Source organism: Telluria antibiotica (assembly GCF_011682055.1).
In the GTDB taxonomy this organism is placed as follows: Bacteria; Pseudomonadota; Gammaproteobacteria; order Burkholderiales; family Burkholderiaceae_D; genus Telluria; species Telluria antibiotica.
Window position 1 is genome coordinate 1 of sequence record NZ_JAAQOM010000010.1, and the last position, 53,331, is coordinate 53,331.

The window sequence follows — 53,331 nt, forward strand, 5'->3', positions numbered from 1 at the left end:
AGGGTCGGGGATTTACCTCCACGATTAATGCTCGACCTCTATCGCCAGCCTTCCACCCTGTATTCTTTCATGCCCCGGGGCGGCCGCTCTGCAATGACCGTTAGGGTGGGCACCCTGTGCCCACCATGCGTTGCCGTGACGCTTGCACTCGGTGGGCACGGGGTGCCCACCCTACTATCAGAGGAATTCGTCGGCCAGTCGTGCGACGGCCGTTGTGGCCAGCAAGTCGTAATGCGTCGTCCCCGGCACGATGGCCAAGCGTGCCTCTGCCCGCAGCGACCCATCCATCCCCGCATCACGCTGGCCGCCGCCGAGAGCCCGGTAGAATTCGACGATGTGCTCCAGCGTGACCGCATCCGCATCCGGCTGTGCGGTGCCATGTTTTTCTCCATACCGATCGGTTGGTAGGAGGGTACACGCGCATATTATGTTGTCAAACATATCTTGATCATTATCTTGGGCGCCACGAATGGTTGTATGCATACGACTACAAAATGCTTCATGTGTAAGCAGACGTTTCAATGTGCGTCGTCTAACATAAAAGTTGCCGTTTGGAATGTACATTGGAATGACCGTCCGTGCTGAGGCGGGCATCCACGAAGGAAAACGATTATGAAAACGACATTCCACCAAGCCGGGCTGCTGGCAGGCAGCGTTCTAATTGCAACATCTCTCGTCGCCTGCGGCGGCGGGGGCGGCGGCAGCGGCGGTACCACGCCCACCGCCACGGCCGGCACCCTCAGCGTTGCGCTGACCGATGCCCCGGCTTGCGGCTTCAGCGCCGTCAACGTCACCGTCAACAAGGTGCGCGTCAACACGAGCGCCACCGCGAGCGATACGGATGCCGGCTGGACTGACATCACGCTGAGCCCGGCGCGCAAGATCAACCTGCTGGATCTCTCGAACGGCGTGCTCACAGACTTGGGCCAGACGACGCTGCCGGCCGGCCATTACTCGCAGTTGCGCCTCGTGCTCGACCCGAATACGGGCAACGGCATGGCCAACTCGGTCGTCCCGACGGGCGGCACGGAAACGACGCTGACGACGCCGAGCGCCATCCAGAGCGGCATCAAGCTGGTCAACGAATTCGACGTCGCGGCCGGCCAGCATGTCGACCTCGCGCTCGACTTCAACGCCTGCAAATCCGTCGTCACGCAAGGCAACGGCAAATACCTGCTGAAGCCGGTGGTGAAGGTCGTCCCGGTCGCGCAAGTGGGCATCTCGGGCGTCATCGCCACGTCGCTGCTGGGCAGCAACGTCACCGTGTCCGCCGAGCAGAACGGCCAGGTGATCGCTTCCACCGTGCCGAACCCGGCGACGGACGCGAAGCCGGGCGAGTTCTTCCTGTCGCACCTGCCGAGCGGCAACTATGACGTCGTCATCACGGCCGACAACCACGCGGCCGCCGTCATCGCCACCGTGCCGGTCGCGTCCACCGGCAGCACCGTCGTGAGCAGCACCAGCGCGCCGATCGACCTTCCGGCCAGTGCGATGGCGTCGATCGCGGGCACCGTGACCTTGCCGGCGAACGCCACCGAGGCAGCGTATGTGTCGGCGAAGCAGGCGTTCACCGCCGGCCCGACCGTGACCATCAAGTACGCGGGTGCCGACCTGTCTACCGGCGCCTACACGATCGCGAACCTGCCGGTCGCCACGCCCATGTACGCGACCTACAGCGGCGCGACCGTGCCCCTGACCTTCACGGCTGCCCCGACGGTGGTGCCGGGCGCGGGCAAGTACCAGGTCGACGCGAGCGGCACGGGCTACACGACGAAGTCGATCAGCCTCGTCGACGTCTCGACGGCCAACGCCACCGGCGTCAACTTCACGCTGACGCCGTAAGCGTCGCCCGCGGTGCGGCGCGCCGGGCGCCGCACCGCCTGCCGGACGAGCGTGTCGCGGAGGGCGCTGCTAAGATAGCAAGCCTTTCATGACCGAACGAAGGATGGCAATGAACGACAACGCAAGCGCCCCGCAGGCACCCGGCAACGGCTTCGCTGCGGCCGCGCAGCCGGTCGCGGCGCAATCCGTGATCCACACCGATACCGACGGCCTCGCCGCGGGCATGGCCACGCTGACCGTCGACGGCCAGGACATCCCCCTCTACCACGTCCGCCCGGCCGGGCAGGACAAGCTTCCCGTGATGATCGTCGTGTCCGAGATCTTCGGCCTGCACGAGCACATCGCCGACGTCGCGCGCCGCTTCGCCAAGCAGGGCTATCTGGCGCTGGCGCCCGATTTATTCGTGCGCCAGGGCGACCCGTCCACGATCCCCGACATCAACACGCTGATGGCGCGCATCATCCGCAAGGTGCCGGATGCACACGTCATGGGCGACCTCGACGCCTGCGTGGCCTGGGCCGCGAAGAACGGCGCCGACGTCGACCGCCTGGGTGTCAACGGCTTCTGTTGGGGCGGGCGCATCACGTGGCTGTACGCAGCGCACAATCCGCGCGTGAAGGCGGCCGTGGCGTGGTACGGCAAGCTCGTGGCCGACCCGAACCCGCCGGGCCAGCCGACGCATCCGATCCACATCGCGTCCTCGCTCACGGTGCCCGTGCTCGGCCTGTACGGTGCGAAGGACACCGGCATCCCCGTCGCCACGGTCGAACAGATGATCGCCGCGCTGGGCGCGGGCACGAGCGATTCCGCAATCGTCGTGTACCCGGACGCCGGCCACGCCTTCAACGCCGACTACCGCCCCACGTACAACGCCAAAGCCGCCCGCGACGGCTTCGCGCGCGCGCTGGCCTGGTTCCGCGAGCACGGCGCCGGCTGATCCCCCGCCACCCGTCCGGCGGCTTGCCGGATTGCACGGGTTCGCGCGCGGGAGGGTACAATCTCGGGTTTGCGTCCGCTGTCCAAGAATAACCAGAGGCTTTAAATCGACCCGATTCTCATTTCCATCCTGCTGGCGACTGGCCTGGCGGGCGTGGTCAGCATTACGGCCGCCGCGGTGTTTTCGTTCACCTTGCTGGCGAAAGTCGTCGAACGCATGGTGAGCCTGTCCGTCGGCATCATGCTGTCGACGTCGCTGCTGCATGCCTTGCCGGAAGCGTTCGAATCGAAGGCCGACACGCACGCGCTGTTCGCCACCCTGCTGGGCGGCCTGCTCGCGTTCTTCCTGCTGGAGAAAGTGGCGCTGCTGCGCCATTCGCATCACCACGAGGGCGATGGGCACCACCACGCCCACGGCCACGACGCGCGCCAGGCGGGGCGCGCGGGCTGGATGATCCTGATCGGCGACGGCATGCACAACTTCACGGACGGCATCCTGATCGCGGCGGCCTTCCTCGCCAATCCGCAGCTGGGCATCGTGACGGGCGTCGCCATCATCGCCCACGAGATCCCGCAGGAGATCGGCGACTTCATCGTGCTGCTGAACGCCGGCTTCTCGCGCGTGCGCGCGTACGTGTTCAACCTGCTGTGCAGCCTGCTGGCCGTGCTGGGCGGCGTGCTCGGTTATGCGACCCTCGACCGCGCCAGCGACATGATCCCGTATGTGCTCGTGTTCGCGTCGTCGGGCTTCATCTATATCGCCGTGAGCGACCTGATGCCGCAGATGCAGCGCCGCGCCACGGTGCGCGAGTCGATTCCGCAGGTATTGTTGATCGGCCTCGGTGTCGTGATCGTCCTCGTTCTGACGCACGGCCACTAAAAGATACGGATCGCGCCATGGTTGCGCTGTCCAGTTGACACGGCGATTCCAGGCGTCCTATGCTGAACCGTAACCCGAACGGAGGCAAGCATGGCAAGCCTGGTGAATCAACTGGTTGTTGCGCTGCGCGACAAGCCGTCGCGGTGCGCCTACGTGGTCATGGCCCTGGTAGTGATGGTCGTGCTGTTCACCCTGGCCGATTTCCTGCCGGCGCCTTACGACTTCAGTCACTGAGCGTCAGTCACGTAGTTTCACAAAGCGGCGCCTTCGTGCCGCTGTCCCACTATCAGCCGTTGCCGGTGGCCACGGCCCGCTTCGGATCCGCCGTCCACTCGCTCCACGACCCCGGATACAACGCCGCGCCCGGCATGCCCGCCACTTCCAGCGCCAGCAGGTTGTGGCACGCCGTCACGCCGGAGCCGCATTGCATGATGGCGTCACGCGCGTCGCCCACGGCCGCGCCCAGTTCCGCCTTCAGCTGCCCGGGTGTCTTGAAGCGGCCGTCCGGCTGCAGGTTGTCCTTGAAGAAGCGGTTCTTCGCGCCCGGGATGTGGCCGCCGACGGGGTCGATCGTCTCGTTCTCGCCGCGGAAGCGGTCCGGCGCGCGCGCGTCGACGATCGTCTTGCCGCCATGTTCCACGTTCTGCAGGATGGAGTCTACGTCGACCGTCGTCACGAGGGCAGGGCGGGCGGACACGCCCCCGCGCGCGCGCGGGGCCGTCACGTCCGTGACGACGGGCTGGTTCGCCGCCTGCCACGCGGGCAAGCCGCCATCCAGCACGGCGACGGCAGCATGGCCCACCCAGCGCAGCATCCACCACAGGCGCGCGGCGTACATGCCGCCGTGCGCGTCGTAGGCGACGACCTGCGTGTCGTCGTCCACGCCCCAGCGGCGCAGCAGCTCGATGAACGCGTCCTTTTCCGGCAGCGGATGGCGGCCCCGGAAGGCGCCGGCCGCGTCGCGCTTGGCGCCCGACAGCTCCGTCTCCATGTCGGCGAAGACGGCTCCCGGGATGTGGCCGGCCGCGTAGGCTTCACGGCCAGCGGCGAGGTTCATCAGGTCGTGGCGGCAGTCGACGACGACCCACTTGGGGTCGCGGACGCGCATGTCGTTCACATGCGCTGCCAGGGCGGCGGGTTCGATGAGGGTCGTGTAGCTGGACATGGCGCTCCTTTATTCGCTGGCGATGGGGTCGGTTTCCTTGACGACGGCGCCGCGCGCCGTGCGGGTCGTATTGTAGAACGTCGCGGCGATCCCGGAGGCGAGGATCACGCCCATGCCCAGCCAGACGTGCCAGTCGAAGACGTCGCCCCACAGGATCATGCCCCACAGGCTCGAAAAGATGATGCCCATGTACTGCAGGTTGGCGACGACGAGCACCTTGCCGATGCGGTAGGCGCGCGTCATCGCGATCTGCGCGAGCAGGCCGCTGGCGGCGATCCCCGCCAGCAGCGCCATGCCGTGCCACGACTGGGGGCGGAACGTGCTCATGCCGTTGCCCAGCAGCGAACCGACGAGGCCAGCGAAGCCCATCGTGACGGAAAAATAGAAGACGACGCGGTATTCCGGCTCGCCCATCTGACCGAGGCGGCGTACCTGCATATAGGCCATCGCGGCGATCACGGACGAGGCGATGGCGACGAGGCCGCCCACCCATTCATGTGTCTCGACGGCCGGCCGCAGCACGAGCGTGACGCCGACGAAGCTCATGGCGATGGCGAGCGCCAGCGGCCATTCGGGCAAGCCGCGCCCGCGCCACCAGCCGATGAAGAACATGTACGTGGCGAGCCAGATCGGCGCCATGTAGTTGAGGGTGACGGCCGTCGCCAGCGGCAGCTTCGCGATGGCGTAGAACCACAGCCACAGCGAGACGACGCCGACGACGCTGCGCCACAGGTGCTCTTTCGGGAACGCGGTCTTGAACGAGCCGCCTTGCAGGCGGATCATCGGCAGCAGCATCAGGCTGCCGATGAACCCCCGGTACATCACGATTTCCGACGTCGAGTAGAGCGAGGAGGCCAGCTTCACGCACGCGCCCATGGCGGCGAACAGGAAGCTGGCGCACAACATCCAGAGTGGAGCCATCAGCAACCAGCCATCACATCCCCGGAGGAATATCGTCGATTTTGCTGCGGTACCACTCGTGGAAGTGCTGCATGCCGTCTTCCATGGGCGACTGGTACGGCCCCGCCTCCGTGACGCCGCGTTCCATCAGCGCCTTGCGGCCGGCATCCATGCGCAGGGCGATCTCGTCGTCCTCGACGCACGTCTCCATGTACGCGGCGCGTTCCGCCTCGACGAAGCCGCGTTCGAACAGGACGAATTCTTCCGGATAGTAGAACTCGACGACGTTGCGCGTCTTCTGCGGCCCCAGCGGCCACAGCGTGGACACGACGAGGACGTTCGGATACCACTCGACCATGATGTTCGGGTACAGCGTGAGCCAGATCGCGCCGTATTTCGGCGCCTGGCCGTTGTTGAACTTCAGGACCTGCTCCTGCCAGGCCTTGTACGTCGCCGAACCGGACTTTTGCAGGCCGCGGTGCACGCCAACCGTCTGCACGCTGTAGTCCGGGCCGAATTCCCAGCGCAGGTCGTCGCAGCTGACGAAGTTGCCGAGGCCGGGGTGGAACGGTTCGACGTGGTAATCCTCCAGGTAGACCTCGATGAAGGTCTTCCAGTTGTAGTCGCAGTCGTGCACCTCGACGTGGTCGAACATATAGCCCGAAAAGTCCAGGTCCTTCGTCACGGACATGTGCTTCAGCTTGTCCATCACGTTGTAGCCGTTCTGCTCGAACAGCAGGCCGTTCCAGTTCTGCAGCGGCGTCTTGGACAGGTTCAGGCAGGGCGTATCGGCAAAATGCGGCGCGCCGATCAGTTCGCCCTTCAGGTCGTAGGTCCAGCGGTGCAACGGGCAGACGATGTTCTTCGCGTTGCCGCGGCCGTTGAACATCAGCGCCTGGCGGTGGCGGCACACGTTCGACAGCAATTCGATGCCCTGTGCGTTACGCACCAGCATGCGACCCTCGTTCTCCGATTTCAGGGTCGCGAAATCGCCCGCCTCGGGCACCATCAACTCGTGGCCGACGTAGCGGGGCCCCTTGAGAAACAATTGCTGCAATTCACGCTGCAGCAGCGCGTCGTCGAAGTAGACATTTACCGGAAGCTGGGCGAGCGAACGCGCCAGCTTGGCGTGGGTAGCCAGATCGGACATCCCAACCCCCCTTTACACAGATTTCAGCCAAAGAAGAGAAAGAATCCGAGAACCAGTATTTTTAGGGGAGCATCGAGAATCCAGGGCGAGCCGCATCGTGGTCCGGCACAACGCCCCTGCTTGCCGTATCGCGTACGGCTGCGCTTGAGGGCGTCGCATCCCGACCAACAGTGCTGCCGCTTATTTGGCGTTCTCGCTCCTTTAAAGAGCGGAATACGGTATTTCGGAGACAGAACCGGAGATTATAGCCTGTAAAAGGCCGTCCAGTCCCGGGCCCGCGCGCGGTTGTGGTACGTGGGTGTTCAAAAATTGCCTAAAAGGCATCGTTTTCATGAATCCCGAGGCGCTTTGCGATAAAATGTATCCTTGCTTGCAAGTTGGCGGCGACAGGTGCACCGTTCATGTCGATACAGGATTGTTTAGAATAAGCGATTAGACTGACGCACCGCGCACGCGTTACGCGCGGTGTCGCCCGGCCCCGAATCGATCAAACTCATTATGCCAAATAAAACAAACGCGGAGAGCGCCGCACCACCGGCCACCGCCGCGCAGCCGCCGGAATCTTTCGAGCAGGCGATGGCCGAACTGGCCCAACTCGTGACGCAAATGGAAAGTGGGCAATTGCCCCTGGAAGCATCGGTCGCCGCGTATGCCCGCGGTTCCGAGCTCGTGCGCTATTGCGCGGCCCAGCTGGAAAAAGTCGAGTCGCAGGTGAAGGTCCTGGAAGGCGAGATGCTGAAACCGTTCAGCACCGACGGCGAGGACGACGTATGACCGCCGCGCCCGATTTCCAGGCCTGGGTGAAGGACGTCCAGGCCGCCGCCGAAGCCGACCTCGACCGTTTCCTGCCGCCCGCAAGCCAGGCGCCGACGAAGCTGCACGAAGCGATGCGCTACACGGCGCTGGGCGGCGGCAAGCGCGTGCGTCCGCTGCTCGTGCATGCGGCCGGTGCCCTGTTCGGCGCGGACGCCGACGCCCTCGCGCGCGCGGCCAGCGCCGTCGAGATGATCCACGTGTATTCCCTCGTGCACGACGACATGCCGTGCATGGACGATGACGATCTCCGTCGCGGCAAGCCCACCGTGCACGTCGCGTACGACGAAGCGACGGCGCTGCTCGTCGGCGACGCGCTGCAGGCGCAAGCCTTCGACGTGCTGGCCGGGACGACCACGGTACCGGCCGCGCGCACGGTCGCGATGCTGCGCCTGCTGGCCGAAGCCGCGGGTTCGGCCGGCATGTGCGGCGGCCAGGCGATCGACCTCGACAGCGTCGGCCTGAGCCTCACCCTGGAACAGCTGGAGCGCATGCACCAACTGAAGACGGGCGCCATGCTGCGCGTCTCGGTGCTGCTGGGCGCGCTGGCCGGCCGCGACCTCGCGTCGCACGAGCGGGAAGCGCTGGCCGAGTACTCGCGCGCCATCGGCCTCGCGTTCCAGGTCGTCGACGACGTGCTCGACGCCACCGCCGACTCGGCCACGCTGGGCAAGACGGCCGGCAAGGACGCGGCCGACAACAAGCCGACCTATGTGTCGATTCTGGGGCTGGAGCCGTCCAAGGCGCTGGCCGAACAATTGCGGCGGCAGGCGCACGACGCGCTCGCACCGTTCGGAGAACAAGCACTGCGGCTGCGCGAGATCGCGGACCTGATCGTGCAGCGGAAGGCATAAATGAAACTGTTAGATACCATCGACAACCCGGCCGACCTGCGCAAGCTGCCGCGTACCCAGCTCACGCCGCTGGCGCACGAACTGCGCCAGTTCCTGCTCGATTCCGTCTCCAAGACCGGTGGTCACCTGTCGTCCAACCTCGGCACCGTCGAGCTGACGATCGCGCTGCACTACGTGTTCAACACGCCGGAAGACCGCATCGTGTGGGACGTCGGCCACCAGACCTATTCGCACAAGATCCTCACGGGCCGGCGCGAGCGCATGCCCACCTTGCGCCAGCTGAACGGCCTGTCCGGCTTCCCGAAGCGCGACGAGAGCGAGTACGACACGTTCGGTACGGCGCACTCGTCGACGTCGATCTCGGCGGCCCTCGGCATGGCAACGGCCGCGAAGATCAAGGGCGAAAAACGCAAGGCCATCGCCGTCATCGGCGACGGCTCCATGACCGCCGGCATGGCCTTCGAGGCGCTGAACAATGCGGGTGTCGAGGACGACGTCGACCTGCTCGTCGTCCTGAACGACAACGACATGTCGATCTCGCCTCCGGTCGGCGCGCTGAACCGCTACCTGGCGCGCCTGATGTCGGGCCAGTTCTACGCCGCGGCGAAAAACGTCGGCAAGACGATGCTGCCCGCGCCCATGCTGGAACTGGCGAAGAAGCTCGAAGAGCACGCGAAGGGCATGGTCGTCCCGGCCACGATGTTCGAGGAATTCGGCTTCAACTACATCGGCCCCATCGACGGCCACGACCTCGACTCCCTGATCCCCACGCTGGAAAACATCAAGAAGCTCAAGGGCCCGCAATTCCTGCACGTCGTGACGAAGAAGGGGCAGGGCTACAAGCTGGCCGAGGCCGAGCCGATCCTGTACCACGGCACGGGTAAATTCAATCCGAGCGAAGGCATCAAGCCCGCGAAGGCCACGAAGATCACGTACACCGAGGTATTCGGCAACTGGCTGTGCGACATGGCGCACGTCGACAAGCGCCTGGTCGGCATCACGCCGGCGATGCGCGAAGGCTCGGGCATGGTGCGCTTCAACCAGGAACACCCGGACCGCTACTTCGACGTGGGCATCGCCGAGCAGCATTCGGTGACGTTCGCGGGCGGCCTGGCGACGGAAGGCATGAAGCCCGTCGTCGCGATCTACTCGACGTTCCTGCAGCGCGCGTACGACCAGCTGATCCACGACGTGGCGCTGCAGAACCTGGACGTGACGTTCGCGCTCGACCGCGCGGGTCTCGTCGGCGCGGACGGCGCCACGCACGCGGGCAACTACGACATCGCCTACCTGCGCTGCATCCCGAACATGGTCGTGATGGCGCCGTCGGACGAGAACGAGTGCCGCAAGATGCTGACGACCGCGTACCGTTTCAACGGCCCGGCCGCCGTGCGCTACCCGCGCGGCGCGGGCGTGGGCGCCGCGATCGATCCGGCGCTGGACGTCCTCGACATCGGCAAGGGCGTCGTGCGGCGCGAAGGCAAGGGCGTGGCGATCCTCGCGTTCGGCTCGATGGTGGCGCCGAGCCTCGGTGCCGCGGAAGACCTCAACGCGACCGTGGCCGACATGCGCTTCGTGAAGCCGCTGGACGTCGACCTGGTGAAGCAGCTAGCGCGCGATCACGACTATCTGGTGACGGTGGAAGAGGGCTGCACGATGGGCGGCGCCGGTTCGGCCGTCGCCGAGGCGCTGGCGGAGGCCGGCATCGTCAAGCCCCTGCTGATCCTGGGCCTGCCGGACCGCTTCATCGACCATGGCGACCCGGCCGCGTTGCTGGCGTCCGTCGGGCTGGATGCGCACGGCATCTCCGCATCGATCCGCGAACGCTTCGGCGTCGGCGAACCGCGGCTCGTCGTCAACAACACCTGAGCGGCAACGTCCGGTGGGCTCGGGGAGTCCACCCTACGTTATTGGACGCCGTAGGGTGGGCACCCCGTGCCCACCAAATGTTCGCATCGCGATAAGGCTACGAAAACAACTCTTCCGCGCGGCGGTACAGGATCCACGACGTGGCCACATACTTGTCGCCGCTGGTCGCGACATGCCCCTTGTGCGTGTGCGTAAAGCCGGCCGGCGCGATGATCAACCGGCCCTGGCGCGCCTCGACCTTCCTGCGCTGGTACAGGAATTCCGTCTCGCCGCCATCCGCCACGTCGTTCAGGTAGAACTGGAACAGCAGCACCCGGTGCAGGGTCTCGCAACTGGCGTTCTGCGGATAGATCTCGGAATGCCAGTGGTGGTAGCCGCCACTGCCGCGCAGGTATTTTTGCAGGTTGATCGGCCCGCACCGGTACATGGCGTCGATCAGCGCGGGCAGGTGTGGACGGCCGCATTCGTCGAAGTTGTCGAGCGAGAGCCCCACCGGCTGTCCCGTGGCCAGATGCGCGACCGTCGGCGCGAGGGCGCCCAGCAGCAGCGCGCGGTAACGGTCCATGTAGTCGGCCAGGTGATGCCGCACGGCCGTCGCCATCAGGCCGCACACGTCGTGCCATTCCTTGTACTGGCTGATCGTGATGTCCCAGCTGTCCTTCTTCGCCACGTCCACGCCCATGCCCGTGCGGCCGCGCGCATGCTTGTCGCTGGCCTCGAACCGGTCCAGGATGTGCGCGCATTGCGCGGGCGTGAGGGCGGCGTCGTAGATGCCGATGAAGTCGTCGTTCATGTCGGATTCTCCGCCGGTACGTGCAGCGAGCGCGCGAGCAGGTGGCCGGCCAGCCATCCGCCCACGAGGCCACCGATGTGCGCCGCGTTGTCGGTGTGCGGGTAGGCGAAACCCGCCACCAGGCTGAAGGCCAGGAACGGCAGCAGCGAACCGCGCAAGTCCCGCACGACGGTGGGCGGCACGCCGCTGTTCTCGCGCCGCATGAAGGCGAACAGGCCGCCGATGAGGCCGAAGATCGCGCCGGACGCGCCCACGCTGTTCACGTGCGGATTCCACATCACGCTGGCGATGCTGCCGCACACGCCGGCAATCGTGTAGAGCGCGATGAAGCGCGCGCTGCCGAACAGGCGCTCGACGAGCACGCCGACCTGCCACAGCGCGAGCATGTTGAATACCAGGTGCAGCAGGCTCCCGTGCAGGAACAGCGACGTGACGAGGCGCCACCATTCCCCGTGCAGGGTCCTGTCGCCCGCGTTCGATCCCCACGCGACCAGCTGGTTAGCGCGCAGGAACGCGTCGTACGTCGAATTCCAGCCCCAGCCCAGCATCGATCCGATCGCGCCGCCGGGCAAGCTGCGGCGCATGAGCCACATCAGGAAGTAGACGCCGATGTTCAAGGTCAGCACCGCCCAGATCACGGGCGCCGACGGGCTCCAGTAATCGATCCGGTCGTGGAAGGCGTGGTGCTCCGCGTGGGCGACACGGAAGTCATCGGTCTGGCGCGCGGGCAGCAGGGCGACGAGGCGGGATGCCGCCTGCGCGTCCGCCATGGAAAAGCCGACGACGAGATCCTCGTGCACACCCTGCACGCGAAAGTACACGTCCTCGCCTTCCGTGTGGGCGTTGACGATGTCGACCACGCGCAGCCGGTGCTCCGCGTGCGCGGGGAGGTGGAACGAGCGATGGCTGTTGCCGCGCACGAGCACGAAGTCCCGCTCGACGACGACCTGGCCCTTGCCCCGGAAGTGGAATGGATTCGCCGGCCAGTTGGCGCGGCCGGAATGGAAGCGGACGTCGAAGGTCGTCGTCATCCGCCCCCCGTCAGGTACGCTTGCGCTCGTGCTGCCACAGCACGTCGGTGCCGCCCGCGTGGCGGTTCAGCACGCGCGCCAGCACGAACATCAGGTCGGACAGGCGGTTCACGTACTGGCGCGGTTCCGCGTTGATGGTCTCCAGCTTCGACAGGGTGACGATGGCGCGCTCGGCGCGGCGGCACACGGTGCGGCACACGTGCGCGAGCGATGCGGCGCGCGAGCCGGCCGGCAGGATGAATTCCTTCAGGATCGGCAGGTCCGCGTTGTACTTCTCGAGCAGTTCGTCGAGGCGTGCAACCTGTTCCGTCTTGATCAGCTGGTAGCCGGGGATGCACAGCTCGCCGCCCAGGTCGAACAGGTCGTGCTGGATGGTGACGAGTTCTTCGCGCAGGCCGTCCGGCAAGTCTTCGCACAGCAGCAGGCCGACGAAGGAATTGAGTTCGTCCACGTCGCCTAAAGCGGCGATGCGCGCGCTGTCTTTACCCGTGCGGCTGCCGTCGCCCAGGCCGGTGCTGCCGTCGTCGCCCGTGCGGGTCGCGATCTTCGAAAGTCGATTGCCCATGGTGGTATCCCGCCCAAAAAAAAGATAGGCGGAGCATACGCCAAATCCCAAGGGTTGTGCTTACATTCGTTCCATGATTCCCTCCGTGCCGTGCTGCCGGCGCGGGCGCAAGTGATCACGGCATCGTTCGACGACGTGGCGACGGGCGGCAATGCCGTCGCGAGCGTCATCGCGGCGGGCATCATCCAAGACCTGTCGGAAGTGATGAGCGACTTCGAGGGCGACGTCGCGCGCCTGCTGGCGGGCCGCGTCCACGAGCGCGTCGCGTTCCACCGGCCGTGCACCTTGCAGCACGGCCAGCAGATCCGCGGCAAGGTCGAGCGCGTGTTGCGCGCGGCCGGCGTCGACGTCGTGCTGTGCGCGGAAAGCCACCTGTGCTACGGTTCGGCCGGGACGCATGCCGTGCTCCATCCGGACATCGCGCACGCGCTGCGCGACCGCAAGCTGGCGAACCGGGAGGCGACGGGGGCGCGCGAATACGTGCCGGCCAACGTGGGGTGCATCACGCACCTGCAGTCGGGGCGGCGACGCCGGTGTCGCACTGGATCGAACTCGTCGACCGGGCGCTGGCGGCCGACCGGCGTCCGATATCGAATTGAGTATTAAGCACATCATAAATACGATTGGTACCTTCCGTTGCCGCTGAGTAGACTGCAATCGTAGTAAACACCCGCCGGAAGTGTGGGGACGATTACAACGACAACGGAGATCATATGGAATACCTTGCCATGCCCGGTGCGCGCGCGCACGGGGCCGACTTTCTCCCTCCGCTGGCATTCCCGACCGATTCGGCATTCGACTGACCTTCAGCGGAGTCTCCATGAAACGTCTATTTTCGTATCTCGTCATGTTGGCCGGCCTGGCCAGCGTGGCTTTTTCGGCGCACGCCGCCATCACCATCAACACGAGCGTCCAGTACAAGATCAAGAACGTCAACAGCGGCCTGGTGCTGGGCATCGATGGCGCCAGCCAGGCCGCCGGTTCGAAAGTGGTCCAGTGGACCGACAACGGCACGTCCGACCACCTGTGGCACTTCATGCCAATGGGGAACGGGCAGTACAACATCGAGAACATGCTGACCCACCAGGTGCTGGGCGTGGCCAACGCCTCCACCGCGGACGGCGCGCAAGTCGTGCAATGGTCCGACAACGGCACGTCCGATCACCTGTGGACCGTCACCCAGGCGGCGGACGGCAACTTCCTGATCCAGAACGTCAACAGCGGCAAGTATCTGGAAGTGTACATGGCGAGTACGTCCACGGCGGCCACCATCGACCAGTGGGGCCTGACCAACTGCACGTGCCAGGAGTGGCAGCTGGTGAACACGCAGGTCAGCCCCTATCCGGCGCCGCGCGCCGTCGCCGGCAACGGCATCTTCGTGCACGACCCGTTCATGCTGCGCGACACCAGCGGCAAATACTGGTTGTACGGTTCGCACCAGACGGTCGCCACGTCGACCGACGGTACCAACTTCACGATGTACACCAGCTGCACCAGCGCGCAGATGGGCGGCTATGCGCCGAACTGCCCGTCGATCGGCCCGGACTTCAGCTCGTGGGGCGGCTTGCAGACGCCGAAGGGCTGGAACAACGGCGCCAACACCGACATCTGGGCGCCCAGCATGCTGGTCTCGAACGGCACGTATTACCAGTACTATTCGATTCCCTACCTGCCCAGCACCGGCGCGGAAGCCGTGATCGGCGTGGCCACCAGCACGTCGCCGGCAGGTCCGTGGACCGACAAGGGTTTCGTCACCAGGTCGTGGACCAGCACGTCGACGCAGCCGGCGTCCGGCTTCTGGGCGACCACCGACAACGCCATCGACCCTGCGCCGTTCAAGGACGCCAGCGGCAACTGGTGGATGGCGTGGGGTTCGTGGACCGACGGCACCCACCTGATGCAACTGGACCCGAGCACGGGCCTGCAATCGAAGACGAACACCACCGTGTACACGCTGGCGCAACGCGGCAATCCGTCGGCGGGCGAGGAAGGACCGTTCATCTACTACTACAACGGCTACTACTATTATTTCGCGCCGATTAACGCCTGCTGCAACGGCACCACCAGCACCTACCGCACCATCGTCGGCCGTTCCACCAGCGTGACCGGGCCGTACGTGGACCGCGGCGGCGTCGCGCTGACGGCCGGCGGCGGCACCATCCTGCTCAGCACCCACGGGAACATCATCGGCCCGGGCGGCGGCAGCGTGTTCACCGACGCCGGCAACAACAACGCGCCGACCTATGTGTACCACTACTACGACGGGAACAACGGCGGCCGCGCCACGCTGGGTATCAACACGCTCGGCTTCACGTCGGACGGCTGGCCTTTCGTCAAGTAAGACCGTATGGCGGGCACGGCGACGCCGGTGACGCGCCGGGTTGCGCTCGTCCACCGGGCACTTGCGGGCGTGCCGTGATAGCATCGGCGCCTCGTTTCAAGGTTCGATGGAGTGACCCGTGAGTTTCGTGTTTCGGCTGATATCCCAGGATGAGGACGCGGCGCCGTCCGTCGCGTTCCAGGACAGCATCAGTCCCGGCTACGTGCCGTTGTGGGAAGAGGTCGGCGTGTACGACGCCCTGTACAACAGCGACGGCCGCGAGGCGCGCGACGTCTCGCGCGCGATCGCGTACGGCGTCGACCGCGTCGCCGACGACGAATCGCTGGGCCGGCTGCTGCCCGCGTCGTGCCGGCTGGGGGAGGCGTTGCGCTTTCTCGAGAACGTGCATCGTGGGTGCACGATCCACGCGTCGGCGCGCGTCGAGACGCGCTGACTTTTTATCCCGAGCCACCGCTACCCTGAGCGGCAAGCAGGTCGGTCGGCGGCCGGCACGCTGCCGGGTTAAATGTGGCTCAGCAGTGTTCGGAACAAGTGCGCCACCATGACCACGATCGGCGCAACACCCAGCAGTATCAGCAGGGCAAGAAAAATCGTGCCGTCGAGGCCGGGATAATCGGTGCGGAACGGCCGTAATCGATTGACGAAACTGTCTTCCATGTCCCCGTCGGGCTTGCGCTATTTGTATTTGCCTGGCCACAGCGTATCGAACAGGAGTGGCGTCACCATGCCGGTGACGACGAGCGCTCCAGTGGCAGCTTTGTGGTCGCCCTTGATGAACAACGCGAGAGTGGTGACAGCGAACGTGCTGAACGTTGCGAGTATCGGCAACCGTACCCAAGGACTCATTCCATTCCTCGCATGTTCGACTCGGCAAAATGTTGATGCATTTCAGGTGCCTTGTCGAGCATAGCATGTTGCCGAGGCGGAAAAGCCGCCGTTTTTTTTTCAAAAACCTGAATCCACCCGCTTCTCGCCTGCGTACAAGGAAGGCATTCGTGCTCAATCGTCAACCTTGACCAAGCAAAGAGGGGGAATCATGTTGCAACAGAACACATCCAAAACCGCCGCCGGCGTCGCACTGCGCGCACTGGTCGCGGCCCTGTGTGCCGGCGCCGCGGTCCAGGTGCCCGTGCAGGCGTCCAGCCACCGCGAGGCGCCGTTCATCGCGAAGCAGCCTAAAGTCGATGCCACCGACTTCTACATGTTCCGCAGCTACGAGCCGGGCCGCGAGGGGTTCGTGACGCTGATCGCGAACTACGTGCCGCTGCAGGATGCGTATGGCGGCCCGAACTACTTCATGATGGACCCGGACGCGCTGTACGAAATCCACATCGACAACAACGGCGACGCCAAGGAAGACATCACGTTCCAGTTCCGCTTCCAGAATGCGAACAAGGATGCCCAGCTGACCGTCGGCGGCAAGAAGGTGTCGATCCCGCTCGTCATCAACGGCGGCGCCATCGCCGACCCGAACGCGGCCGGCGCCAACGTGCGCGAGACCTACTCCGTCTCCGTGGTGCGCGGCGACCGCCGCGGCGGCCAGCGCAGCGCCGTGACCAATGCCGCGGGCGGTACCGTCTTCGACAAGCCGTTGGACAACATCGGCAACAAATCGATCCCGAACTACGCGGCGTACGCGGCCAAGCACGTCTACTCGGTCAACATTCCGGGCTGTTCGACGCCGGCGCGCATGTTCGTCGGCCAGCGCAAGGACCCGTTCGTCGTGAACCTGGGCGAGACGTTCGACCTCATCAACATCAAGGCCCCGGCCACCGAGTTTTCCGCCGGCGCCGAGAAGGCCGCGCGAGACGACCTGGCCGACAAGAACGTGACCAGCATCGAACTCGAAGTCGCGGCATCCTGCCTCACGGCAGGTGGCGATCCGGTGATCGGCGGCTGGACCACGGCCAGCATGCGCCAGGCGCGCCTGCTGAATCCCGTGCCGGCCAGCGGCGGCACCGGTGCGGCCAAGCATGGCGGCGCGTGGACGCAGGTGTCGCGCCTGGGCATGCCGCTCGTGAACGAAGTCGTGATCGGCCTGAAGGACAAGGACCGCTTCAATGCCAGCAAGCCGATGAACGATGCCCAGTTCGCCGACTACGTCACGAATCCGACCCTGCCGGCCCTGATCGAGATCCTGTACGGGAACGCCGGCGCGAAGGCCCCGACCAACTTCCCGCGCAACGACCTCGTCACCGCGTTCCTCACCGGCGTGAAGGGCCTGAACCAGCCGGCCAAGGTGACGCCGTCCGAGATGCTGCGCCTGAACACGTCGATCGCCCCGGTGGCGATGGGTGCGCAGAAGCGCCTGGGCGTGATCGACGGCGACAACGCCGGCTTCCCGAACGGACGCCGTCCGGGCGACGACGTGGTCGACATCGCGCTGCGCGTCGTGATGGGCAAGCTGTGCACGCTGAATCTGGGTTGCGCGCCGTCCGACGCGCCGGCCGGCGGCCTGCACTTCACCGATGGCGCCTACCTGGACGACAGCTTCTTCACGAACGGCTTCCCGTACCTGAAGACCCCGATTCCGGGTTCGCCGCAACAATGAGCGCGCGAAGGAGACGATCATGAGGACACTCTTGCTCTTGCCATCCGCGCTGCTGCTCGGCGCGTTGCTGGCCGCGTGCGGCGGCGGCAGCCACGACGACAGCGCTGCAATGACGCCGCCACCGCCCGCGCCGGGCGGCGGCACGGCGGCCACGGACCCGTTCACGATCCAGGTCGCGGGCCTCGTCGCGAGCGCGCCGGACGATACCGAACCGGCTGCCGTGGACGACACCGCGGCGACCATGCCGGAAGCCACCGAGCCGCAGGCGCTGCCATGAAGCCCGGCGTCGCCATCCGCACCCTGGTGGCGGCGCTGCTGGCCTGCGCGGGCGCCGGGGCAAGCGCCGCCCCGCGCCTGCCGGCCAGCGGCGCCGAGGTGCTCGAAGAGCTGCCGTGGCGCGCCGATCCGCAACAGCGCGAACTGCGCGCGCTGCGGGCGCGCCTGCAGGAGGCACCGCGCGACCTGCCGCGCGCGGTGGAGGTCGCGCGCCGCTACATCGAAGTCGGCCGGCGCGAAGCCGACCCGCGCTACTACGGCTACGCGCAGGCGGCCCTGGGGCCGTGGTGGGACCAGGCAGCACCGCCGCCGCAGGTGCGTCTGTTGCGCGCGACGCTGCTGCAGAGCGAGCACCGCTTTCCCGAGGCGCTTGCCGACCTCGCCGCGCTGACGGCGCAGCAGCCCGGTGACGCGCAGGCCTGGCTGACCCGCGCCACCGTCGAAACCGTGCGCGCCGACTATCCCGCGGCCACGCGCAGTTGCGCGCACGTGTCCAGCCTCGCCGACGAACTGGTGACGACGGCCTGCATCGCCAACGTGGGCGCGATGAATGGCCGCCTCGCCGCGAGCGAACGCCTGCTCGCGGCCGTACGCGCGCGCGCCGGTGGCGCGGACGACCCCGCCGTCGACGCCTGGGTGCTGACGATGCTGGCCGAAATGGCGCAGCGGCGCGGCGCCGCGGCCAGCGCCGACGCGCGCTTCGGCGCTGCGCTGCGCGTCGCCCCGCGCGACACCTACCTGCTGGGCGCCTACGCCGACTTCCTGCTCGACGCTGGCCGCCACGACGAGGCGGCGGCGCTGCTGGCGCCGCATGCCCGCGTGGATGGCCTGCTGCTGCGCCACGCGCTCGCGCTGCGCGCGGGCGGCCGCGCGCGCGACCTGGCGCCCGAACTGGTGGAGCTGGCGGCCCGCTTCGATGCGGGCGAGCGACGCGGCGACGGCGTCCACTTGCGCGAACAGGCCCGCTTCGAGCTGGCCTTGCGCGGCGACGCCCGCCGCGCGCTGGCGCTCGCCCGCCGCAACTGGGACGTGCAGAAGGAAACGCCGGATGCCCGCATCCTGCTCGAAGCGGCGCTTGTCGCGCGCGACGTCGCCGCGGCGCGCCCTGTCCTCGACTGGATGCGCGGCGCGCACGTGGAAGACGTCCGGCTCGCGCGCCTCGCCGCACAATTCAACCTCGACGGAGGCAAAGGATGAAACGCCTGTGGATCCTGATCGGCCTGTTCATGGCCGCCGCGACCTGGTCGCTGCCCGCGATGGCGCACAAGCCGAGCGATGCGTACCTGCGCCTGACCTTGGCGCAGGGGAGCGCGGACGTGCGCGGCGAGTGGGACATCGCGCTGCGCGACCTCGATTACGCGATCGGCCTCGATGCCGACAACGACGGCCGGCTGACCTGGGACGAAGTGCGCGCGCGCCATGGCGCGATCGCCGCGTACGCGCTCGCGCGCCTGCACCTCGAGCGCGGCGGCGCCGCCTGCGCACTGGTGCCGGGCTCGCAGCTCGTCGATACGCACACGGACGGCACCTATACCGTGCTCGCCTTCGCCGCGCACTGTCCGCGCGCCGGACCGCTCGCCGTCGAGTACCGGCTGTTCGCCGACGTCGACCCGCAGCACAAGGGCCTCGCCAGCGTGCGCGACGGCGACGCCGTGCGCACGCTGGTGCTCGGCAGCGACCATCCGCGCGCCACGGTCGACGAGGGCGCGGCCGGCGCGGCCAGCGGTTTCCTGGCCTACGTCCGCCACGGCATCCTGCACATCTGGATCGGCTACGACCACATCCTGTTCCTCGTGTCGCTGCTGCTGCCGGCCGTGCTGGTGCGCGATGGGCGCGGCTGGCGCGCCGTGGCCGGCCTGCGCGCGGCCTTGGCCGACGTATTGAAGATCGTGACGGCGTTCACCGTCGCGCACTCGATCACGTTGAGCCTGGCCGCGCTGGGCGTCGTCGCGCTGCCGTCGCGCTGGGTCGAGTCGGCGATCGCGCTGTCGGTGCTGCTGGCGGCGCTGAACAACGTGCTCCCCGTCGCGCGCGGGCGGCGCTGGGCCGCCGCCTTCCTGTTCGGTCTCGTGCACGGTTTCGGCTTCGCGAGCGTGCTGGCCGACCTCGGCCTGCAGCCGGGCGCGCTGGCGGCGTCGCTGGTCGGCTTCAACCTCGGCGTCGAGATCGGACAACTGGCGATCGTCGCGGCCTTCCTGCCGCTCGCCTACCTGATGCGCGCCACCTGGTTCTACCGGCGCGTGGTGCTGGTGGGCGGGTCGGGCGCGATCATGCTCGTGGCCGCGCTGTGGCTCGGGGAGCGCCTGTTCGACCTGAAGCTGCTCCCCGTGTAGGCCACCTTACAGTTTCACCCAAGCGCCCTTGTACAGCACGGGGCCCGTCGGCGCGTTCGGATCCGGCGAGCCGCCTTTCGGTTCCAGACTGATTGCCAGCAGCACCACGTCCGGCCCGACGGCGCGCTGGTCCAGGCGCAGGCTGGCGTGGCGGTTATCGGGGAGGATGCCCAGCGAGCGCGTCTTGCCGGCCGCCGTGATGGCCCACAGCTGCAGCGTGCGGTCGTCCGGCACCTTCACGTTGTCGGCCACGCGCACGTCGATGCGCGCGCGGCGCGCGTCGGCAGCCACCACCAACGCGGTCCGCGCCTGGTCGTCGAGCAGCGTGGCCACCTGCTGCAGCTGCGGCTCCCGGACGCGGCCGGCCAGCACGACGGCCAGCGCCACCGCAGCCACGCCCCCGCCGACCGCGAGGCTGCCCCAGAGCCGGGCGCCCTCGATCCGCCAGAACTGCCACGCCGGCACCGCGCGGGCGAACCCGAGCCGGCGTTCGATGCCGTCCCATGCGCGCGCCGGCGGGGGTACCGCGCTCCACTCGGCCATCGGCACGATGCGCGCCTGCCAGCCGGCGACGGCGCCGCGCAGCGCGGCGTCGGTGGCGAGCCAGCGTTCGAAGCGGCGCCGCGCGCTGCCGCGCAACGTGCCGAGCACGTATTCGGCAGCCAGCTTGTCGCGCAGTACCGGATTGTCTTGGATGTTCATGCCGCTTCTCGTTTCGACAGGCAGGTTTTCAATTTGTCCAGGCCACGGCGGATCCACGTCTTGACGGTGCCGATCGGCAGGCTGAGCCGGACCGCCACCTCGCTGTGCGACAGGTCGTGGAAATATGCCATGCCGATCGCCTGGCGCTGCCTGCCTTCCAGCGCCGCCATGCAATGCGCCAGCGCGCGCGCCTCGTCCGTCATTTGCATGCGGTCCGGCGGTCCGGCGGCCGGGTCCTGCATGGCCAGCAGCATGTCCGCATCGAACTGCTGCGCATCGAGTTCGACCGCGTCATCCTGGCGCCGCAGCATGTCCAGCGCCTTGTTGCGCACGATCGTCGTCATCCACGTCAGCGGCGCGGCGAGATGGGGCTGATAGCCGGCGGCCCCGTGCCAGATCGACACGAAGGCATCCTGCAGCGCTTCTTCCGCGAGCTCGTCCTTCCTCAATATACGCAGCGCGAAGCCAAACAGTTTCGCCGCCGTCGCGTCGTACAGGCGGCGGAACGCCGCGCGGTCGCCGAGAGCTACTGCGGCGACGAGGCGGCGCAGCGCATCGGTGTTGTCGAGATCCTTGGTCACGGCGGTCCTGGCAGGTTGTCCGGCGATTAAATTTGTTCAATTTGATTGTAACCCGGCAGCGCGACGGCACGACGTCCGCGCCGCATGCGAGCCGTGAGTTTTCGATAGCCTGTCGCGTGTCTGTTCGTGGGATGATCCGGGTTTCCTCATTTCTTAGGCCAAGCATGATCCGACGCACCCGCTTCCTCGCAGCCGTTTGCGGCTTCCTCCTCGCCGCCGGCGCCGTGGCCGCGCCCACCGTGCGGGAAGAACCGATGGACTTCGGCAAGGGCGCCGGCGCCCGCTACACCTTGCAGCGCACGGGCGCACCGGACGTCCGCTACGTCATCTCGCGGCCCGCACACAAGGCGCCGCTCGTGCTGTTCGTGCAGGGGTCGGGCTGCATTCCGCCGTTCGTCGGTCTCGGTACGCCGAACCGGTATTCCACCATCTTCAATTTCGTGCCGCTGGCGCAGCAGGGCGATTATGCCGTGATGGTCGTCGACAAGCCCGGCCAGCCGGACGCGCCGCCGCAGGCGTCGCGGCAGGCGCCGGCGGGCGTCGCGACGGGCTGCCCGGCCGCGTTCAACGCCGGGTTTTCCTACGACAGCTGGCTGGATACGCTACGCGCCGCGCTGCGCCATGCGCTCGCCTTGCCCTGGGTCGACGGCAGCCGCGTGCTCGTGTTCGGTGTGTCGGAAGGCGCCGTGATGGCGGCCGGCCTGGCCCGCGCGGAAGCCGCGGTGACGCACGTGGCGCTGATCGGCGGCACCGGCACGAGCCAGTTGTTCGACTTCGCCGCCAACGCGTACGGCGCCGGCGGCAGCGAGGAAGCCATCCAGGCGCGCCTCGCGGAGATCGACGCGACGGTGGACGCCATCAACGCCGACCCGCGCAGCACCGACAAGTTCGCCTGGGGCCATACGTACCTGCGCTGGAGCACGTTCTTCGCGCACGCGCCAGGCGAGGATCTCGTGCAGTCGAAGGCGCGCGTGTGGCTGGCCAGCGGCATGCGCGATGCCAGCGTGCCGATCGTGTCGACCGAGGTCGCGTACGCGCGCCTGCGCGCGCTGGGGCGCGACGTCACGTTCCGGCGCGTGCCGCGCGCCAACCATGGGCTGGTGCCGGAAGGCGGTTCGATGGCGGACGTGCAGAAGGACTACGACGCCGTCATCGCGTGGTTCGCGCGGCGCTGACGCCTACTGCTGCAGCGCTCTCTCGATATCGCCCGCGATGTCCTGCGGCTTGGTCTGCGGCGCGTAACGGTGCAGCACGGTGCCGTCGCGGCCGACGAGGAACTTGGTGAAGTTCCACTTGATGCCTTCCGTGCCCAGCACGCCCGGTGCCGCGTTCTTCAGGTATTTCCACAGCGGATGCGCGGCGTCGCCGTTGACGTCGACCTTGGCGAACATCGGGAACGACACGCCGTAGTTCTTTTTGCAGAAGGCGCCGATGTCCGCTTCGCTGCCCGGCTCCTGGCTGCCGAACTGGTTGCAGGGGAAGCCCAGCACTTCGAGGCCGCGGCCGTGCAGTTCGCGGTACAAGGCCTCGAGGCCCTCGTATTGCGGCGTGAAGCCGCATTTGCTGGCGGTGTTGACGACGAGGAGGATCTTGCCCCGGTACTGGGCCAGGTCGACCGGCTCGCCGTCGAGCGAAGTGGCCTGGAAGTCGAACACGTTCATCGCGGGCTCCTGTATGCTCGGGTGGATTCGAAGCCAACAGTGTAAGGCAAAGGAGGACCGGATGCAGACTGCCGTGAACATGCCACTCGCCGCGGGTGCGCTGCTCAGCGCCATCGCGGCGCTGCTCCACCTGGGCATCATCGCGGGCGGTCCCGCGTGGTACCGCTTCTTCGGCGCGGGCGAGCGCCTCGCGCGCGCGGCCGAGCAGGGCAGGCGCTACCCGGACGTCATCACGCTGGGGATCGCGGCCGTGCTGTTCACGTGGTCGGTGTATGCGCTGGCGGGGGCCGGTGTCATCGGCCCGCTGCCGCTGTCGAAGGCCGCGCTCGTGGCCATCACCGCCGTCTACCTCGTGCGCGGGGTGGGGTATGGCCCGCTCGTCGTTGCCAACGGGGGCAGGGTCACGCCGTTCGTCGTGTGGAGTTCGCTGATCTGTTTCGGGTATGGGCTCGTGCACTTGCTGGGGCTCGTGCAGCGGTGGGATGTGCTTTAAGCATTCGCGGTGCGGTTGGTGGGCACGGGGTGCCCACCCTACGGCAAGTGCGTCGGACCAGCTGTAGGGTGGGCTCTCCGAGCCCACCGTGCGTGCCTCAGACGAGACCGAGCGATTCCGTTCCCGCCGAGAAGTCGCGGTTCTTCGCGTGCTTGCTGTGCAGCTTGATGTTCAGGCGCAGGTCGTTCACGGAGTCGGCGTTGCGCAGCGCGTCCTCGTAGGTGATCTTGTCGGCCTCGTACAGGTCGAACAGCGCCTGGTCGAACGTCTGCATGCCCAGCTCGCGCGACTTCTTCATGATCTCCTTGATCTCGTGGACTTCGCCCTTGAAGATCAGGTCCGAGATCAGCGGGGAGTTCAGCAGGATCTCCATCGCGACGACGCGGCCCTTCGCTTCCTTCTTCGGCACCAGGCGCTGCGAGATCAGGCCCTTCAGGTTCAGCGACAAGTCCATCAGCAGCTGCTGGCGGCGCTCCTCCGGGAAGAAGTTGATGATGCGGTCAAGCGCCTGGTTCGAACTGTTCGCGTGCAGGGTGGCCAGGCACAGGTGGCCCGTCTCGGCGAACGCGATCGCGTGCTCCATCGTCTCGCGGTCGCGAATTTCTCCGATCTGGATCACGTCCGGCGCCTGGCGCAGGGAGTTCTTCAGCGCGGCCTCGAAGCTGTCCGTGTCGACGCCGACCTCGCGCTGCGTGATCACGCAGTTCTTGTGCGGGTGGACGAATTCGACGGGGTCCTCGATCGTGATGATGTGGCCGTGGCTGTTCTCGTTGCGGTAGCCGACCATCGTCGCGAGCGTCGTCGACTTGCCCGAGCCCGTGGCGCCGACCATGATCACGAGGCCGCGCTTGGTCATGATCACGTCCTTCAGCACCTCCGGCAGGTCGAGGTCCTCGAACTTCGGGATCGTCGTCGTGATCACGCGCAGCACCATCCCGACGGCGCCCATCTGCATGAACGCGGAGACGCGGAAGCGTCCCAGGTCGCCCGGGCTGATGGCGAAGTTGGCTTCCTTCGTCAGCTCGAAGCCGGCGGCCTGCTTGTCGTTCATGATGGCGCGCGCCAGGTCGGCCGTGTGCGACGCCGACAGCGCCTGGTTGGACACGGGCGTCATGCGGCCATCGATCTTCATCGCGGGCGGGAAGCCAGTCGTGATGAACAGGTCGGAGCCGCCCTTGCTGACCATCAGGCGCAGCAGGTCGAACATGAATTTGGAGGCCTGGTCGCGTTCCATCGTCGTCTTTCAGGTTAGCCGGGGAAGTTCTCGGGGATCTTGGCGGCGAAGCGCGCGGCGGAGGACGAGATCACGTTGCGGCGCACGAGGTCCGTCAGGTTCTGGTCCAGCGTCTGCATGCCGACGTTGGAACCGGTCTGGATGGCGGAATACATCTGCGCGATCTTCGCTTCGCGGATCAGGTTGCGGATCGCGGGCGTGCCGATCATGATCTCGTGCGCGGCCACGCGGCCGGAGCCATCCTTCGTTTTCAACAGGGTCTGCGAGATCACGGCCTGCAGCGATTCCGACAGCATCGCGCGCACCATCTCTTTTTCCTCGGCCGGGAACACGTCGACGATACGGTCGATGGTCTTCGCCGCGGACGACGTGTGGAGGGTGCCGAACACGAGGTGGCCCGTCTCGGCGGCGGACAGGGCGAGGCGGATCGTCTCCAGGTCGCGCAGCTCGCCGACGAGGATCGCGTCCGGGTCTTCGCGCAGCGCCGAGCGCAGCGCGTTGTTGAACGACAGCGTGTGCGGGCCCACTTCGCGCTGGTTGATCAGGCACTTCTTCGATTCGTGCACGAATTCGATCGGGTCCTCGATCGTGAGGATGTGGCCGTATTCGTTCTCGTTCAGGTGGTTGATCATCGCGGCCAGGGTGGTCGACTTGCCGGAGCCCGTCGGACCCGTCACGAGCACGAGGCCGCGCGGCTTCATCGCCAGGTCGGCGAAGATCTTCGGCGCGTTCAGCTCTTCCAGCGACAGGATCTTCGACGGGATCGTCCGCATGACGGCGGCGGCGCCACGTTCCTGGTTGTACGCGTTGACGCGGAAGCGCGCGAGGCCGGGGATCGCGAACGAGAAGTCGCACTCCAGCATCTCTTCGTACTGCTTGCGCTGGCCGTCGTTCATGATGTCATAGATCATGCCGTGCACGTCCTTGTGCTCCAGCGGCGGCAGGTTGATGCGGCGTACGTCGCCATGCACGCGGATCATCGGCGGCAGGCCGGACGACAGGTGCAGGTCCGACGCTTTGTTCTTAACGGAGAACGCCAGCAGTTCCGAGATGTCCATTTATAATCCTTGGGCTTTTGCAGCACCGATGTAACCGAAAAATATTTCCTGTAGAAAACCATTATGTCCACAATCGCCGCCAACTTGCAAGCTGTCGAAGCGACAATCGGGGCCGCTTGCGAGGCCGCGAAACGGCCCCGTTCGACGGTCCAATTGCTGGCCGTTTCGAAGACGTTTCCTGCGGAAGCCGTGCTGGAAGCGATGGCTGCGGGCCAGCGCGCGTTCGGCGAGAACTATGTGCAGGAAGGCGTCGACAAGATCGCGGCTGTGGCAAAAGCGCGACCGGACGTGATGCTGGAATGGCATTTCATCGGTCCGATCCAGAGCAACAAGACAAGGCCCATCGCGACGAGCTTCCAGTGGGTGCACACGGTCGAGCGCTTGAAGATCGCGCAGCGCCTGTCCGAACAGCGCCCACCTGAACTGGGCCCGCTCGACATCTGTTTGCAAGTGAACATCAGCGGCGAGGCCACCAAAAGTGGCGCGAAGCCGGAGGAGTTGCTCGACCTGGCGAAGGCCGTCGTCCAGCTGCCGAACCTGCGTCTGCGCGGGCTGATGGCGATTCCGGAACCGCAGGCCGACCTTGCGCTGCAGCGGGCGCCGTTCGCGCGCCTGCGCGCGCTCGCGCAAGACCTCGTCAAAGCCGGCATCCACGTCGACACGCTGTCGATGGGCATGTCCGGCGACCTGCAAGCGGCCGTGCTGGAAGGCGCGACCATCGTACGCATCGGCAGCGCGATCTTCGGCGCGCGCCACTATGAATAAGGCTTACATGAAAATCAGTTTCATCGGCGGCGGCAACATGGCCACCGCCCTCATCGCCGGCCTGGCCGGCAAGGTCGCGCAGGCGGCGGACATCCACGTCGTCGACCCGAACGCCGACGCGCTGGCGCGCCTGCGTGAACAATATGGCGTGACGGCGTCGCCCGACATCGGCGCGGCCGTCGCCGCGAGCGACGTCATCGTGCTCGCCGTGAAGCCGCAGCAGATGCGCGACGTGACGGTGCACTTGCAATCGCAGCTGGCGAACAAGCCGCTGCTGCTGTCGATCGCGGCGGGCATCCGCGGTGCCGACCTGTCGCGCTGGCTCGGCGGCTACGGCGCCATCGTGCGCACGATGCCGAATACGCCGGCGCTGATCGGGCAGGGCATCACGGGCATGGTGGCGATGGCCGGCGTCAGCGCCGCGCAGAAGGATGCCGCCGACAGCATCATGCGCGCCGTCGGCCAGACCGTGTGGCTGGACGAAGAGAGCCTGATCGATCCGGTGACGGCGGTGTCGGGCAGCGGCCCCGCGTACGTGTTCTACTTCCTCGAAGCGATGCAGCAGGCTGCGGCGGAAATGGGCCTGTCGGCGGAGCAGGGCAAGGCGCTCGCGCTGGCCACGTTCACGGGCGCGGCCCAACTGGCGGCCCAATCGGATGAACCGGTCGACGTGCTGCGCCAGCGCGTCACGTCGAAAGGCGGCACGACCTACGCCGCGATCACGAGCATGGAAGCGGCGGGCGTCAAGGAAGCCATCGTCGCCGCGATGAAGGCAGCCGCCGCGCGCGGGCGCGAGCTGGGCGAGGAGATGGGCAAGGACGCCTGAGCGCTACGGGGACGGCGGCGCCAGCCGGAACGCGACATCCCTGTCGCGATCGACGCTTAGCCAGCCGTCCTTGAACACCAGCTCCGCCACCTGGATGACCGTGCGCTGGTGCCAGTGCGCGTCCGTCGCCGCTTCCGGCTCGTTGTCCTGGTGGACGAAATAGTAGATGAATGCGCGATCGCCATCGACGACGACGTCCGCATGCTGTCCCTTGGCCCGGTCCGTTGCATGGTGACCCGGCTCGCCCAGGACGTATCCCGGCCGCTCCGTCCAGTGGGTCGCATCGTCGGACCGCAGCACCATCAAGCCCTTCCACACGTCGACGACCATCCAGTAAAACCCCTTGAAGCGGAATACCTTCGGCCCCTCGCCCTTGGTGGGATTCACGGGTTCGTCGCCGAGCTTCTTCCACGTGCGCAGGTCCTGGCTGTCGGCGGCGAGGATACGGCTGCCGGCGCGCTCGTCCTTGTACCACATGCGCCAGCCCGCGCCGAGCTTGACGACGGTCGGGTCGATCATGCGGCCGGTATCCAGCTTCACGGTGCCTTCACACTTCCATGTGGACAGGTCGGTGCTGGTCAGGTGCTCGATGCGGCCGTCCGCGCCGGGTGCGCCCCACCGGTTGAAGATGCCCGGCACGACCGTGAGCCACATGTGGTACGTTCCGTTTTCGTACAGGATCTCGGGCGCCCAGGACGTCACGTCCGTGCACGCCTTGGGGAAATCGGCCGTGCCCTGGTACCGCCACTGCACGCCGTCCGGGGACGTGGCGATCCCGATCGCCGTGCCGTGCACCCAGGCGACGTCTTTCGGGTCGGGCAGCTTCAGCGTGGCCCGTCGATTCGTATAAAACATCTTCCACAGCCTGGCGGCGCGGTCGTACACGATGGAGACGTCCGCCGCGCCGTCGGACACGGGGTCGCGGTACATCGGCTTGGACGCCGTATCGGCGGCATAGGCGCAACCCGACAGGGCCAGCGGCACCGCAATGGCCAGGGAGGCGAGAATGGATTTCATGGGGTCTCCGGTGGTTTTTCAGCGATCATACCAAGTTTTAGGTATCGATAACAAAAATCGCTGACCGGAAGGGGGGATCACGTGCAATCCGCTTGTCATCCGGCCGTGCTAGATTCTGATCCATCGAACACGCATGGCGAAAGGATGCACGATGCCGTCTCCGTCACGCCGCCGCTTTCTCGGCAATGCCACCGCCGCGACGGTCCTGGGCGCGCTGCCTCCGCTGCTGCAGGCCGCGCTGGCCGTGCCGCCGCGGCGCGGCACGGGCACCATCGCCGACGTGCGCCACGTCGTCATCCTGATGCAGGAAAACCGCTCGCTCGACCATTATTTCGGCACGCTGGCCGGCGTGCGCGGCTTCGGCGACCGCATGACGATTCCCGTGCAAGGCGGCCGCACGGTCTGGCAGCAGCACAACGGCCGCCGCATCGTCATGCCGTACCGGCTCGATGCCAGCGCCGGCAACGCCCAGCCCGCGCTCGACCTGCCGCACACGTGGCCGGACGCGCAGGCCGCCTGGGACAACGGCCGCATGGGCAACTGGCCGCGCGCGAAGACGGATGCGTCGATGGCCTATTACACGCGCGCCGAGCTGCCGATCCAGTTCGCGCTGGCCGACGCGTTTACCCTGTGCGACGCCTACCACTGCTCGCTGCAGGGCGGCACGAACCCGAACCGCCTGTTCATGATGACGGGGACGAACGACCCGTCCGGCCGCCACGGCGGTCCCGCCATCGACAACCGCATGGAAGGCTTCGGCCCCGTCGAACGGGGCTTCACGTGGACCACGTATCCGGAACGCCTCGACGCGGCGGGCGTCAGCTGGAAGGTCTACAACGACATGGCGGACAACTATGGTTGCAATCTGCTGCAGACGTTCCGGAGCTTCCGCGCGGCGCACGCGGCGCGCCCGCATCCGCTGGCGGACAAGGGCTTGTCGACCACCTTGCGCGACGCCACGCTGGACGGCCTGCGTGACGACGTCGTGAACGGCCGCCTGCCGCAGGTCAGCTGGGTCATCCCGCCGCGCCTGTACAGCGAGCACCCGAATCCATCCACGCCCGTGCAGGGCGGTGCGTACACCCTGCAGGTGCTGGAAGCACTGCTCGCCGACCCCGACGTGTGGAGCGGGACCGTGTTCCTGCTGACGTATGACGAGAACGACGCCTTCTTCGACCACGTGCCGCCACCGGCTGCGCCCGCGTTGCTGCCGGACGGATCGCGCGCCGGCAAGTCCACCGTCGGCTTCGCGGACGAATGCCACCGCGACGGTTGCCTGTTCGGCCTCGGGCCGCGCGTGCCGATGCTCGTGATGTCCCCGTGGAGCAAGGGCGGCTGGGTGAATTCGCAGGTGTTCGACCACACGTCGATCGTGCGCTTCCTCGAGCGCCGCTTCGGCGTGATGGAGCCGAACATCGGCGCGTGGCGCCGCGCCGTCTGCGGCGACCTGACGAGCTGCTTCGACTTCGCGTCACCCGACGCATCGATCCCGCGCCTGCCCGCATTCGGCACGGCGCAGGCCGACGCGGAACGCGTCCGCCAGCGCGCCACGCCCGCCATCGAGGTGCCGCCGGAATCGGCGCAGGCGGCGCCGCGCCAGGAGGAGGGCACGCGGCCGTCGCGCGCGCTGCCGTACCTGCTCGAGGTGCTGGCCGAACCGCGCGCGGACGGCGTCGTGCTCACGTTCGCGAATGGCGGCACGGCCGGCGCCGTGTTCCACGTCTACGACCGCCTGCGCCTGGATGCCGTCCCGCGCCGCTACACGGTGGAAGCGGGCAAGCAGCTCGCGGACACCTGGACGGCATCCGGCGCCTACGACTTGTGGATCCTCGGCCCGAACGGCTTCCACCGCGGCCTGCGCGGCACCGGCGTGCCGGGCATCGCCGTGCGCGCGGCGCGCGCGGGCGAGCGCATCGTGCTCGAGCTGCGCAACGGCACGGACGCCCCGCGCGACGCGACGGTGACGATGCTGGCGTATGCCGACCCGGCACCGCGCACCGTCAGCCTCGCCGCGGGCGCCGTCGAGGTCATCATGCTGCCCGGTCCGTGGCATGACGCGGCCGTGCGCTGCGGCGACGCGGCGTGGCGGTTCGCCGGCCGCGTCGAGACGGGGTTCGACGGTACCAGCGACCCCGCGTCGGGGCTCGCGTCCGTCCAGGCCTGGTAAGCTGCGATTTTTTTTCGCGGCCGTGTCGATGTCGTGCGCCGCCGTTCGTCGTCAGGGTGCAGGACCTGTCATCCACCCACTTTTCGCACGAGGACGCCATGAACAAAGAGATCATCTTCAACCTGCCCGTCAAGGACCTGGAGCGTTCCAAAGCCTTTTTTGCCGCGCTGGGCTTCCGCCTCAACCCGCGGTTCAGCGGCGACAACGCGGCCTTCATCGACGTCGTGGAAGGCAGCATCCACGCCATGCTGACGACGGAAGCCTTTTTCGAGTCGCTGACGGGCAAGCCCATCGCACCGGCGCGCATGGCCAGCGAGGTCGTCATCTGCCTGAGCTGCGAGAGCCGCGATGAAGTGGACACCCTGATCGCGAAGGCGGCCGCCGCCGGCGCCCGCATACCGCATCCGCCGGAGGACAACGGCTTCATGTACGACCAGGGTTTCGAAGATCTCGACGGCCATTTGTGGAACCTCGTCTGGTCGGCGCCGCAGGGCTGACGGGAGGCTCCAGTGGTACGATAGCGGTTCGTACCCAATGCAGAGGAAGCAATGACCGTATTCGCCATGCCCGTCTTCGACGCCACCGTCATCTACGACGGCAAGGAGCTCTTCAAGGGCCAGGGCGCCGCGCGCGGCTGGGCCGAGAAACTGGCCAAGGAAATCGAGACCGATGTCACGGTCGAGAAGATCGGCACCGGCTGGGCGCTGTGCGCCCGGCTGGACGGCGTCGATTGCCGCTGGGGCATCCTGGGCCAGCGCCTGAAGCGCCTCGACTGAATGGCCGCGCTGACGGTCTCGCGGATCCTGCACGCGGGCTATGTGTTCGAGTGCGCCGGCACGCGCATCGCCTTCGACACCATCTTCGAAAACCCGTTCAGCCGCAACTGCCACGCGTTTCCCGACGTGCGGTTCGACGCGGCGTCGATCCGGCAACAGCGCTTCGACGCCGTGTTCATCTCGCACTTCCACGACGACCACTGCTCGCTCGAGAGCCTGGATTTGCTCGACCGCGCGACCCCGCTGTACCTGTACTGCCTGTTCGACGAGCTGTTCGACATGGTGCGCGAGCTGGGTTTCACGCGCGTGCACGCCCTGCGCCTGGACGAGCCGGTGATTGTGGGCCCGTTCCAGGTCGTGCCGCGCGAAGCGATGGATGCGGAGGTGGACTCGATGTTCCAGATCCGCGCCGCCGGATTCAATGTGCTGAACGTCGTCGATTCCTGGATCGACGACGCGGCCCTCGCGCGCCTCGTCGCGGAGAAGCCGTGGGACCTCGTGTTGTGGCCGTTCCAGACCATGCGCGAGATCGAGGTGCTGGCGCCGTCACGCGCCGCGCCCGCGCCCCCCGCGCTGCCGGACGAGTGGCTGGCGCAGCTCGCGGCGCTGGACCCGCGCCACGTCGTGCCGAGTTCCTGCCAGTTCGTCCTCGAGCCGTGGTCGTGGTACAACCGCGCGTTCTTCCCGATCTCGTACGCCCTGTTCGCGCAGCAGGTCGGCGCGGCGCTGCCGCGGGCGCGTGTGGTGCGCATGAACCCATCGGTGTCGATGCGGCTCGATGCGGATGGGCTGCATCCCGCGCCGCCGCTGGACTGGGTCATCCCTGTCGGCGACCAGGACGTCGACTACGTCTACGCAGGCAATGCGGACGCGCCGCCGACGAGCGACATCGCCCGCCACTTCCCCGCGCTGACGCAAGACCAGTGGACACAGGTGCTCGACTTCTGCCGCGCGACGCTGCTCGACAATTACGCGGACACGGAGGCCGGCTGCGAGTTCTTCGACCGGCCCCGCGTCTGGCAATTGTCGATCTACGATCACGAAGGCGCCGTCACGCGCTTCCGCTACCGCCTGGAAGACGGCAGCGCCGTGCATGCGGGCGCCGCGGACGGCCCGCCGGGCTGGACGACCGACGTCCCCGCCGCCAAGCTGTACGCGGCGCTGGCATTGGGCGAATCGCTGACGTCGATGTACGTCCGGATCAACGATGCCGTGTTCGATGCGGACACGGAACGTGACCTCGCCGAGGCGGACGTCGTCGACGATCCGCTGATCCGCTGCCTGTTCAGCGACGGCTTCGGCGCCTACCAGCGGGCGCAGTTGCGGCGCCTGCTGGGGCGGTGAGGCGAGGACGCCTGAATCGTCGTAATCAGTGATTCATCATGCAATTATATTTTCATAAACGAAAATAAAGTTGCATTAAAGAATCAGATTACGATAGCATGATCGTGCCCGGGTGTCCTGACACGTCGGCGGCCTCCCCGTATCTCTTGCCACGTGATTATGACCATCCTGTTTCATCGCTGGATTTGCGCTCTTGCACTGCTGTGCGTCGGCACGTCGTGCATGGCCGTGGCGCCGTCGCCCGACAGCCAGTTCGTCGCCCGGCTGGCCGAGGACGGGGCGACCGTGGGCGCCGTGAACGCGGTCTTCCAGGACCATGAGGGCTACATCTGGCTCGGCGGTACCGACGGGCTGGCGCGCTACGACGGCTACACCTTCGAGGTGTTTCACAACAAGCCCGCCGAGCGCGACAGCATCAGCAGCAACGCCGTATGGGCCATCGCGGAAGACGGCAACGGCGAGCTGTGGGTGGCCACCGACGGGGGACTGAACCGGTTCGACCGGGCCAGCAAGCGCTTCGTCCACTTTCAGCATGCGGCCAACGAACCCGGCAGCCTGGTCAGCGACACCGTGCGTGCGCTGGCGCTCGACCGTTCCGGCACGCTGTGGGTAGGCACCTATGGCGGCCTCGCGCGGCTCAACCCCGACGGGCGCAGCTTCACCACCTACCATAACGGTTTCCCCAACGCCGACCAGATCAAGGCCTTGCTGGTGGACGGGAAGGGCACGGTCTGGATCGGCACCGACGGCGCCGGCCTTGTCCGGTTCGACCCCGCCACGCGTACGTTCCGCGGCTACCAGGCCGGCGCCGCGTCGGACGCGTTGAGCCACAACGTGGTGACGTCCTTGGCCGAAGACCGCGCGCACCGCCGCTTGTGGCTGGGGACTGCGGGCGGCGGGCTGGACGCCTTCGATCCGGGCACGGGCAAGTTCGCGAGGTATGTGCACGACGAACGCCGGACCGGCAGCATCGTCGACAACTACGTATCCACCGTGATGCTGGACCGCGACGGCGCGGTCTGGGCCGGCACCGTGCTCGGCGTCGACGTGCTGCAGCCGGGCGCCGGTGCATTCGTCCACCTGAAGGCCAACGAAAGCGGGCGGCACGCGCTGGCGAGCGACAATGCACGCAGCATCTTCCAGGACAATAACGGCGACGTCTGGATCGGCTCCTTTCCGAGCGGAATCAGCTTCCTGAACACGGGCACGCTCGCCTTCCGTTCGCACGGCAAGGGCGAGGGCGGCCTGAGTCATAGTTCGGTGCTCGCGCTGCACGAGGATGGCGCCGGCAACCTGTGGCTGGGTACCGATGGCGGCGGTCTCGACAGGCTGGGCGTGGACGGCCGCATGGCCTACTACCGGCACGAGCAGGACCGGCCCGGCAGCCTGAGCGCCAACGCGATCCTGTCGATTGCCGCAGACCGAGAGGGCACGCTGTGGCTCGGCACCTGGGAGGGCGGCCTGGACCGTTTCGATCCGCACAGCGGCAAGGCAGGCGCCTACTTCGTCGACTACCGCTATCCGACGACCATCAGCAACAACAATACCTGGCGCGTGTTCAACGACAGCGCCAACAGGCTGTGGATCGGCACCGTCGGTGGTGGACTCGACCGTTACGAGCGCGACAAGGACGGTTTCACGCGCTTCGTGCCGCGGCCGGGCGATGACGCGGGCATCGGGTCGCCCCTCGTCTGGGCCATCGACGAAGACCGCCAGGGCAGGCTGTGGCTCGGCACCGGCAACGGCCTGGACCGGCTGGACCCCGCCAGCGGCACGTTCACCCACTACCGGCACCGCACGGGCGACGCGCACAGCATTTCGGCCGACAATGTATTGGCCGTCTACCCGGCGCCCGACGGCATCGTCTGGCTCGGCACCCGCGGCGGCGGGCTCGATCGCCTGGATCCGGCCACCGGCCAGGTCCGGCGCTACGGCCGCAACGACGGGCTGCCCAGCGACGCGGTGGTGTCGATCTTGAGCGACGCCAAAGGGAGGCTGTGGCTGGGCACGCTCAACGGCCTGACCGAGTTCGACCCGGCCAGCGGACGGGTGCGCACCTTCACCCGCAACGACGGCGTGCAAGGCAACCAGTTCAACATCGGTGCCGCGCTCAAGCTGCGTTCGGGCGAACTGGCATTCGGCGGCACGCAGGGCTATACCCGGTTCGTCCCGGCCGACGTGACGAACAACAGCTACCGCCCGCCCGTCGTCCTGCGCGACTTCCAGATCTTCAACAAACCTGTCGTCGTCGGCGCCGAGGGGGCGCCCCTGCGGCAGGTGATCGAACAGACGCGCGACGTCACGCTCGATTATCGCCAGTCGGTGTTCACGATCGAGTATGCCGCGCTCGGCTACCGCAACCCGGAAAAGAACCGGTATGCCTACCGCCTGGCCGGCTTCGACCGCGACTGGAACGAGGTCGGCAGCCGGCGCTCGGCCACCTATACGAACCTCGATGCCGGCGACTACGTGTTCATGGTCAAGGCGAGCAACGACGAAGGCGTGTGGAACGACCAGCCGACGACGCTGCGCATCCACGTCCTGCCGCCGCCGTGGGAAACGTGGTGGGCCAGGACGCTGTACGCCTTGCTGGCGCTGGGCGCGCTGGGCGGCTTCGTGCGCTCGCAGCACCGCAAGGTGCGGCGCCAGGTCGCGATCAACGCGATGCTCGAGCAAAAGGTGCGCGAGCGTACCCAGGAGCTGGCCGAAAAGAATACCGACCTCGAAAACATCAACCACAGGCTGGAAGAGATCAGCTTGTCCGACCCGCTCACCGGCCTGAACAACCGACGCTACCTGTCCAAGTGCATCGGCGCCGACAGCGCGATGGCCGTGCGCGCCCACCGGCGCCGCGCGGGCGACGGGATGGCAACCGAGCCCGGCAGGCAGGACCTGCTGTTCTTCCTCATCGACGTGGACCACTTCAAGGCGGTCAACGACACCTACGGCCACGCCAACGGCGACGCGGTGCTGGTGCAGATGGCCGCCATCCTGCGCCAGGTCTGCCGCGAGGGCGACATGGCGCTGCGCTGGGGCGGCGAAGAGTTCCTGGTCGTAAGCCGCTTCACCGACCGCGCACAGGCGCCGGACATCGCCGAGCGCTTCCGGTCTGCGGTGGAAGATCATGCGTTCGCGCTGGAACAGGGGCGCACCCTGCGCAAGACCTGTTCGATCGGCTTTGCCTGCTTCCCGTTCGATCCCGACGTGCCGGCAGAGTTCAGCGTCGAGCAGGTGATCGACATCGCCGACCGTTGCCTGTACCAGGTCAAGCGGCTCCAGCGCAATGGCTGGATGGGACTCTATCTCGCTGCGGGGGAGGCGATCGGCTTCGACGAGCTCGTCGCCTCGCCGCAGCGCGCGCTTGCGTCAGGCAAGGTCGTCATGAAGACGTCGATTGCCGGCGTGTCGTCCTGGGAAGGCGCCGAATCGCAACGCGCGTGCTGAACGATTGTCGTCACGTTCCAGTGGCTTCGTTCCTGCCCGTCGGGCCGGAGAATTTACTCCGCCAATGTCATCGCAATACCCATCTCGCGATAAGGCTGCAGTAGTTCCTCGCGTGTTCGCGCCGGTATCACCATCCCGCTGATCTCGGCCAGCCCCACGATCCGGTACGGCGACGCCGTCGCCAGCTTCTCCGACGAGGCCAGCACGATCGTCTCGGCCGCCGCGTGGCACAGTGCCCGCTTGATGCAGGCTTCCTCGTAGTCTCCGGTCGACAGGCCGCTGTCCGCATGCACGCTGGTCACCCCCATGAAGTACGTGTCGGCGCGAACCTGGGCGATGGCTTCCAGCGTCGCCGCGCCCACGCCCACGGCCGAGTGCCGGAACAGGCGGCCGCCGAGCATGATGACCTCGATGTCCGGATGGTCCATCAGCTCCATCGCGATCGATGGGCTGTGCGTGACGACGGTCGCGCGCAAGTGGCGCGGCAGTGCGCGCACGAGTTGGGCGCAGGTGGTGCCGCCGTCGACGAACACCACCTGGCCCGGTTGGACCATCGCGGCAGCGGCCCGGCCGATGGCGGCCTTGTCGTCCGTGGCGATGCCGTGGCGCGTGGCGAAGTCGGCCAGCGCCGGGCTGGCGGGCAGGGCGCCGCCGTGCACGCGTTGCAGCAGGCCTTCCCTGGCCAGTTCGCGCAGGTCGCGCCGGATCGTGTCTTCCGACACGTTCAGTTCCGCACTCATCCTCGTGGCGACGATCTGGCCGTCGCGCCGCAGGACGTCCATCAGATATTGCTTGCGTTGGCTCGTCAGCATGCCTTCCTTTCGTCGTGCTTGACATTGCACGATATTGCACGATAGTTTACATCATCTTCAAATGCTGGAGTATATCGTGCAGGATCGTGTAGAAATAAGGCAGGTTCAACTCCTGTCGGACGACTGGGGCGTGCTGAAAAAGACGACGTTCGCACTGCGCATGGCGGATGGCGGCTGGGACGTGCAGACCCGCGAAACCTATGACCGGGGCAACGGCGCGACGCTGCTGCTGTACAACCGCGCGCGGCGCACCGTCGTGTTGACGCGGCAGTTCCGCCTGCCGGCTTACGTGAACGGGCACGATGGCTTTCTCGTCGAGACTGCGGCCGGCCTGCTGGACGGTGCGAGTCCGGAAGAGCGCATTCGCGCCGAGGTCGAAGAGGAGACGGGCTATCGCGTCGGTACCGTGCGCCGCCTGTGGGACGCGTTCATGAGTCCGGGCAGCGTGACGGAGCGGCTGCACTTTTTCGTGGCCGAATACGAACCGCGTGACCGCGTGGCCGCGGGCGGAGGCGTCGCGGAGGAGGGCGAGCGGTTGGACGTGCTGGAACTCGACGTCGACGCGGCGCTTTCGATGGTCGGTACGGGCATCGTCGACGGCAAGACGATCATGTTGCTGCAGTATGCGCAGATCCACCTGTTTGCGCCGCGCGGCATGATGATCCTGATCGCGGGGCCGTACCGCTCCGGCACGGACGACGACCCTGACCGCATCAGGCAGAACGTGGCGGCGATGGAGGCGTGCGTGATGCCGCTGTACGAGGCCGGACACCTGCCCGTGCTGGGCGAATGGCTCGCGCTGCCGACGGTGCGATTGGCGGGCTCGAACAAGGCTGGGGACGCGGTCTACGATGCGGTCTTTCATCCGCATGCGCAACGTCTGCTCGAACGCTGCGATGCGGTGTTGCGGATCGAAGGCGCGTCAGCGGGCGCGGACCTGATGGTCGCGACGGCGAAAAGACTGGGCAAGCGCGTGTACGCGTCCCTGGACGAGATCCCGCCCGCTTGATCCGCGGCGCAGTTGCGCGACGATACGCAGCGCGCCGCGCTGGCGCGGTGACGTATCCGCCCGCCTTACACGCTGAAACGTCTCTTACAGGGGAATCGACAGCCATTCCCGGCCTGGACCGGCACACTGTGGTCGTCCGTACAGAACGTACCTGAGCGGTACGTTAGCATCGGTCATCAACTTGTTCAGGAGAAAACAATGGCAATCCATGATCTGCCTGTCATGCGTCTCGCCGCCATTCTCGCGTTGACGGCCGCGTCGGCGTCCGTGTTCGCCCAGAGTACCGAATATCGGCGGGGTTACGCGGACGGCTTCGTTGCTGGCAAGAACGCCGCCCTCGGAGAACAAGGCCAAGGCCGGCACTGGCCCCGCCTGTACGTCGAAGAGGCGGAATACGGCGCGCGCGGCATGACCTGCGACGCGATCAGGGCCGTGCGCAACGAGGTCGAACGGAACGACGGCAACCTCCACGCCGGCAACCATTTGTGCGGCGACCCGGCCCGTGGCCAGCCGAAGCGTTTGCGGGTCGTGTATCGCTGCGGCGACAGCGAAGCGATGCGGGTCGTCTTGCGCGAAAACGAGCTCGTGCGCCTGAGCTGCCGCCAGTGACCGCTCAGCGGCGCAACTGCGCGACGATACCCAGCGCGCCGCGCGCCGTCTTCCACACGGACAGCGCCGAGGTGACGAGGCCGGCTAGGCGTTTGCGGCGCATGAGGGCGAGTCCCAGCACGGTGCCGGCCACGCCCAGCACGAGCTTGCGGTTGGCGGCGACATAGCCCGCCAGCGGAAAACCGCCCAGCAGGTTCGACGGCCGCAGCGCCTTCAGCTCGTAGGCGAGGCCCACGCGCTGTTCGGCGCATTGGTCGATCAATGCCGCGCGGCGGGCGGCGAGGGCGGCTTTATTCATCGGCGCCTCCGGCATGCGAGTGTGCCACCGCGTGGCGCAGGTAGTCGATGTCGTTGCGCAGCTCGGCCAGGGTGGCGGACAGCAGCGGCGCCTCCGCGTTCATGCCGGCGCGGACCTTCATGAGGATGATACCGGCCACCGCGCCGAACAGGACGGCCATGCCGCCGACGGCCTGCAGGCGGTACGTGTCCCAGAACAGCGCGATGACGAACAGCGCCGCGAGCAGCAGGGCGCCGGCCGCGAGGAACACCGCCAACAGCGTCCACGCGACGTGGCCCAGCAGGCGGCGCGCATCTTCCTGGAACTCGACCGCGGCCAGTTCCAGGCGCGTGCCGACCATCGCGGCGAGCGTCGCCGCGATGCGTCCTCCAGCCGCCAGGAAGCCCATTATTTACGGGCGATCAGCATGCCGATCACGACACCGACTGCGGTGCCGAGGCCGACGGCCTTCCACGGGTTTTCCTTCACGTACTCGTCGGTGGCCTTGGCGGCGACCTTGGCTTTTTCGACGGCGGCTTCTTCCAGGCGGACGATGTCTTCCTTGGCCTTCACGAGCGTGCGCTCGAACTTGACCTTGGCAGCCTTGAATTCTTCGCCGGTCAGGTGGCCGCTGTGGCGCAGCCACGCTTCCGCGTCCTGGATGACGGTCTTCAGGTCGGACAGCAACTGGTCGCGGGCGCCGGACTGGGTCGGGATTTTTTCCATCATGGGATGAACCTTTTCGTTATCGATTATGTTACGGACAATATTATCCTAATGCATAGTCTAGCGCGACGCCAGCGAACACGGCCGCACCCAACCAGTTGTTGTGGTTGAACGCGGCGAAGCAGCGCATGCGGTCGCGCCCGCGGATCAGCGTGTAGTGGTAGACGGCCATCGCGGCCGCGACAAGAATGCCGGCCACGAACCACCAGCGCAGCCCCAGCGACCAGCCGCACGCGAGGTCGATGCCCAGGGTCGCCGCGTAGCACACCATGATCGCCGCGACGTCGTAGCGGCCGAACGTGATGGCGGACGTGCGGATGCCGATCCTGAGGTCGTCGTCGCGGTCGACCATCGCATACTCCGTGTCGTAGGCCAGCGACCAGAACACGTTGGCCACGAGCAGCCACCACGCGACGGCCGGCACCTGGCCCTGCACGGCGGCGAACGCCATCGGGATGCCGAAGCCGAACGCGATGCCGAGGTACGCCTGGGGCAGCGCGAAGAAGCGCTTGAAATACGGATAGCTGCCCGCGATGATCACCGCGACGACGGACAGCGCCTTCGTCAGCGCGTTCAGCGGCAGGATCAAGAGGAACGACACGATCGCGAGCACGCCCGCCACCATCAGCGCTTCCCAGCCCTTGATGCGGCCGCTGGTCAGCGGGCGGTCCACCGTGCGCTTGACGTGGCGGTCGAAGTCGCGGTCCGCGTAATCGTTGATCGCGCAGCCGGCGGAGCGCATCAGCGCCGTGCCGACGACGAAGATCGCGAGGATCATCGGATCGGGATGGCCGTTCGACGCCATCCACAATGCCCACAGCGTGGGCCACAGCAGCAGCAGGATGCCGATCGGCTTGTGGGCCCGGACCAGGCGGAAATAGAGCGCCAGCTTGTTCATGTGTCGAGTCTGGTTGAAAATCTGCAAGTCGCAGATTGTAGCCTGTCGGGCCGTGGCCGGTGGTCGGCGGCCGGCGCGAGGCATACGGTGAGGTGGCGGCGGCGGGCGCCGCCGTGCGTCAGGCCGCGGCCTCGAGCGTGACCATCTCGACGCCGGGCAGGCCGCAATCGGCGACGGCCTTCACGACGGCGTCGATGGCGGCGCGGCGGGTAAAACTCTTGCGCCAGACGATCACGACGCGGCGCGACGGTGCCGGGTCCTTGAACGGGACGAACGTCAGCATGCCGTTCGGGTCCCTCATGTCCGGCACGGACGCGCGCGGGAGCACGGTCAGGCCGATGCCGCTCGCGACCATGTGGCGGATCGTTTCCAGCGACGAGCCCTCGAACGTGCGCTGCATGCCGTTGCCCGGCGACGAAGAGAAGCGCGCCATCTCCGGGCACACTTCCAGCACCTGGTCACGGAAGCAGTGGCCCGTGCCCAGCAGCAGCATCGTCTCGCTCTTGAGGTCCTCGGCCGAGATGTCCGTGCGGCTGGCCCACGGATGATTCTTCGGCATCGCGACGACGAACGGTTCGTCGTACAGCGGCTGAACGGCCATGCCGTGTTCGGGCAGCGGCAAGGCCATGATGGCGGCGTCCAGCTCGCCCTGGCGCAGCAGGTCGAGCAATTTCACGGTGAAATTTTCTTGCAACACGAGCGGCATCTGCGGCACGTGCTCGATCAGGTTCTTCACCAGGGGCGGCAGCAAGTACGGGCCTACCGTGTAGATGACGCCCAGGCGCAGCGGTCCGGACAGCGGGCCCTTGTTCTGCTTCGCGAGTTCCTTGATGGCGGCCGTCTGCTCGAGCACGCGCTCGGCCTGCGCCACGATCTGCGCGCCCAGCGGCGTGACGGACACTTCCGATCCACCCCGTTCGAACAGGGTCACGCCCAGTTCGTCCTCGAGTTTCTTGATGGCGACGGACAGCGTAGGCTGGGCAACGAAACACGCTTCGGCCGCATGCCCGAAGTGGCGGGCGCGTGCGACGGCGACGATGTACTTCAGTTCGGTCAGTGTCATGGTTTTTGAGTATGTTCTTACCGGCCGTGTTCTGGAAGACACGTTTGCCTGATTTTCAGGCAGTCTGGCACTATTTTACCGGTAAAGCCATGGATATAATGGCCGGGCTGGCGATGTTGCCGTGCGTTAACAATGAGGCATCCCATGTCTTCGAACTTCGGCCCGGCGGAAGCCCAGGCCTATATGCACAAGCTGCTCACGGTGATGAACCACCAGGGCGGCTCCGATCTGTTCATCTCGGCCGATTTCCCGCCCAGCATGAAGCACCAGGGCGCGATGAAACCCCTGAGCAACCAGCGTCTGACGGGCGACGTCACGCGTGCGCTCGCGCTGGCGCTGATGAACGAGCGGCAGCGCGTCGAGTTCGAGGCGGAGATGGAGTGCAATTTCGCCATCTCGCTGCCGGGCGTGTGCCGCTTCCGTGTGAACGTGTTCGTGCAGCAGCAGAGCGTGAGCATGGTCGTGCGGACGATTGCGTCGGAAATCCCGAACTTCGAAAAGCTCGACCTGCCCGAGGTGCTGAAGGACGTCGTGATGACGAAGCGCGGGCTCGTGCTCGTCGTCGGCGGCACGGGTTCCGGCAAGTCGACCACGCTCGCGGCGATGATCGATTACCGCAACAGCAATTCGGCAGGCCACATCATCACGGTCGAGGATCCCGTCGAATACGTCCACAAGAACAAGAGCTGCCTCATCACGCACCGCGAGGTCGGCGTCGACACGCTGTCGTGGCACAACGCGCTGAAGAACACACTGCGCCAGGCGCCGGACGTGATCCTGATCGGCGAGATCCGCGACACGGAAACGATGGAACACGCGATCGCGTTCGCCGAAACGGGTCACCTGTGCCTCGGCACGCTGCACGCGAACAATGCGAACCAGACGATGGATCGCATCATCAACTTCTTCCCGGAAGAGCGGCGCAACCAACTGTTGATGGACTTGTCGTCGAACCTGCGCGCCATCGTGTCGCAGCGCCTCGTGCGCACGGAAGACGGCAAGGGCCGCAAGGCCGCCATCGAGATCCTGCTGAACACGCCGACGATCGGCGAGATGATCTTGAAAGGTAATTTCCAGAGCATCAAGGAGATCATGCAGAAGTCGCGCGAGCTGGGCATGTGCACGTTCGACCAGGCGCTGTTCGAGCTCTACAACAAAGGCTTCATCAGCTACGACGAGGCCATCCGCAACGCGGATTCCGCGAACGGCCTGCGGCTGCAGATCAAGCTGTCGGGCGAGCGCAAGGAGCCCGGGGAGGGCGGTGCCGCCGCGAAGCCGGCCGAGCTGTCGATGCTGATCGACGAGCCGGAAGAGGAACCGCCGGCCGCGAGTTAGAATGCGGTCATGGCTATCTTCGAACAAAAAATCTGCACCCGCGCGACCTTGCCCCAACGCGTCGCCGACCTCCCGCAACCCGTCGTGCTGACGAATGGCGTCTTCGACATCCTGCACCGCGGCCACGTGACCTATCTGGCGCAGGCGCGCGAACTGGGGGCGTCGCTCGTCGTCGCCGTCAACACGGACGCGTCCGTGAAACGCCTGGGCAAGGGCGACGACCGCCCGCTGAACACGCTGGCCGACCGCATGGCCGTGCTGGCCGCGCTGGAATCCGTCAGCCTCGTCGTGGAATTCGACGAGGACACGGCGCTGGAAGTCGTCCAGGAAGCGCGCCCCGACATCTACGCGAAGGGCGGCGACTACGTCATGAGCGAGATCCCGGAAGGCAAGGCGGTGATCGCGTACGGCGGCAAGGCCGTCGCCATCGACTTTGCGCACGACCGGTCGACGACCAGGCTCGTGGCCAAAATCCGGCAATACGGCGGCTGAGAATACACTGCCTACGCGTGGCGTTGCGGTCCGCCGGCTTACGCGTGGGCACAGGGTGCCCACCCTACGGCATCGCTACATCGTAGGGTGGGCACCCCGTGCCCACGCGGACGTTCTGAACGGCCTCAGTTCCCGCCCGCGTACCCGTTCTGCCGCCACGCCTCGTAGACGACGACGGCCACGGTATTCGACAGGTTCAGGCTGCGGTTGCCGGGCATCATCGGCAGGCGGATGCGCTGGGCGGGCGGGAACGATTCGCGCAACGCCGGGTCGAGGCCGCGCGATTCCGCACCGAACACGAACACGTCGCCGGGACGGAACGCGACGTCCGCGAACGGCGCCGAGCCGTGCGTCGTCATCGCGAACATGCGCGTGGGGTCCGGCCTGGCGTCGGCGAGGAACGCGTCCCAGTTCTTGTGGACCTTCATCGTCGCGTAGTCGTGGTAGTCGAGGCCGGCGCGGCGCATCTTGGCATCGTCCAGCGGGAAGCCGAGCGGTTCGACGAGGTGTAGCTGCGCCCCCGTGTTCGCGCACAGGCGGATGATGTTGCCCGTGTTGGGCGGGATCTCGGGTTCGACCAGTACGACGTGAAACATTAACTCTCCTTCGATTACGGATGGGGTGGCGTGCGCGCGAACACGAGGTTCGTCACGCGCGCCGCGCCGCAGCGCTTGAACGCGGCGGCCAGTTCGCCCAGCGTGTGGCCGCTCGTCATGACGTCGTCCACGAGGCCGACGTGGCGCCCCTCGACGACGTCCGGATCGGCCACGGCGAACGCGCCGCGCACGTTGCGCGCCCGCGCGTCCGGCGCGGTACCCGACTGCGCCGGCGTGTCGAGCGTGCGCAGCGCGAGCGCCGGATGACATGCTACCCCGAGCGCCGCCGCCAGTGGCCGCGCGATTTCCAGCGCCTGGTTGAAGCCGCGCTCCACGAGCCGGCGCGGACCCAGCGGCACGGGGCACAGCAGATCGGGCAGCGCCAGGTTCGGCCGGGCCAGCATGGCGTCGCGCACCTGGCGCGCGAACCATGGTGCCAGCGCGAGGCGGGCGCCGAATTTTAATTGAAGGACGAGCTGGTCGAGCGGAATCGCGTAATCGACGGCCGCGACAGTGGCATCGAACGCGGGCGGATCGTCCAGGCAGCGGCCGCAGAGGGCAGTCGGTTCCCGCAGCGGATTCGCGCATTGTTCGCAGCGCATCGCCCGCGGGCGCGCGTACGCGTCGCGGCAGCCGGCGCACACGACGTCGTCGCAGCCGCCGCCGCACAGGGCGCACGTCGACGGCAGCAGCACGCGCAGCAATGCCCCCGGCCAGAGTCTTACGGCCGGGACACGGAACATCGTCAGGTTGCCAGATGAGTTGCCAAACTTAGCCATCGCGCACGGACCCAAAACCCATCATGTACACTCGCGCCATTATCCCATTCACCGCAGCCCCGCCATGGTTTCACCCCAAGCCCCATCCAAAATGAGCGCGCCGATCGATCCGGTCCGCGTGCGCCAGCTGTTTTCCGACCCCGACCGGGTCGCCCCGTCGGACTTCCTGCGGCGCGAGGTCGCCAGCCGCATGTTCGACCGCCTCACGCTCGTCAAGACGGCACCGCGCCACGTGCTCGACGCCGGCTGCGGCACGGGCGTCGACATCGCCGAACTGCAGAAGCGCTACCCGGCCGCGCAGGTGCTGGGCCTCGACGCCGTACCTGCGATGCTGGCCGCAGCCGGGTCCGCGCAGGCGCCCCGGTCGCTGCTCAGCCGTTTGCTCCCGGCCAAGGCCGGCATCGACCTCGTTTGCGCGGACTTCGGCAACCTGCCGTTCGGGCCGAACTCGCTGGACCTCGTCTGGTCGAACCTGGCGTTGCACTGGCATCCGCAACCCGACCGCGTGTTCGCCGAATGGCGCCGCGTGCTGCGCGTGGACGGCTTGCTGATGTTCTCGAATTTCGGTCCGGATACGTTTCGCGAGTTGCGCACGGCGTTCGCGGCGATGGACGAAACCCCGCACACGCTGCCGTTCGTCGACATGCACGACTTCGGCGACCAGCTCGTGGAAGCGGGGTTCACGACGCCCGTCATGGACATGGAGCAGATCACGGTCACGTACGACACTGCCGACAAATTGCTGGCCGACGTGCGCGCGTTCGGCGGCAATCCGCTGGCCACGCGCCGCCGCGGCCTCGTCGGCCGGGCCGCGTGGCAGCGCATGCGCGACGCGCTGGAAGCGGGGCGGCGCGCGGACGGCAAGCTGGGGCTGACGTTCGAGGTCATCTACGGCCATGCATTCCGGCCCGCGCCGAAGACGACCGCGGCGGGGGAGGCGATCGTCCGCTTCCAGCCGCCGCGGCCGCGGTGACGAGCGCCGGGCCGGTGTCGTGTATGCAGGGTGTATACGATCGCGGTAATTTTCCTTGAATAAAAATTACCGCTTTCAGTATAATCAAACACACTTTTTTCGACTGAATCAAAAAAACGCTAAAAAATTAAGCATAAAAGCGTAGGGTCGAAGGGTAACTCGACGAATCGCAACGATTCGTCGACACGCCTGGAGGTTGGAGCATCACCCGGGGATACGTGGCAACGTATCAAGTATCCCCCGCAAGCAAGGTTTGAAGTCATCGTTCATCGAGGGTGCCAGACGGCGCCCCGCTGGACGGTGTCGAGTCCCGCAGCGTCCGCCGGCGCCCGGGAAGTGGTTGCGTTTAGTTTAAAAAGGATTTCGGAACGGAAGTTGTCTTCCGTGGCTTCCTCCATCGGTATGGAGGATCGCTTCCGTTCAAGAAATTTCTCTTCTAAAGGTGGTTGGGGACAACATGACATATGCAAAACGATTCAAAGCGTTGATGCTGGGTCTCGCGATAGCGGCGGCCAGCATTCCGGCAGTAGCGGAGCCCGGTCCAGTCGTGACCGGACGTCCGGAAGCACTTCAGCTGAACCTGCAGCAACCCGTGACGGGCATCGCGGCCTATATCTACAGCCTGCACAACTGGATGATGGTGGTCTGCCTCGTCATCTTCATCGGCGTGTTCGGCGTCATGTTCTACTCGGTGTTCAAGCACCGCAAATCCCTCGGCCACAAGCCGGCCACCTTCCACGAATCCACCACGGTCGAGATTGCCTGGACCATCATCCCGTTCCTGATCGTCATCGGCATGGCCCTGCCGGCCACGCACGCCGTCGTGCAGATGAAGGACACGTCGAACCCCGACCTGACCATCAAGGTCACGGGCATGCAGTGGAAATGGGGCTACGACTACCTGAAGGGCGAGGGCGAAGGCATCTCGTTCCTGTCGAACCTGGCCACGCCGCGCACGCAAGTGGGCGAGCCGGGCGTCGCTCCCACCGAGAAGCGCACGGAGAACTACCTGCTCGAGGTCGACAATCCCGTCGTCGTCCCGGTCGGCAGGAAGGTCCGCCTCGTGCTGACGGCCAACGACGTCATCCACTCGTGGACGATCCCGGCCTTCGCCGTCAAGCAGGACGCGATCCCCGGCTTCGTGCGCGACACGTGGTTCAAGGCCGAGCAGATCGGCACCTATCGCGGCAATTGCGTCGAGCTGTGCGGCAAGGACCACGCGTTCATGCCGATCGTCGTGAAAGTCGTCTCGGCCGAAGACTACACCGCGTGGGTCAACGGCGAGAAGACGCGCATGGCCGCGCTGGCCGATGACCCGAACAAGGTCTGGACCATCGACGAGCTCAAGACCAAAGGCGAAAAAGTCTTTGCGTCCAACTGCGTGGCCTGCCACCAGGCCAATGGCCAGGGTGTGCCGGGCGCGTTTGCACCGCTGGTCGGATCGCCGGTCGTCCTCGGTCCGAAAGCCGGGCAGATCGACGTACTGCTGAACGGCAAGCACAGCGGCAAGTATCCGTCGGCGATGCCGGCGTGGAAGCAGTTGTCGGATTCCGAGATCGCTTCCGTCATCACCTATACCCGCAACAACTGGACCAACAAGGCCGACGAGAACATCGTCCAGCCGTCCGAGGTCCTGGCTGCGCGCGGCAAATAAGGCAGACAAGCTCAACAAGCGTTTGGATTCAAGGGACCGGGCCGTCGCGCCACCGCTTTCGGCCCTTGCTGTCCCGCACGACTAGGATACCGACATGACTTCCAGCACCATCGATCATACGCACGACCATGGCCACGACCACGCGCACGACCACCCGGTCGGCGCGCGCCGCTGGCTCTTTGCCACCAACCACAAGGACATCGGCACGTTGTACCTGTGGTTCGCCTTCACCATGCTGCTTTCGGGCGGCGTGCTGGCGCTGATGATCCGCACCGAGCTGTTCCAGCCCGGCCTGCAATTCTTCCGCCCCGAATTCTTCAACCAGCTGACCACCATGCACGGCATCGTGATGGTGTTCGGCGCGATCATGCCGGCGTTCGTCGGCTTCGCCAACTGGATGATCCCGCTGCAGATCGGCGCGTCCGACATGGCGTTCGCGCGCATGAACAACTTCTCGTTCTGGCTGCTGCCGCCTGCCGCCATCCTGCTGGCCGCGTCGTTCTTCGTCCCGGGCGGCGCCACCGCGGCCGGCTGGACGCTGTACGCGCCGCTGTCGACGCAGATGGGCCCGGGCATGGACATGGCGATCTTCGCCCTGCACATCATGGGCGCGTCGTCGATCATGGGTTCCATCAACATCATCGTCACGATCCTGAACATGCGCGCGCCGGGTCTCACCTTGATGAAGATGCCGATGTTCTGCTGGACCTGGCTCATCACCGCCTATCTGCTGATCGCCGTGATGCCCGTGCTGGCAGGCGCCATCACGATGACGCTGACCGACCGCCACTTCGGCACGTCGTTCTTCAACGCCGCCGGCGGCGGTGACCCGGTCATGTACCAGCACATCTTCTGGTTCTTCGGCCACCCCGAGGTCTACATCATGATCCTGCCGGCATTCGGCATCGTCTCGCAGATCATCCCGGCATTCGCCCGCAAGCCGCTGTTCGGCTACGCATCGATGGTGTACGCGACGGCATCGATCGCGATCCTGTCGTTCATCGTGTGGGCCCACCACATGTTCACGACCGGCATGCCGGTGACGAGCCAGCTGTTCTTCATGTACGCGACGATGCTGATCGCGGTGCCGACCGGCGTGAAAGTGTTCAACTGGGTCGCCACGATGTGGAAGGGATCGATGACGTTCGAGACGCCGATGCTGTTCGCCGTCGGCTTCATCTTCGTGTTCACGATGGGCGGCTTCACGGGCCTGATCCTGGCCGTCACGCCGATCGACATCCAGATGCAGGACACCTATTACGTCGTCGCCCACTTCCACTACGTGCTCGTCGCAGGCTCGCTGTTCGCCCTGTTCGCCGGCTTCTACTACTGGGCGCCGAAATGGACGGGCCACATGTATCCGGAATGGCGCGGCAAGTTCCACTTCTGGAATTCGCTGGTCTGGTTCAACGTCACGTTCTTCCCGATGCACTTCCTGGGCCTGGCCGGCATGCCGCGCCGCTATGCGGACTACGCCGTGCAGTTCACGGACTTCAACCAGATCGTCTCTGTCGGCGCGTTCCTGTTCGGCCTGACGCAGGTGTACTTCCTGTTCTTCGTCGTGCTGCCGACCATCCGCGGCGGCAAGCAGGCCGAGGCGAAGCCGTGGGAAGGCGCGGAAGGCCTGGAGTGGACCGTGCCGAGCCCGGCGCCGTTCCACACCTTCGAGCACCCGCCCGTGGTGAAGTGAGACGGTGATGAACGACGCTCGTTCGCAGCAGCTGAAGAAGGCCAACCGGCGCACGGCCCTGTGGCTGGCCGGGCTGGCGTTGTTCTTCTTCGTCGCGCTGTTCGTCAAACGCCTGTGGCTGAGCTGAGGACGTCATGCAAGCGGAAACGAACGCAGGCCGCCACGAGGAATCCGGCCGCCTGCGTCTGAATCGGACCGTCCTCACGAAGCTGGTCGTAGTCGCGTGCATCATGTTCGGCTTCGGCTATGCGATGGTGCCGATCTACCGCCAGGTGTGCGAGGCGCTCGGCATCAACGTGCTCACGCAAAAGGACGGCACGGTGGCGCCCCCGGCCAATACGCAGGTGGACAAGACGCGCACGATCACCGTCACCCTGGACGGCAACGCCCAGGGCCCGTGGCGCTTCCGTCCGACGCAGCGCAGCATAGCCGTGCACCCGGGCGAGATGGCCACCGTCGTCTACGAAGTCGTGAACACGCAGGCGCGTACCGTGAAGGCGCAGGCCATCCCGAGCTATGCGCCCCAGTCCGCGATGCCGTACTTTAAGAAAGTCGAGTGCTTCTGTTTCAAGGAGCAGGTATTGAAACCGAACGAGGCGAAGCAGATGCCGGTCGTGTTCTTCATCGATCCGAAACTGCCGCGCGAGGTGAAGGACATCACGCTGTCGTACACGTTCTTCGAAATCGGCGGCGCCGTGGCGGCGCAGAACTGATCATGGAAAACCACGACAAGGACGACAAGGCGTCCGTAAAAACCGCGTCGTTCGGCGCCACGATGAAGGCCGTGTTCTGGTCGTTCTTCGGCGTGCGCAAGCGCCGCGACTACGAGCACGACGCGGCCAACCTGAACCCGATCCACGTGATCGTGGGCGGGCTGATCGGGGTGGCGCTGTTCATCGGCATCCTCGTCTTTGTCGTGCGGATGGTCGTCGCCAAAGGTTAAGAAAAAAATATAAGCAACACGAAAGCAGGGAAGTGCAATACCCCGGATTCGAAACAATGCTTGATTGAGGAGATATACATGAGTTCACCCCATACCGCGCCGTATTACTTCGTCCCCGGCCCGTCCCGGTGGCCGCTGGCGGCCGGCATCTCGATGCTATGCACGATGGCCGGCGCGTCCGGCTGGGTCAACGGGGCCGCCTGGGGTCCTGGCGTGTGCACGGCCGGCATCGTCGCGATGCTGATCGTGCTGTACAACTGGTTCGGCGACGCCATCGGCGAGTCGGAATCGGGCAAGTACGGCGAGCGCATCGACCTGTCCTACCGCTGGTCGATGAGCTGGTTCATTTTCTCGGAAGTGATGTTCTTCGGCGCATTCTTCGGCGCGCTGTTCTATGCCCGCACGATCTCGATGCCGTGGCTGTCCGACCTCGACCACAAGATCATCTGGCCGGATTACTCGGGCCACTGGGGCAATGTCGGCCCGGCCGGCACGGTGGAACAGTTCAGCACGATGGGCCCGTTCCCGATCCCAACGATCAACACGGCGCTGCTGCTGAGCTCTGGTGTCACGCTGACCATCGCCCACCACGCGCTGCGCGCCGGCCACCGCGCCCGCACCGCGCTGTTCCTCTTCGCGACGATCCTGCTGGGCGCCATCTTCATGGGTTTCCAGGCGTATGAATACCACCACGCGTACACGGAACTGAACCTGAAGCTGTCGTCGGGCATCTACGGCTCCACGTTCTTCATGCTCACGGGCTTCCACGGCTTCCACGTGACGATGGGCGCCATCATGCTGTCCGTCGTGCTGTACCGCGTGCTGCGCGGCCACTTCACGCCGGAACACCATTTCGGCTTTGAGGGTGCCGCGTGGTATTGGCACTTCGTCGACGTCGTGTGGCTGGGCCTGTACGTGGTCGTGTACTGGCTGTAGGGTGGGCGGCCCCCGCCCACGCGGACGCCGGCATCACGCGAACGTCACGCGTGGGCACGGGGTGCCCACCCTACACATCCGCAACGTCGTTCCCGCGCGCGCGGGAGCGACGTTTTTTTATGCGTGCAGGCCCTTTGGCTGGATCCAGCCCATCTTGTACGAGAACAGCACGAACAGGAACAGAGCGATCGACAGCCCCACGCGCATCGCCAGGGCCTGTACGGTGCGGTTGCTGCGGCCCTTGTCGCGCATGAGGAAGAACAGCGCGGAGGCAAGGCTGCCGATGATGAGCACGAAGGCGATGGCGACGACGATTTTCATGGGCGGCCAGTAGTGTGGGTTGTCAGGGTTTTACGAGCATTGTATGCGACTGCGCTTCCGTTTTAGAACCATTCCTTTCCTCGCGATGCTCGCGCTCGTGACGCTCGGCGTGATGCTGGGTAATTGGCAGGTGCGCCGCGCGGCCGAGAAGACGGCGCTGCAGGCCCGCCTCACGCAGCGTGCCGCGCTGCCGCCGCTCGTGCTCGACGGGAAGCCCCTCGACCCGGCCACCGCCGAGTATCGCCGCGTCGCCGTGACGGGGGAGTTCGTCGGCGACTGGCCGCTGTTCCTCGACAACCGGCCGCTCGCCGGCCGTACCGGATTCATTTTGCTGATGCCGTTTAGAATAGCGGATACCGGAGCCGTCGTCCTCGTCGAGCGGGGCTGGCTGCCGCGCGATCCGGCCGTGCACGACCGTGTGCCGCATGTGGCCACGCCGGCCGGGCGTACGACGATCGCAGGCGTCGCCGTGCTGCGTCCGGCACGCGTGATGGAACTCGGGGCGGCGCCGCCACTCAAGCCCGGCGCCATCGTGCAGAATGCCGACCCGGCCACGTTCGCGCAGGCCAGCGGCCTGGCCGTGCTGCCGGTCGTGGTCGAACAGACGAGCGCGGATGCGCCGGCGGCCGCGGCCGGAGAACCCATCCGCAACTGGCCTGCGCCCGCCGTCGACGTCGACCGCCACAAGGGCTATGCCTTCCAGTGGTATGCGCTGGCCGCGATGGCCTTCCTATTTTTTGTGATGACAGGATTTCGAAGTGGAACCAAACAAGCAGGCTGACGCGGCAGCAATCCCCCGCAAGAAAAGCCACCGCATGCTGTGGCTGGTGCTGGCCGTGTGCGCGTCGCCGATCATCGCATCGTATTTCACGTATTACGTCATCAAGCCCGAGAAGCGCAACAACTACGGCACCTTGATCGACCAGCGCGCCCACCCGGTGCCCGCGATGGCGACGACCACGCTGGACGGCCGCCCGCAGGCGCTGGACCAGTTCAAGGGCAAGTGGGTCATGCTGATGGTGGGACCGGGCGCCTGCCCGGACGCGTGCCAGAAGCAGCTGTTCGCGATGCGCCAGCTGCGCCTGATGCAGGGCAAGGAGATGGACCGCATCGAGCGCGTCTGGCTCATCACCGACAAGGCGCCGCTCGACACGCTGGTCATCCGCGAATTCGACGGCACCCACATGCTGCGCGCCGACGAGAAGGCGGTCGCCTCGTGGCTGCCCGCCGACCCTGGCACGACGCCGGCCGACCACATCTACATGATCGATCCGCTGGGCCACCTGATGATGCGGTTCCCGAAAGATCCCGAGTTCAAGGAAGTGCGCAAGGTCTACAAGGACATCTACAAGCTCTTGAAGGCGTCGTCCGTCGGCTGACCACCATGGAAGTCTCGAATTTCATCCTGCTGGCCCTGACCGGCATCCTGGCGGCCAGCGTGCCGCTCGCGCTCGTGTGGACGGCGACCGGTACGAACAAATACCGCAAGCTGGCGTGGGTGATCGCGTTCTTCACGTTCGACCTGATCGTGTTCGGCGGCTTTACGCGCCTGACGGACTCCGGCCTCGGCTGCCCCGACTGGCCCGGCTGCTACGGCGAAGCGAACCCGTTCCTCGCGCACGAGCACATCGCGGCGGCCGAGGCGCTGATGCCCACCGGTCCCGTGACGAAAGTGAAAGCCTGGATCGAGATGATCCACCGCTTCCTCGCGATGGGCATCGGCTTCCTGATCATCGGGCTGATGGTCGCGTCGTGGCTGGAGTGGCGCCGCGCGCGCGCGCGTGGCGGGCGTCCCGCGCACGGGCCGCTGCTGCCGACCGTGCTGTTCCTGTGGGTGTGCGTGCAGGGCGC

At 66.4% G+C, this 53,331-nt stretch carries 59 protein-coding genes and 1 pseudogene (1 of these 60 only partly in view); 37 read left to right on the forward strand and 23 right to left on the reverse strand.

Going from position 1 to position 53,331, the window contains the following annotated elements:
* Positions 1-177: 177 nt before the first annotated feature.
* Positions 178-564, reverse strand: a complete 387-nt coding sequence (locus HAV22_RS30860) for a hypothetical protein (protein ID WP_208296237.1) — start codon at positions 562-564, stop codon at positions 178-180.
* A gap of 48 nt (positions 565-612) precedes the next feature.
* Here HAV22_RS30860 and HAV22_RS16675 point away from each other — a divergent pair, with 48 nt between their 5' ends.
* The 4 genes from HAV22_RS16675 to HAV22_RS16690 all read left to right on the forward strand — a co-directional run bounded on the left by HAV22_RS16675 (position 613) and on the right by HAV22_RS16690 (position 3,892).
* Positions 613-1,842 (forward strand): DUF4382 domain-containing protein, encoded by a 1,230-nt coding sequence (locus HAV22_RS16675; protein ID WP_166860484.1) that lies wholly within the window; start codon positions 613-615, stop codon positions 1,840-1,842.
* A 109-nt stretch (positions 1,843-1,951) separates the two neighbouring features.
* Entirely contained in the window at positions 1,952-2,779 is an 828-nt protein-coding gene (locus HAV22_RS16680; protein WP_229421282.1) for a dienelactone hydrolase family protein, read from the forward strand.
* A gap of 177 nt (positions 2,780-2,956) precedes the next feature.
* A complete protein-coding gene (locus HAV22_RS16685; RefSeq protein ID WP_258817241.1) occupies positions 2,957-3,658 on the forward strand; it encodes a ZIP family metal transporter in 702 nt (233 codons plus the stop codon).
* 90 nt (positions 3,659-3,748) lie between these two features.
* Positions 3,749-3,892, forward strand: coding sequence for a hypothetical protein (locus HAV22_RS16690; protein WP_166860488.1), 144 nt, complete (start codon positions 3,749-3,751; stop codon positions 3,890-3,892).
* Between the two features lie 52 nt (positions 3,893-3,944).
* Here the strand turns inward: HAV22_RS16690 and HAV22_RS16695 are convergent, their stop codons facing one another.
* The 3 genes from HAV22_RS16695 to HAV22_RS16705 are packed head-to-tail and all read right to left on the reverse strand — an operon-like array spanning position 3,945 to position 6,873.
* The gene (locus HAV22_RS16695) at positions 3,945-4,823 is read right to left on the reverse strand and encodes a sulfurtransferase (protein WP_166860489.1); all 879 of its coding nucleotides are present in this window, start codon (positions 4,821-4,823) and stop codon (positions 3,945-3,947) included.
* A 9-nt stretch (positions 4,824-4,832) separates the two neighbouring features.
* Complete coding sequence (locus HAV22_RS16700) at positions 4,833-5,744, reverse strand: DMT family transporter (protein ID WP_166860491.1); 912 nt, start codon at positions 5,742-5,744, stop codon at positions 4,833-4,835.
* A 13-nt stretch (positions 5,745-5,757) separates the two neighbouring features.
* Positions 5,758-6,873: an aromatic ring-hydroxylating oxygenase subunit alpha gene (locus HAV22_RS16705; RefSeq protein ID WP_166860493.1), complete on the reverse strand. Its 1,116-nt coding sequence runs from the start codon at positions 6,871-6,873 to the stop codon at positions 5,758-5,760.
* Positions 6,874-7,371: 498 nt separating this feature from the next.
* Between HAV22_RS16705 and HAV22_RS16710 the strand changes: the two genes are divergently transcribed.
* Genes HAV22_RS16710 through dxs form a run of 3 tightly spaced genes read left to right on the forward strand, consistent with a single transcriptional unit; the run spans position 7,372 to position 10,409 of the window.
* Complete coding sequence (locus HAV22_RS16710; RefSeq protein WP_166860494.1) at positions 7,372-7,647, forward strand: exodeoxyribonuclease VII small subunit; 276 nt, start codon at positions 7,372-7,374, stop codon at positions 7,645-7,647.
* Entirely contained in the window at positions 7,644-8,540 is an 897-nt protein-coding gene (locus tag HAV22_RS16715) for a polyprenyl synthetase family protein (protein ID WP_166860496.1), read from the forward strand. The genes HAV22_RS16710 and HAV22_RS16715 overlap by 4 nt, the downstream gene beginning before the upstream one ends.
* Positions 8,541-10,409: a 1-deoxy-D-xylulose-5-phosphate synthase gene (dxs, locus tag HAV22_RS16720; RefSeq protein WP_166860498.1), complete on the forward strand. Its 1,869-nt coding sequence runs from the start codon at positions 8,541-8,543 to the stop codon at positions 10,407-10,409.
* A gap of 97 nt (positions 10,410-10,506) precedes the next feature.
* Here dxs and HAV22_RS16725 read toward each other — a convergent pair whose 3' ends face one another.
* From HAV22_RS16725 to HAV22_RS16735, 3 genes are read right to left on the reverse strand one after another with little or no spacing between them, the layout of a single operon-like run.
* Positions 10,507-11,202: a 2OG-Fe(II) oxygenase gene (locus tag HAV22_RS16725; RefSeq protein ID WP_166860500.1), complete on the reverse strand. Its 696-nt coding sequence runs from the start codon at positions 11,200-11,202 to the stop codon at positions 10,507-10,509.
* Complete coding sequence (locus tag HAV22_RS16730; RefSeq protein ID WP_166860501.1) at positions 11,199-12,233, reverse strand: rhomboid family intramembrane serine protease; 1,035 nt, start codon at positions 12,231-12,233, stop codon at positions 11,199-11,201. The genes HAV22_RS16725 and HAV22_RS16730 overlap by 4 nt, the downstream gene beginning before the upstream one ends.
* A gap of 10 nt (positions 12,234-12,243) precedes the next feature.
* Positions 12,244-12,798 (reverse strand): cob(I)yrinic acid a,c-diamide adenosyltransferase, encoded by a 555-nt coding sequence (locus tag HAV22_RS16735; RefSeq protein ID WP_166860503.1) that lies wholly within the window; start codon positions 12,796-12,798, stop codon positions 12,244-12,246.
* A gap of 111 nt (positions 12,799-12,909) precedes the next feature.
* Between HAV22_RS16735 and HAV22_RS16740 the strand changes: the two genes are divergently transcribed.
* From HAV22_RS16740 to HAV22_RS16750, 3 genes are all read left to right on the forward strand, one after another.
* Positions 12,910-13,404, forward strand: a complete 495-nt coding sequence (locus HAV22_RS16740; protein ID WP_371869669.1) for a heterodisulfide reductase-related iron-sulfur binding cluster — start codon at positions 12,910-12,912, stop codon at positions 13,402-13,404.
* Between the two features lie 214 nt (positions 13,405-13,618).
* Positions 13,619-15,139, forward strand: a complete 1,521-nt coding sequence (locus HAV22_RS16745) for a family 43 glycosylhydrolase (RefSeq protein WP_166860505.1) — start codon at positions 13,619-13,621, stop codon at positions 15,137-15,139.
* A 118-nt stretch (positions 15,140-15,257) separates the two neighbouring features.
* Entirely contained in the window at positions 15,258-15,572 is a 315-nt protein-coding gene (locus HAV22_RS16750) for a hypothetical protein (RefSeq protein WP_166860507.1), read from the forward strand.
* Between the two features lie 68 nt (positions 15,573-15,640).
* On the opposite strand, the gene HAV22_RS16755 is transcribed toward HAV22_RS16750, so the two are convergent.
* Complete coding sequence (locus HAV22_RS16755) at positions 15,641-15,796, reverse strand: hypothetical protein (RefSeq protein ID WP_166860508.1); 156 nt, start codon at positions 15,794-15,796, stop codon at positions 15,641-15,643.
* 379 nt (positions 15,797-16,175) lie between these two features.
* Here HAV22_RS16755 and HAV22_RS16760 point away from each other — a divergent pair, with 379 nt between their 5' ends.
* The 4 genes from HAV22_RS16760 to HAV22_RS16775 are packed head-to-tail and all read left to right on the forward strand — an operon-like array spanning position 16,176 to position 20,299.
* Entirely contained in the window at positions 16,176-17,690 is a 1,515-nt protein-coding gene (locus HAV22_RS16760) for a DUF4331 domain-containing protein (RefSeq protein WP_166860510.1), read from the forward strand.
* Positions 17,691-17,709: 19 nt separating this feature from the next.
* A complete protein-coding gene (locus HAV22_RS16765; protein ID WP_166860511.1) occupies positions 17,710-17,967 on the forward strand; it encodes a hypothetical protein in 258 nt (85 codons plus the stop codon).
* The gene (locus tag HAV22_RS16770; protein ID WP_229421283.1) at positions 17,964-19,163 is read left to right on the forward strand and encodes a hypothetical protein; all 1,200 of its coding nucleotides are present in this window, start codon (positions 17,964-17,966) and stop codon (positions 19,161-19,163) included. The genes HAV22_RS16765 and HAV22_RS16770 overlap by 4 nt, the downstream gene beginning before the upstream one ends.
* Positions 19,160-20,299, forward strand: a complete 1,140-nt coding sequence (locus HAV22_RS16775; RefSeq protein WP_166860513.1) for a HupE/UreJ family protein — start codon at positions 19,160-19,162, stop codon at positions 20,297-20,299. The genes HAV22_RS16770 and HAV22_RS16775 overlap by 4 nt, the downstream gene beginning before the upstream one ends.
* 6 nt (positions 20,300-20,305) lie before the next feature.
* Here the strand turns inward: HAV22_RS16775 and HAV22_RS16780 are convergent, their stop codons facing one another.
* Entirely contained in the window at positions 20,306-21,001 is a 696-nt protein-coding gene (locus HAV22_RS16780) for an anti-sigma factor (protein WP_166860515.1), read from the reverse strand.
* Positions 20,998-21,582: a sigma-70 family RNA polymerase sigma factor gene (locus tag HAV22_RS16785; RefSeq protein WP_166860517.1), complete on the reverse strand. Its 585-nt coding sequence runs from the start codon at positions 21,580-21,582 to the stop codon at positions 20,998-21,000. Before HAV22_RS16785 ends, HAV22_RS16780 begins: the two co-directional genes overlap by 4 nt.
* A gap of 164 nt (positions 21,583-21,746) precedes the next feature.
* Here HAV22_RS16785 and HAV22_RS16790 point away from each other — a divergent pair, with 164 nt between their 5' ends.
* Positions 21,747-22,757: an alpha/beta hydrolase family protein gene (locus tag HAV22_RS16790; protein ID WP_166860519.1), complete on the forward strand. Its 1,011-nt coding sequence runs from the start codon at positions 21,747-21,749 to the stop codon at positions 22,755-22,757.
* A 3-nt stretch (positions 22,758-22,760) separates the two neighbouring features.
* Here the strand turns inward: HAV22_RS16790 and HAV22_RS16795 are convergent, their stop codons facing one another.
* Positions 22,761-23,243 (reverse strand): glutathione peroxidase, encoded by a 483-nt coding sequence (locus HAV22_RS16795; RefSeq protein ID WP_166860521.1) that lies wholly within the window; start codon positions 23,241-23,243, stop codon positions 22,761-22,763.
* 79 nt (positions 23,244-23,322) lie between these two features.
* On the opposite strand from HAV22_RS16795, the gene HAV22_RS16800 reads away from it, so the two are divergent.
* Entirely contained in the window at positions 23,323-23,736 is a 414-nt protein-coding gene (locus HAV22_RS16800; protein WP_229421293.1) for a hypothetical protein, read from the forward strand.
* Positions 23,737-23,833: 97 nt separating this feature from the next.
* Here the strand turns inward: HAV22_RS16800 and HAV22_RS16805 are convergent, their stop codons facing one another.
* On the reverse strand, positions 23,834-24,970 hold the full coding sequence (locus HAV22_RS16805; RefSeq protein WP_166860525.1) for a PilT/PilU family type 4a pilus ATPase: 1,137 nt from the start codon (positions 24,968-24,970) through the stop codon (positions 23,834-23,836).
* A 14-nt stretch (positions 24,971-24,984) separates the two neighbouring features.
* The gene (locus HAV22_RS16810; protein WP_166860527.1) at positions 24,985-26,028 is read right to left on the reverse strand and encodes a type IV pilus twitching motility protein PilT; all 1,044 of its coding nucleotides are present in this window, start codon (positions 26,026-26,028) and stop codon (positions 24,985-24,987) included.
* Between the two features lie 63 nt (positions 26,029-26,091).
* On the opposite strand from HAV22_RS16810, the gene HAV22_RS16815 reads away from it, so the two are divergent.
* Both HAV22_RS16815 and proC read left to right on the forward strand, forming a co-directional pair.
* Positions 26,092-26,793, forward strand: coding sequence for a YggS family pyridoxal phosphate-dependent enzyme (locus tag HAV22_RS16815; protein WP_166860529.1), 702 nt, complete (start codon positions 26,092-26,094; stop codon positions 26,791-26,793).
* Between the two features lie 7 nt (positions 26,794-26,800).
* A complete protein-coding gene (proC, locus tag HAV22_RS16820) occupies positions 26,801-27,619 on the forward strand; it encodes a pyrroline-5-carboxylate reductase (RefSeq protein ID WP_166860530.1) in 819 nt (272 codons plus the stop codon).
* Between the two features lie 3 nt (positions 27,620-27,622).
* Here the strand turns inward: proC and HAV22_RS16825 are convergent, their stop codons facing one another.
* Complete coding sequence (locus HAV22_RS16825) at positions 27,623-28,636, reverse strand: family 43 glycosylhydrolase (protein ID WP_166860532.1); 1,014 nt, start codon at positions 28,634-28,636, stop codon at positions 27,623-27,625.
* 151 nt (positions 28,637-28,787) lie between these two features.
* Between HAV22_RS16825 and HAV22_RS16830 the strand changes: the two genes are divergently transcribed.
* From HAV22_RS16830 to HAV22_RS16850, 5 genes are all read left to right on the forward strand, one after another.
* The gene (locus tag HAV22_RS16830; protein WP_166860534.1) at positions 28,788-30,803 is read left to right on the forward strand and encodes a phosphocholine-specific phospholipase C; all 2,016 of its coding nucleotides are present in this window, start codon (positions 28,788-28,790) and stop codon (positions 30,801-30,803) included.
* 98 nt (positions 30,804-30,901) lie between these two features.
* A complete protein-coding gene (locus HAV22_RS16835; RefSeq protein ID WP_166860536.1) occupies positions 30,902-31,300 on the forward strand; it encodes a VOC family protein in 399 nt (132 codons plus the stop codon).
* 51 nt (positions 31,301-31,351) lie between these two features.
* Positions 31,352-31,579, forward strand: coding sequence for a hypothetical protein (locus HAV22_RS16840; RefSeq protein ID WP_166860538.1), 228 nt, complete (start codon positions 31,352-31,354; stop codon positions 31,577-31,579).
* Positions 31,580-32,923 carry an MBL fold metallo-hydrolase gene (locus HAV22_RS16845; RefSeq protein ID WP_166860540.1) on the forward strand — a complete coding sequence of 448 codons (1,344 nt, stop codon included), beginning with the start codon at positions 31,580-31,582 and terminating at the stop codon, positions 32,921-32,923.
* A gap of 159 nt (positions 32,924-33,082) precedes the next feature.
* On the forward strand, positions 33,083-36,367 hold the full coding sequence (locus tag HAV22_RS16850) for a ligand-binding sensor domain-containing diguanylate cyclase (protein ID WP_166860542.1): 3,285 nt from the start codon (positions 33,083-33,085) through the stop codon (positions 36,365-36,367).
* A 53-nt stretch (positions 36,368-36,420) separates the two neighbouring features.
* On the opposite strand, the gene HAV22_RS16855 is transcribed toward HAV22_RS16850, so the two are convergent.
* Positions 36,421-37,179 carry a DeoR/GlpR family DNA-binding transcription regulator gene (locus HAV22_RS16855; RefSeq protein ID WP_166860544.1) on the reverse strand — a complete coding sequence of 253 codons (759 nt, stop codon included), beginning with the start codon at positions 37,177-37,179 and terminating at the stop codon, positions 36,421-36,423.
* 61 nt (positions 37,180-37,240) lie between these two features.
* On the opposite strand from HAV22_RS16855, the pseudogene HAV22_RS31200 reads away from it, so the two are divergent.
* Both HAV22_RS31200 and HAV22_RS16865 read left to right on the forward strand, forming a co-directional pair.
* Positions 37,241-37,822, forward strand: a pseudogene (locus HAV22_RS31200) (NUDIX domain-containing protein); the annotation flags it as partial.
* Between the two features lie 564 nt (positions 37,823-38,386).
* Positions 38,387-38,797: a DnaJ-like protein C-terminal domain-containing protein gene (locus tag HAV22_RS16865; protein ID WP_166860547.1), complete on the forward strand. Its 411-nt coding sequence runs from the start codon at positions 38,387-38,389 to the stop codon at positions 38,795-38,797.
* 4 nt (positions 38,798-38,801) lie between these two features.
* On the opposite strand, the gene HAV22_RS16870 is transcribed toward HAV22_RS16865, so the two are convergent.
* The 5 genes from HAV22_RS16870 to HAV22_RS16890 form a co-directional block, all read right to left on the reverse strand.
* On the reverse strand, positions 38,802-39,095 hold the full coding sequence (locus HAV22_RS16870; RefSeq protein ID WP_166860549.1) for a hypothetical protein: 294 nt from the start codon (positions 39,093-39,095) through the stop codon (positions 38,802-38,804).
* Positions 39,088-39,483, reverse strand: coding sequence for a phage holin family protein (locus HAV22_RS16875; RefSeq protein ID WP_166860551.1), 396 nt, complete (start codon positions 39,481-39,483; stop codon positions 39,088-39,090). Before HAV22_RS16875 ends, HAV22_RS16870 begins: the two co-directional genes overlap by 8 nt.
* A complete protein-coding gene (locus HAV22_RS16880) occupies positions 39,483-39,803 on the reverse strand; it encodes an ElaB/YgaM/YqjD family protein (protein ID WP_056122587.1) in 321 nt (106 codons plus the stop codon). Before HAV22_RS16880 ends, HAV22_RS16875 begins: the two co-directional genes overlap by 1 nt.
* Before the next feature lie 40 nt (positions 39,804-39,843).
* Entirely contained in the window at positions 39,844-40,698 is an 855-nt protein-coding gene (gene ubiA / locus HAV22_RS16885) for a 4-hydroxybenzoate octaprenyltransferase (RefSeq protein ID WP_166860553.1), read from the reverse strand.
* 118 nt (positions 40,699-40,816) lie between these two features.
* Positions 40,817-41,761 (reverse strand): hydrogen peroxide-inducible genes activator, encoded by a 945-nt coding sequence (locus HAV22_RS16890; protein ID WP_166860554.1) that lies wholly within the window; start codon positions 41,759-41,761, stop codon positions 40,817-40,819.
* 144 nt (positions 41,762-41,905) lie between these two features.
* Here HAV22_RS16890 and HAV22_RS16895 point away from each other — a divergent pair, with 144 nt between their 5' ends.
* Entirely contained in the window at positions 41,906-43,096 is a 1,191-nt protein-coding gene (locus tag HAV22_RS16895; protein WP_166860556.1) for a PilT/PilU family type 4a pilus ATPase, read from the forward strand.
* Positions 43,097-43,105: 9 nt separating this feature from the next.
* Positions 43,106-43,588 (forward strand): D-glycero-beta-D-manno-heptose 1-phosphate adenylyltransferase, encoded by a 483-nt coding sequence (rfaE2, locus tag HAV22_RS16900; RefSeq protein WP_166860559.1) that lies wholly within the window; start codon positions 43,106-43,108, stop codon positions 43,586-43,588.
* A gap of 125 nt (positions 43,589-43,713) precedes the next feature.
* Here the strand turns inward: rfaE2 and trmL are convergent, their stop codons facing one another.
* Together trmL and HAV22_RS16910 are read right to left on the reverse strand one after the other, a co-directional pair.
* A complete protein-coding gene (gene trmL, locus HAV22_RS16905) occupies positions 43,714-44,184 on the reverse strand; it encodes a tRNA (uridine(34)/cytosine(34)/5-carboxymethylaminomethyluridine(34)-2'-O)-methyltransferase TrmL (RefSeq protein ID WP_166860560.1) in 471 nt (156 codons plus the stop codon).
* 14 nt (positions 44,185-44,198) lie between these two features.
* Positions 44,199-44,927 (reverse strand): ComF family protein, encoded by a 729-nt coding sequence (locus HAV22_RS16910; RefSeq protein ID WP_166860562.1) that lies wholly within the window; start codon positions 44,925-44,927, stop codon positions 44,199-44,201.
* A 127-nt stretch (positions 44,928-45,054) separates the two neighbouring features.
* Here HAV22_RS16910 and HAV22_RS16915 point away from each other — a divergent pair, with 127 nt between their 5' ends.
* The 7 genes from HAV22_RS16915 to HAV22_RS16940 all read left to right on the forward strand — a co-directional run bounded on the left by HAV22_RS16915 (position 45,055) and on the right by HAV22_RS16940 (position 51,159).
* Positions 45,055-45,936: a methyltransferase domain-containing protein gene (locus HAV22_RS16915; RefSeq protein ID WP_166860564.1), complete on the forward strand. Its 882-nt coding sequence runs from the start codon at positions 45,055-45,057 to the stop codon at positions 45,934-45,936.
* A gap of 457 nt (positions 45,937-46,393) precedes the next feature.
* Positions 46,394-47,590 carry a cytochrome c oxidase subunit II gene (gene coxB / locus HAV22_RS16920; protein WP_166860566.1) on the forward strand — a complete coding sequence of 399 codons (1,197 nt, stop codon included), beginning with the start codon at positions 46,394-46,396 and terminating at the stop codon, positions 47,588-47,590.
* A 94-nt stretch (positions 47,591-47,684) separates the two neighbouring features.
* Entirely contained in the window at positions 47,685-49,280 is a 1,596-nt protein-coding gene (gene ctaD, locus HAV22_RS16925; protein WP_166860568.1) for a cytochrome c oxidase subunit I, read from the forward strand.
* Between the two features lie 7 nt (positions 49,281-49,287).
* On the forward strand, positions 49,288-49,407 hold the full coding sequence (locus HAV22_RS31205; RefSeq protein ID WP_229421284.1) for a cytochrome oxidase small assembly protein: 120 nt from the start codon (positions 49,288-49,290) through the stop codon (positions 49,405-49,407).
* A 7-nt stretch (positions 49,408-49,414) separates the two neighbouring features.
* Positions 49,415-49,993, forward strand: a complete 579-nt coding sequence (locus tag HAV22_RS16930; RefSeq protein WP_166860570.1) for a cytochrome c oxidase assembly protein — start codon at positions 49,415-49,417, stop codon at positions 49,991-49,993.
* 2 nt (positions 49,994-49,995) lie between these two features.
* Positions 49,996-50,223, forward strand: a complete 228-nt coding sequence (locus tag HAV22_RS16935) for a DUF2970 domain-containing protein (protein WP_166860572.1) — start codon at positions 49,996-49,998, stop codon at positions 50,221-50,223.
* 78 nt (positions 50,224-50,301) lie between these two features.
* A complete protein-coding gene (locus HAV22_RS16940) occupies positions 50,302-51,159 on the forward strand; it encodes a cytochrome c oxidase subunit 3 (protein WP_166860574.1) in 858 nt (285 codons plus the stop codon).
* Positions 51,160-51,276: 117 nt separating this feature from the next.
* Here HAV22_RS16940 and HAV22_RS16945 read toward each other — a convergent pair whose 3' ends face one another.
* Entirely contained in the window at positions 51,277-51,480 is a 204-nt protein-coding gene (locus HAV22_RS16945) for a twin transmembrane helix small protein (protein WP_166860576.1), read from the reverse strand.
* A 43-nt stretch (positions 51,481-51,523) separates the two neighbouring features.
* Between HAV22_RS16945 and HAV22_RS16950 the strand changes: the two genes are divergently transcribed.
* The 3 genes in view from HAV22_RS16950 to HAV22_RS16960 are tightly spaced (at most 5 nt apart) and all read left to right on the forward strand, a layout consistent with a single transcriptional unit that may run on beyond the window.
* Positions 51,524-52,261 carry an SURF1 family protein gene (locus HAV22_RS16950; RefSeq protein WP_166860578.1) on the forward strand — a complete coding sequence of 246 codons (738 nt, stop codon included), beginning with the start codon at positions 51,524-51,526 and terminating at the stop codon, positions 52,259-52,261.
* On the forward strand, positions 52,239-52,859 hold the full coding sequence (locus HAV22_RS16955) for an SCO family protein (protein ID WP_371869670.1): 621 nt from the start codon (positions 52,239-52,241) through the stop codon (positions 52,857-52,859). The genes HAV22_RS16950 and HAV22_RS16955 overlap by 23 nt, the downstream gene beginning before the upstream one ends.
* Positions 52,860-52,864: 5 nt before the next feature.
* On the forward strand, positions 52,865-53,331 hold the beginning of the coding sequence (locus tag HAV22_RS16960) for a COX15/CtaA family protein (protein WP_166860580.1). 694 nt of this gene lie beyond the right edge of the window; 467 of the gene's 1,161 nt are visible here — the first part of the coding sequence; it begins with the start codon at positions 52,865-52,867; its stop codon lies off the right edge, out of view.

What these genes read in the sequence shown, in the direction of transcription:
- HAV22_RS30860 (WP_208296237.1), bottom strand. Translation starts at nt 564, where the DNA reads ATGTACATTCCAAACGGCAACTTTTATGTTAGACGACGCACATTGAAA.
- HAV22_RS16675 (WP_166860484.1), top strand. Translation starts at nt 613, where the DNA reads ATGAAAACGACATTCCACCAAGCCGGGCTGCTGGCAGGCAGCGTTCTA.
- HAV22_RS16680 (WP_229421282.1), top strand. Translation starts at nt 1,952, where the DNA reads ATGAACGACAACGCAAGCGCCCCGCAGGCACCCGGCAACGGCTTCGCT.
- HAV22_RS16690 (WP_166860488.1), top strand. Translation starts at nt 3,749, where the DNA reads ATGGCAAGCCTGGTGAATCAACTGGTTGTTGCGCTGCGCGACAAGCCG.
- HAV22_RS16695 (WP_166860489.1), bottom strand. Translation starts at nt 4,823, where the DNA reads ATGTCCAGCTACACGACCCTCATCGAACCCGCCGCCCTGGCAGCGCAT.
- HAV22_RS16700 (WP_166860491.1), bottom strand. Translation starts at nt 5,744, where the DNA reads ATGGCTCCACTCTGGATGTTGTGCGCCAGCTTCCTGTTCGCCGCCATG.
- HAV22_RS16705 (WP_166860493.1), bottom strand. Translation starts at nt 6,873, where the DNA reads ATGTCCGATCTGGCTACCCACGCCAAGCTGGCGCGTTCGCTCGCCCAG.
- HAV22_RS16710 (WP_166860494.1), top strand. Translation starts at nt 7,372, where the DNA reads ATGCCAAATAAAACAAACGCGGAGAGCGCCGCACCACCGGCCACCGCC.
- HAV22_RS16715 (WP_166860496.1), top strand. Translation starts at nt 7,644, where the DNA reads ATGACCGCCGCGCCCGATTTCCAGGCCTGGGTGAAGGACGTCCAGGCC.
- dxs (WP_166860498.1), top strand. Translation starts at nt 8,541, where the DNA reads ATGAAACTGTTAGATACCATCGACAACCCGGCCGACCTGCGCAAGCTG.
- HAV22_RS16725 (WP_166860500.1), bottom strand. Translation starts at nt 11,202, where the DNA reads ATGAACGACGACTTCATCGGCATCTACGACGCCGCCCTCACGCCCGCG.
- HAV22_RS16730 (WP_166860501.1), bottom strand. Translation starts at nt 12,233, where the DNA reads ATGACGACGACCTTCGACGTCCGCTTCCATTCCGGCCGCGCCAACTGG.
- HAV22_RS16735 (WP_166860503.1), bottom strand. Translation starts at nt 12,798, where the DNA reads ATGGGCAATCGACTTTCGAAGATCGCGACCCGCACGGGCGACGACGGC.
- HAV22_RS16745 (WP_166860505.1), top strand. Translation starts at nt 13,619, where the DNA reads ATGAAACGTCTATTTTCGTATCTCGTCATGTTGGCCGGCCTGGCCAGC.
- HAV22_RS16755 (WP_166860508.1), bottom strand. Translation starts at nt 15,796, where the DNA reads ATGGAAGACAGTTTCGTCAATCGATTACGGCCGTTCCGCACCGATTAT.
- HAV22_RS16760 (WP_166860510.1), top strand. Translation starts at nt 16,176, where the DNA reads ATGTTGCAACAGAACACATCCAAAACCGCCGCCGGCGTCGCACTGCGC.
- HAV22_RS16765 (WP_166860511.1), top strand. Translation starts at nt 17,710, where the DNA reads ATGAGGACACTCTTGCTCTTGCCATCCGCGCTGCTGCTCGGCGCGTTG.
- HAV22_RS16770 (WP_229421283.1), top strand. Translation starts at nt 17,964, where the DNA reads ATGAAGCCCGGCGTCGCCATCCGCACCCTGGTGGCGGCGCTGCTGGCC.
- HAV22_RS16775 (WP_166860513.1), top strand. Translation starts at nt 19,160, where the DNA reads ATGAAACGCCTGTGGATCCTGATCGGCCTGTTCATGGCCGCCGCGACC.
- HAV22_RS16780 (WP_166860515.1), bottom strand. Translation starts at nt 21,001, where the DNA reads ATGAACATCCAAGACAATCCGGTACTGCGCGACAAGCTGGCTGCCGAA.
- HAV22_RS16790 (WP_166860519.1), top strand. Translation starts at nt 21,747, where the DNA reads ATGATCCGACGCACCCGCTTCCTCGCAGCCGTTTGCGGCTTCCTCCTC.
- HAV22_RS16795 (WP_166860521.1), bottom strand. Translation starts at nt 23,243, where the DNA reads ATGAACGTGTTCGACTTCCAGGCCACTTCGCTCGACGGCGAGCCGGTC.
- HAV22_RS16800 (WP_229421293.1), top strand. Translation starts at nt 23,323, where the DNA reads ATGCCACTCGCCGCGGGTGCGCTGCTCAGCGCCATCGCGGCGCTGCTC.
- HAV22_RS16805 (WP_166860525.1), bottom strand. Translation starts at nt 24,970, where the DNA reads ATGGAACGCGACCAGGCCTCCAAATTCATGTTCGACCTGCTGCGCCTG.
- HAV22_RS16810 (WP_166860527.1), bottom strand. Translation starts at nt 26,028, where the DNA reads ATGGACATCTCGGAACTGCTGGCGTTCTCCGTTAAGAACAAAGCGTCG.
- HAV22_RS16815 (WP_166860529.1), top strand. Translation starts at nt 26,092, where the DNA reads ATGTCCACAATCGCCGCCAACTTGCAAGCTGTCGAAGCGACAATCGGG.
- proC (WP_166860530.1), top strand. Translation starts at nt 26,801, where the DNA reads ATGAAAATCAGTTTCATCGGCGGCGGCAACATGGCCACCGCCCTCATC.
- HAV22_RS16825 (WP_166860532.1), bottom strand. Translation starts at nt 28,636, where the DNA reads ATGAAATCCATTCTCGCCTCCCTGGCCATTGCGGTGCCGCTGGCCCTG.
- HAV22_RS16830 (WP_166860534.1), top strand. Translation starts at nt 28,788, where the DNA reads ATGCCGTCTCCGTCACGCCGCCGCTTTCTCGGCAATGCCACCGCCGCG.
- HAV22_RS16835 (WP_166860536.1), top strand. Translation starts at nt 30,902, where the DNA reads ATGAACAAAGAGATCATCTTCAACCTGCCCGTCAAGGACCTGGAGCGT.
- HAV22_RS16840 (WP_166860538.1), top strand. Translation starts at nt 31,352, where the DNA reads ATGACCGTATTCGCCATGCCCGTCTTCGACGCCACCGTCATCTACGAC.
- HAV22_RS16845 (WP_166860540.1), top strand. Translation starts at nt 31,580, where the DNA reads ATGGCCGCGCTGACGGTCTCGCGGATCCTGCACGCGGGCTATGTGTTC.
- HAV22_RS16850 (WP_166860542.1), top strand. Translation starts at nt 33,083, where the DNA reads ATGACCATCCTGTTTCATCGCTGGATTTGCGCTCTTGCACTGCTGTGC.
- HAV22_RS16855 (WP_166860544.1), bottom strand. Translation starts at nt 37,179, where the DNA reads ATGCTGACGAGCCAACGCAAGCAATATCTGATGGACGTCCTGCGGCGC.
- HAV22_RS16865 (WP_166860547.1), top strand. Translation starts at nt 38,387, where the DNA reads ATGGCAATCCATGATCTGCCTGTCATGCGTCTCGCCGCCATTCTCGCG.
- HAV22_RS16870 (WP_166860549.1), bottom strand. Translation starts at nt 39,095, where the DNA reads ATGAATAAAGCCGCCCTCGCCGCCCGCCGCGCGGCATTGATCGACCAA.
- HAV22_RS16875 (WP_166860551.1), bottom strand. Translation starts at nt 39,483, where the DNA reads ATGGGCTTCCTGGCGGCTGGAGGACGCATCGCGGCGACGCTCGCCGCG.
- HAV22_RS16880 (WP_056122587.1), bottom strand. Translation starts at nt 39,803, where the DNA reads ATGATGGAAAAAATCCCGACCCAGTCCGGCGCCCGCGACCAGTTGCTG.
- ubiA (WP_166860553.1), bottom strand. Translation starts at nt 40,698, where the DNA reads ATGAACAAGCTGGCGCTCTATTTCCGCCTGGTCCGGGCCCACAAGCCG.
- HAV22_RS16890 (WP_166860554.1), bottom strand. Translation starts at nt 41,761, where the DNA reads ATGACACTGACCGAACTGAAGTACATCGTCGCCGTCGCACGCGCCCGC.
- HAV22_RS16895 (WP_166860556.1), top strand. Translation starts at nt 41,906, where the DNA reads ATGTCTTCGAACTTCGGCCCGGCGGAAGCCCAGGCCTATATGCACAAG.
- rfaE2 (WP_166860559.1), top strand. Translation starts at nt 43,106, where the DNA reads ATGGCTATCTTCGAACAAAAAATCTGCACCCGCGCGACCTTGCCCCAA.
- trmL (WP_166860560.1), bottom strand. Translation starts at nt 44,184, where the DNA reads ATGTTTCACGTCGTACTGGTCGAACCCGAGATCCCGCCCAACACGGGC.
- HAV22_RS16910 (WP_166860562.1), bottom strand. Translation starts at nt 44,927, where the DNA reads ATGTTCCGTGTCCCGGCCGTAAGACTCTGGCCGGGGGCATTGCTGCGC.
- HAV22_RS16915 (WP_166860564.1), top strand. Translation starts at nt 45,055, where the DNA reads ATGAGCGCGCCGATCGATCCGGTCCGCGTGCGCCAGCTGTTTTCCGAC.
- coxB (WP_166860566.1), top strand. Translation starts at nt 46,394, where the DNA reads ATGACATATGCAAAACGATTCAAAGCGTTGATGCTGGGTCTCGCGATA.
- ctaD (WP_166860568.1), top strand. Translation starts at nt 47,685, where the DNA reads ATGACTTCCAGCACCATCGATCATACGCACGACCATGGCCACGACCAC.
- HAV22_RS31205 (WP_229421284.1), top strand. Translation starts at nt 49,288, where the DNA reads ATGAACGACGCTCGTTCGCAGCAGCTGAAGAAGGCCAACCGGCGCACG.
- HAV22_RS16930 (WP_166860570.1), top strand. Translation starts at nt 49,415, where the DNA reads ATGCAAGCGGAAACGAACGCAGGCCGCCACGAGGAATCCGGCCGCCTG.
- HAV22_RS16935 (WP_166860572.1), top strand. Translation starts at nt 49,996, where the DNA reads ATGGAAAACCACGACAAGGACGACAAGGCGTCCGTAAAAACCGCGTCG.
- HAV22_RS16940 (WP_166860574.1), top strand. Translation starts at nt 50,302, where the DNA reads ATGAGTTCACCCCATACCGCGCCGTATTACTTCGTCCCCGGCCCGTCC.
- HAV22_RS16945 (WP_166860576.1), bottom strand. Translation starts at nt 51,480, where the DNA reads ATGAAAATCGTCGTCGCCATCGCCTTCGTGCTCATCATCGGCAGCCTT.
- HAV22_RS16950 (WP_166860578.1), top strand. Translation starts at nt 51,524, where the DNA reads ATGCGACTGCGCTTCCGTTTTAGAACCATTCCTTTCCTCGCGATGCTC.